The sequence below is a fragment of the Rhodococcus sp. NPDC019647 genome, assembly GCF_044389235.1.
GTDB classification, from domain to species: Bacteria; Actinomycetota; Actinomycetes; order Mycobacteriales; family Mycobacteriaceae; genus Rhodococcus_F; species Rhodococcus_F oxybenzonivorans.
The window spans coordinates 1-57,270 of the sequence record NZ_JBIRXS010000036.1 but is presented as its reverse complement, the minus strand read 5'-3'; the positions used below and the strand labels follow the sequence as shown (position 1 = coordinate 57,270).

The 57,270-nt window shown below is 67.0% G+C and carries 53 protein-coding genes and 2 riboswitches (1 of these 55 only partly in view); of the genes, 28 read left to right on the top strand and 25 right to left on the bottom strand.

The window, feature by feature from the left end:
• Together ACH49N_RS34750 and ACH49N_RS34745 are read left to right on the top strand one after the other, a co-directional pair.
• Positions 1 to 839: the 3' portion of a CdaR family transcriptional regulator gene (locus tag ACH49N_RS34750; protein ID WP_159920144.1), read on the top strand. 325 nt of this gene lie to the left of the window's left edge; the window shows 839 of its 1,164 coding nt (coding positions 326-1,164); the start codon falls outside the window, past its left edge; its stop codon occupies positions 837 to 839.
• Between the two features lie 96 nt (positions 840 to 935).
• On the top strand, positions 936 to 2,192 hold the full coding sequence (locus ACH49N_RS34745; RefSeq protein ID WP_358277150.1) for an FAD-dependent oxidoreductase: 1,257 nt from the start codon (positions 936 to 938) through the stop codon (positions 2,190 to 2,192).
• 14 nt (positions 2,193 to 2,206) lie between these two features.
• On the opposite strand, the gene hutH is transcribed toward ACH49N_RS34745, so the two are convergent.
• Entirely contained in the window at positions 2,207 to 3,754 is a 1,548-nt protein-coding gene (gene hutH / locus ACH49N_RS34740) for a histidine ammonia-lyase (RefSeq protein WP_358277148.1), read from the bottom strand.
• A gap of 508 nt (positions 3,755 to 4,262) precedes the next feature.
• Between hutH and ACH49N_RS34735 the strand changes: the two genes are divergently transcribed.
• Genes ACH49N_RS34735 through ACH49N_RS34710 form a run of 6 tightly spaced genes read left to right on the top strand, consistent with a single transcriptional unit; the run spans position 4,263 to position 10,149 of the window.
• A complete protein-coding gene (locus ACH49N_RS34735; RefSeq protein WP_208962402.1) occupies positions 4,263 to 4,718 on the top strand; it encodes an SRPBCC family protein in 456 nt (151 codons plus the stop codon).
• 43 nt (positions 4,719 to 4,761) lie between these two features.
• Entirely contained in the window at positions 4,762 to 5,280 is a 519-nt protein-coding gene (locus ACH49N_RS34730; protein ID WP_397504994.1) for a hypothetical protein, read from the top strand.
• Positions 5,255 to 6,313, top strand: coding sequence for a MerR family transcriptional regulator (locus ACH49N_RS34725; protein WP_358277144.1), 1,059 nt, complete (start codon positions 5,255 to 5,257; stop codon positions 6,311 to 6,313). The genes ACH49N_RS34730 and ACH49N_RS34725 overlap by 26 nt, the downstream gene beginning before the upstream one ends.
• Before the next feature lie 58 nt (positions 6,314 to 6,371).
• On the top strand, positions 6,372 to 7,085 hold the full coding sequence (locus ACH49N_RS34720) for a phosphatidylserine decarboxylase (RefSeq protein ID WP_358277142.1): 714 nt from the start codon (positions 6,372 to 6,374) through the stop codon (positions 7,083 to 7,085).
• The gene (gene pssA, locus ACH49N_RS34715; RefSeq protein ID WP_109327683.1) at positions 7,082 to 7,942 is read left to right on the top strand and encodes a CDP-diacylglycerol--serine O-phosphatidyltransferase; all 861 of its coding nucleotides are present in this window, start codon (positions 7,082 to 7,084) and stop codon (positions 7,940 to 7,942) included. Before ACH49N_RS34720 ends, pssA begins: the two co-directional genes overlap by 4 nt.
• Before the next feature lie 26 nt (positions 7,943 to 7,968).
• Positions 7,969 to 10,149 carry an AAA family ATPase gene (locus ACH49N_RS34710; protein WP_358277140.1) on the top strand — a complete coding sequence of 727 codons (2,181 nt, stop codon included), beginning with the start codon at positions 7,969 to 7,971 and terminating at the stop codon, positions 10,147 to 10,149.
• A gap of 39 nt (positions 10,150 to 10,188) precedes the next feature.
• On the opposite strand, the gene ACH49N_RS34705 is transcribed toward ACH49N_RS34710, so the two are convergent.
• The gene (locus tag ACH49N_RS34705; protein ID WP_358277138.1) at positions 10,189 to 10,941 is read right to left on the bottom strand and encodes an isocitrate lyase/phosphoenolpyruvate mutase family protein; all 753 of its coding nucleotides are present in this window, start codon (positions 10,939 to 10,941) and stop codon (positions 10,189 to 10,191) included.
• Between the two features lie 111 nt (positions 10,942 to 11,052).
• Between ACH49N_RS34705 and ACH49N_RS34700 the strand changes: the two genes are divergently transcribed.
• Positions 11,053 to 12,429: a hypothetical protein gene (locus ACH49N_RS34700; protein WP_358277136.1), complete on the top strand. Its 1,377-nt coding sequence runs from the start codon at positions 11,053 to 11,055 to the stop codon at positions 12,427 to 12,429.
• Here ACH49N_RS34700 and ACH49N_RS34695 read toward each other — a convergent pair.
• The gene (locus ACH49N_RS34695; protein WP_159920126.1) at positions 12,426 to 12,836 is read right to left on the bottom strand and encodes an NUDIX domain-containing protein; all 411 of its coding nucleotides are present in this window, start codon (positions 12,834 to 12,836) and stop codon (positions 12,426 to 12,428) included. The genes ACH49N_RS34700 and ACH49N_RS34695 overlap by 4 nt on opposite strands.
• Positions 12,837 to 13,050: 214 nt before the next feature.
• On the opposite strand from ACH49N_RS34695, the gene ACH49N_RS34690 reads away from it, so the two are divergent.
• The 6 genes from ACH49N_RS34690 to mnhG are packed head-to-tail and all read left to right on the top strand — an operon-like array spanning position 13,051 to position 19,225.
• Positions 13,051 to 15,885, top strand: a complete 2,835-nt coding sequence (locus ACH49N_RS34690) for a Na+/H+ antiporter subunit A (RefSeq protein ID WP_358277134.1) — start codon at positions 13,051 to 13,053, stop codon at positions 15,883 to 15,885.
• A complete protein-coding gene (locus ACH49N_RS34685) occupies positions 15,882 to 16,448 on the top strand; it encodes a Na(+)/H(+) antiporter subunit C (protein ID WP_358277132.1) in 567 nt (188 codons plus the stop codon). Before ACH49N_RS34690 ends, ACH49N_RS34685 begins: the two co-directional genes overlap by 4 nt.
• Entirely contained in the window at positions 16,445 to 18,067 is a 1,623-nt protein-coding gene (locus ACH49N_RS34680) for a Na+/H+ antiporter subunit D (RefSeq protein ID WP_358277130.1), read from the top strand. Before ACH49N_RS34685 ends, ACH49N_RS34680 begins: the two co-directional genes overlap by 4 nt.
• A complete protein-coding gene (locus ACH49N_RS34675) occupies positions 18,064 to 18,636 on the top strand; it encodes a Na+/H+ antiporter subunit E (RefSeq protein ID WP_358277128.1) in 573 nt (190 codons plus the stop codon). Before ACH49N_RS34680 ends, ACH49N_RS34675 begins: the two co-directional genes overlap by 4 nt.
• Positions 18,633 to 18,890: a monovalent cation/H+ antiporter complex subunit F gene (locus ACH49N_RS34670; RefSeq protein WP_109327667.1), complete on the top strand. Its 258-nt coding sequence runs from the start codon at positions 18,633 to 18,635 to the stop codon at positions 18,888 to 18,890. The genes ACH49N_RS34675 and ACH49N_RS34670 overlap by 4 nt, the downstream gene beginning before the upstream one ends.
• Complete coding sequence (mnhG, locus tag ACH49N_RS34665) at positions 18,887 to 19,225, top strand: monovalent cation/H(+) antiporter subunit G (RefSeq protein WP_109327665.1); 339 nt, start codon at positions 18,887 to 18,889, stop codon at positions 19,223 to 19,225. The genes ACH49N_RS34670 and mnhG overlap by 4 nt, the downstream gene beginning before the upstream one ends.
• Here the strand turns inward: mnhG and ACH49N_RS34660 are convergent.
• The 5 genes from ACH49N_RS34660 to ACH49N_RS34640 form a co-directional block, all read right to left on the bottom strand.
• Positions 19,194 to 20,531, bottom strand: a complete 1,338-nt coding sequence (locus ACH49N_RS34660; RefSeq protein ID WP_358277165.1) for a DUF5933 domain-containing protein — start codon at positions 20,529 to 20,531, stop codon at positions 19,194 to 19,196. The genes mnhG and ACH49N_RS34660 overlap by 32 nt on opposite strands.
• 69 nt (positions 20,532 to 20,600) lie before the next feature.
• Entirely contained in the window at positions 20,601 to 21,725 is a 1,125-nt protein-coding gene (locus ACH49N_RS34655) for a glutamate--cysteine ligase (RefSeq protein WP_358277126.1), read from the bottom strand.
• A 75-nt stretch (positions 21,726 to 21,800) separates the two neighbouring features.
• Positions 21,801 to 22,517 carry a superoxide dismutase[Cu-Zn] gene (gene sodC / locus ACH49N_RS34650; RefSeq protein WP_358277124.1) on the bottom strand — a complete coding sequence of 239 codons (717 nt, stop codon included), beginning with the start codon at positions 22,515 to 22,517 and terminating at the stop codon, positions 21,801 to 21,803.
• 96 nt (positions 22,518 to 22,613) lie between these two features.
• Positions 22,614 to 23,123 (bottom strand): LytR C-terminal domain-containing protein, encoded by a 510-nt coding sequence (locus tag ACH49N_RS34645; RefSeq protein ID WP_284708606.1) that lies wholly within the window; start codon positions 23,121 to 23,123, stop codon positions 22,614 to 22,616.
• 76 nt (positions 23,124 to 23,199) lie between these two features.
• On the bottom strand, positions 23,200 to 23,538 hold the full coding sequence (locus ACH49N_RS34640; protein WP_109327656.1) for a DUF3263 domain-containing protein: 339 nt from the start codon (positions 23,536 to 23,538) through the stop codon (positions 23,200 to 23,202).
• Between the two features lie 179 nt (positions 23,539 to 23,717).
• Between ACH49N_RS34640 and ACH49N_RS34635 the strand changes: the two genes are divergently transcribed.
• From ACH49N_RS34635 to ACH49N_RS34625, 3 genes are read left to right on the top strand one after another with little or no spacing between them, the layout of a single operon-like run.
• Positions 23,718 to 24,308: a peptide deformylase gene (locus ACH49N_RS34635; protein ID WP_358277122.1), complete on the top strand. Its 591-nt coding sequence runs from the start codon at positions 23,718 to 23,720 to the stop codon at positions 24,306 to 24,308.
• A complete protein-coding gene (locus ACH49N_RS34630; protein WP_358277120.1) occupies positions 24,298 to 25,272 on the top strand; it encodes a GNAT family N-acetyltransferase in 975 nt (324 codons plus the stop codon). The genes ACH49N_RS34635 and ACH49N_RS34630 overlap by 11 nt, the downstream gene beginning before the upstream one ends.
• A gap of 27 nt (positions 25,273 to 25,299) precedes the next feature.
• Entirely contained in the window at positions 25,300 to 26,103 is an 804-nt protein-coding gene (locus ACH49N_RS34625) for an exodeoxyribonuclease III (RefSeq protein WP_317768766.1), read from the top strand.
• A 33-nt stretch (positions 26,104 to 26,136) separates the two neighbouring features.
• On the opposite strand, the gene ACH49N_RS34620 is transcribed toward ACH49N_RS34625, so the two are convergent.
• Both ACH49N_RS34620 and ACH49N_RS34615 read right to left on the bottom strand, forming a co-directional pair.
• The gene (locus ACH49N_RS34620) at positions 26,137 to 26,496 is read right to left on the bottom strand and encodes a GNAT family N-acetyltransferase (RefSeq protein ID WP_317768767.1); all 360 of its coding nucleotides are present in this window, start codon (positions 26,494 to 26,496) and stop codon (positions 26,137 to 26,139) included.
• A gap of 89 nt (positions 26,497 to 26,585) precedes the next feature.
• Positions 26,586 to 26,960, bottom strand: coding sequence for a GNAT family N-acetyltransferase (locus tag ACH49N_RS34615; RefSeq protein WP_159920096.1), 375 nt, complete (start codon positions 26,958 to 26,960; stop codon positions 26,586 to 26,588).
• 132 nt (positions 26,961 to 27,092) lie between these two features.
• Positions 27,093 to 27,200: riboswitch (TPP riboswitch) on the top strand.
• Between ACH49N_RS34615 and thiC the strand changes: the two genes are divergently transcribed.
• Both thiC and thiD read left to right on the top strand, forming a co-directional pair.
• Entirely contained in the window at positions 27,192 to 28,838 is a 1,647-nt protein-coding gene (gene thiC, locus ACH49N_RS34610) for a phosphomethylpyrimidine synthase ThiC (RefSeq protein WP_358277117.1), read from the top strand. It overlaps the preceding riboswitch by 9 nt.
• A gap of 10 nt (positions 28,839 to 28,848) precedes the next feature.
• Complete coding sequence (thiD, locus tag ACH49N_RS34605; protein ID WP_358277115.1) at positions 28,849 to 29,694, top strand: bifunctional hydroxymethylpyrimidine kinase/phosphomethylpyrimidine kinase; 846 nt, start codon at positions 28,849 to 28,851, stop codon at positions 29,692 to 29,694.
• Positions 29,695 to 29,726: 32 nt separating this feature from the next.
• On the opposite strand, the gene ACH49N_RS34600 is transcribed toward thiD, so the two are convergent.
• The 7 genes from ACH49N_RS34600 to thiO all read right to left on the bottom strand — a co-directional run bounded on the left by ACH49N_RS34600 (position 29,727) and on the right by thiO (position 36,170).
• Positions 29,727 to 30,581 (bottom strand): adenylate/guanylate cyclase domain-containing protein, encoded by an 855-nt coding sequence (locus ACH49N_RS34600; RefSeq protein WP_250775010.1) that lies wholly within the window; start codon positions 30,579 to 30,581, stop codon positions 29,727 to 29,729.
• A 52-nt stretch (positions 30,582 to 30,633) separates the two neighbouring features.
• Positions 30,634 to 32,088 (bottom strand): M20/M25/M40 family metallo-hydrolase, encoded by a 1,455-nt coding sequence (locus tag ACH49N_RS34595; RefSeq protein ID WP_358277113.1) that lies wholly within the window; start codon positions 32,086 to 32,088, stop codon positions 30,634 to 30,636.
• A 145-nt stretch (positions 32,089 to 32,233) separates the two neighbouring features.
• On the bottom strand, positions 32,234 to 33,028 hold the full coding sequence (locus ACH49N_RS34590) for an ABC transporter permease (RefSeq protein ID WP_159920088.1): 795 nt from the start codon (positions 33,026 to 33,028) through the stop codon (positions 32,234 to 32,236).
• Positions 33,028 to 33,969: an ABC transporter ATP-binding protein gene (locus tag ACH49N_RS34585; RefSeq protein ID WP_159920086.1), complete on the bottom strand. Its 942-nt coding sequence runs from the start codon at positions 33,967 to 33,969 to the stop codon at positions 33,028 to 33,030. Before ACH49N_RS34585 ends, ACH49N_RS34590 begins: the two co-directional genes overlap by 1 nt.
• A 131-nt stretch (positions 33,970 to 34,100) precedes the next feature.
• Positions 34,101 to 34,868: a thiazole synthase gene (locus tag ACH49N_RS34580; protein ID WP_358277110.1), complete on the bottom strand. Its 768-nt coding sequence runs from the start codon at positions 34,866 to 34,868 to the stop codon at positions 34,101 to 34,103.
• Positions 34,861 to 35,085 carry a sulfur carrier protein ThiS gene (gene thiS / locus ACH49N_RS34575; RefSeq protein WP_358277108.1) on the bottom strand — a complete coding sequence of 75 codons (225 nt, stop codon included), beginning with the start codon at positions 35,083 to 35,085 and terminating at the stop codon, positions 34,861 to 34,863. Before thiS ends, ACH49N_RS34580 begins: the two co-directional genes overlap by 8 nt.
• 2 nt (positions 35,086 to 35,087) lie before the next feature.
• Complete coding sequence (gene thiO / locus ACH49N_RS34570) at positions 35,088 to 36,170, bottom strand: glycine oxidase ThiO (protein ID WP_213573203.1); 1,083 nt, start codon at positions 36,168 to 36,170, stop codon at positions 35,088 to 35,090.
• Positions 36,167 to 36,280: riboswitch (TPP riboswitch) on the bottom strand. Its footprint overlaps the gene before it by 4 nt.
• Positions 36,281 to 36,304: 24 nt before the next feature.
• Here thiO and thiE point away from each other — a divergent pair.
• Complete coding sequence (gene thiE, locus ACH49N_RS34565) at positions 36,305 to 37,003, top strand: thiamine phosphate synthase (RefSeq protein WP_159920080.1); 699 nt, start codon at positions 36,305 to 36,307, stop codon at positions 37,001 to 37,003.
• Position 37,004: 1 nt separating this feature from the next.
• On the opposite strand, the gene ACH49N_RS34560 is transcribed toward thiE, so the two are convergent.
• Entirely contained in the window at positions 37,005 to 37,763 is a 759-nt protein-coding gene (locus tag ACH49N_RS34560; protein ID WP_159920078.1) for an NUDIX hydrolase, read from the bottom strand.
• 198 nt (positions 37,764 to 37,961) lie between these two features.
• On the opposite strand from ACH49N_RS34560, the gene ACH49N_RS34555 reads away from it, so the two are divergent.
• The 3 genes from ACH49N_RS34555 to ACH49N_RS34545 are packed head-to-tail and all read left to right on the top strand — an operon-like array spanning position 37,962 to position 42,603.
• Positions 37,962 to 39,323 (top strand): hypothetical protein, encoded by a 1,362-nt coding sequence (locus ACH49N_RS34555; RefSeq protein ID WP_250775002.1) that lies wholly within the window; start codon positions 37,962 to 37,964, stop codon positions 39,321 to 39,323.
• Positions 39,320 to 40,303, top strand: a complete 984-nt coding sequence (locus ACH49N_RS34550; protein ID WP_358277104.1) for a transporter substrate-binding domain-containing protein — start codon at positions 39,320 to 39,322, stop codon at positions 40,301 to 40,303. The genes ACH49N_RS34555 and ACH49N_RS34550 overlap by 4 nt, the downstream gene beginning before the upstream one ends.
• A gap of 5 nt (positions 40,304 to 40,308) precedes the next feature.
• Entirely contained in the window at positions 40,309 to 42,603 is a 2,295-nt protein-coding gene (locus ACH49N_RS34545; RefSeq protein WP_358277102.1) for a tetratricopeptide repeat protein, read from the top strand.
• 15 nt (positions 42,604 to 42,618) lie between these two features.
• On the opposite strand, the gene ACH49N_RS34540 is transcribed toward ACH49N_RS34545, so the two are convergent.
• Positions 42,619 to 43,821: an acetate kinase gene (locus ACH49N_RS34540; RefSeq protein WP_358277100.1), complete on the bottom strand. Its 1,203-nt coding sequence runs from the start codon at positions 43,819 to 43,821 to the stop codon at positions 42,619 to 42,621.
• A complete protein-coding gene (pta, locus tag ACH49N_RS34535) occupies positions 43,818 to 45,977 on the bottom strand; it encodes a phosphate acetyltransferase (protein ID WP_358277163.1) in 2,160 nt (719 codons plus the stop codon). The genes ACH49N_RS34540 and pta overlap by 4 nt, the downstream gene beginning before the upstream one ends.
• A 97-nt stretch (positions 45,978 to 46,074) precedes the next feature.
• On the opposite strand from pta, the gene ACH49N_RS34530 reads away from it, so the two are divergent.
• Positions 46,075 to 46,584 (top strand): nitroreductase/quinone reductase family protein, encoded by a 510-nt coding sequence (locus tag ACH49N_RS34530; protein ID WP_358277098.1) that lies wholly within the window; start codon positions 46,075 to 46,077, stop codon positions 46,582 to 46,584.
• Positions 46,585 to 46,589: 5 nt separating this feature from the next.
• On the opposite strand, the gene ACH49N_RS34525 is transcribed toward ACH49N_RS34530, so the two are convergent.
• Positions 46,590 to 48,092, bottom strand: coding sequence for an MFS transporter (locus ACH49N_RS34525; RefSeq protein ID WP_358277096.1), 1,503 nt, complete (start codon positions 48,090 to 48,092; stop codon positions 46,590 to 46,592).
• Positions 48,093 to 48,185: 93 nt separating this feature from the next.
• Between ACH49N_RS34525 and ACH49N_RS34520 the strand changes: the two genes are divergently transcribed.
• Entirely contained in the window at positions 48,186 to 48,881 is a 696-nt protein-coding gene (locus tag ACH49N_RS34520; protein WP_358277095.1) for a helix-turn-helix domain-containing protein, read from the top strand.
• Positions 48,882 to 48,890: 9 nt separating this feature from the next.
• Here the strand turns inward: ACH49N_RS34520 and ACH49N_RS34515 are convergent, their stop codons facing one another.
• Positions 48,891 to 49,133 (bottom strand): hypothetical protein, encoded by a 243-nt coding sequence (locus ACH49N_RS34515; protein ID WP_358277093.1) that lies wholly within the window; start codon positions 49,131 to 49,133, stop codon positions 48,891 to 48,893.
• Positions 49,134 to 49,494: 361 nt separating this feature from the next.
• On the opposite strand from ACH49N_RS34515, the gene ACH49N_RS34510 reads away from it, so the two are divergent.
• Positions 49,495 to 50,412 (top strand): diiron oxygenase, encoded by a 918-nt coding sequence (locus tag ACH49N_RS34510; protein ID WP_358277091.1) that lies wholly within the window; start codon positions 49,495 to 49,497, stop codon positions 50,410 to 50,412.
• 69 nt (positions 50,413 to 50,481) lie between these two features.
• Here ACH49N_RS34510 and fgd read toward each other — a convergent pair whose 3' ends face one another.
• Entirely contained in the window at positions 50,482 to 51,489 is a 1,008-nt protein-coding gene (fgd, locus tag ACH49N_RS34505) for a glucose-6-phosphate dehydrogenase (coenzyme-F420) (protein ID WP_358277089.1), read from the bottom strand.
• A 55-nt stretch (positions 51,490 to 51,544) separates the two neighbouring features.
• Complete coding sequence (locus ACH49N_RS34500) at positions 51,545 to 51,886, bottom strand: DUF202 domain-containing protein (RefSeq protein WP_358277087.1); 342 nt, start codon at positions 51,884 to 51,886, stop codon at positions 51,545 to 51,547.
• A 91-nt stretch (positions 51,887 to 51,977) separates the two neighbouring features.
• On the opposite strand from ACH49N_RS34500, the gene ACH49N_RS34495 reads away from it, so the two are divergent.
• A complete protein-coding gene (locus ACH49N_RS34495) occupies positions 51,978 to 52,937 on the top strand; it encodes an alpha/beta hydrolase family protein (protein ID WP_358277085.1) in 960 nt (319 codons plus the stop codon).
• A 27-nt stretch (positions 52,938 to 52,964) separates the two neighbouring features.
• Here ACH49N_RS34495 and ACH49N_RS34490 read toward each other — a convergent pair.
• A partial coding sequence (locus ACH49N_RS34490) for an amino acid adenylation domain-containing protein (protein WP_358277083.1) occupies positions 52,965 to 57,270 on the bottom strand: 4,306 nt, incomplete at its 5' end.

Below are 57,270 nucleotides of genomic sequence, written 5' to 3'. Positions count from 1 at the left end.
CCGTCACCGCCTTTCCGACGCCGGAACAGGAAGCGATCCTCCGGTCCGCCGTACCGGTCGTGGCCGAACATATCGCCGCGCAACGCGAACGAGTCGATGTCACACGACGATTGCAGGTCGATCGGGTCCGTGCCCTCCTGACCGGCGGCGAGCCCGCTTTCCGGGCCGCCGACGACCTGCGGTGGAGCGGTCCGATGACGGTTGCCGCGGCGGCCCCGGTCACGCTCGGCTCGTCGCTGCCGTCCGGACTGCTGGCCTCCCTCGGTCTCTACCTGGACACGCTGGCCGTCGAATCCGTCGCAGCCCAACTCGACGACACCATTTATGTGGTGATCGCCGCCGGGGAGAAGGAGGTTCGCCGTCTCGCCGAGAATTTCCTCGGACGTGCGCGCAGTGGACATGCCTTCGTCGTCGCGGTCGGGCGCGGGGTCGACACGGCAGGACAGGCGCATCTGTCGCGCGGTGACGCCGACCGGATACTCGCGGCGCTGCAACACGCCTCCCACGGCGGTGTCGTCGGAACCATGCGCGACACGCTGGCGTCGGTCCTCGCGCTGCGCGTGGCCGACATCTTCGACGGGTTGGGCACGCTCACCCCGCTGGCCGCCCTCCTTGCGCACGACGAGCAGCACGGCACCGACCTCGTGGCCACGGCACGCGCGTTCCTGGACCATGGCGGCGACGTGGCCGACGCCGCCGCAGCCCTGCACGTCCACCCCAACACCCTGCGCAACCGGCTCCGGCGCTGCGTCGAATCGTGCGGGGTGGACCTCTCGGACGCGGACACCCGACTCGTCCTGATGCTGCATCTGAAACTGCGCGGACTGCGCGGGCACTGAGCCGCGGACCCACCCTGGCCGATTGCACAACGTGGACGGTCCGGCACTGGCCGAACGGCTACTCCCCCCGCGTGATCGTCGATCGATGATGGACACATGAGCACAACTGCGCGCCCGGAGCATGTCGCGATCGTCGGAGCCGGTGTCGTCGGCCTGTCCACAGCCTGGTTCCTTCAGGAGCGTGGGGTCCACGTCACCGTCGTCGACCGGGAAGGTGTTGCGGCCGACGCCTCGTGGGGGAATGCGGGGTGGCTCGCTCCTGCCCTCACCCTGCCGCTCCCGGAGCCCGCCGTCCTGAAGTACGGCCTCCGCGCGATGCTGAATCCCTCCTCCCCCGTGTATGTTCCGTTCACCACCGACCTCCGCCTCCTCCGTTTCCTCGTCGGTTTCGCCCGGCACTGCACTCCCGCACGATGGGAGGAGGCGATGAAGGTCTACGCCGAAGTGAACCGGATTTCCCTGGGCGCCTACGACCAACTCGCCGAGGGCGGCGTCGCCGAACACACCCACCTCGCCGACCCCTTCCTCACTGCGTTCACGTCGGACGCGGACCGGGAAGTGCTCGTCGACGAGTTCCGCCACGTGGCGGCAATCGGCGGCGAGGTCGAGTACGACCGGCTCGATACCGACGAGATTCATTCCCTCGAACCGAGTCTCGGGGAGGGCGTGCACTGCGGTCTCCGCCTGCGGAACCAGCGCTTCATCGATCCGCCGCGGTTCGTGCATTCTCTCGCCGACGCCGTCCGCGCGCGGGGTGGCGACATCGTCTCCGGATTCGACGTCACCGCAGTCAAGGACCGTGGCGCGTCCGGCGTTCGGCTCGCCTCTGCCCGCGGAGATTCGGTGTCGGCCGATGCGGTCGTCATCGCGAACGGCGCCCGGCTGGGCACACTGGCACGTCCCTTCGGCGTCCGGGCACTGGTCCAGGCCGGCCGTGGCTACAGTTTCAGCGTCCAGCCACAGCAGATGCCCAAGAATCCCGTGTACTTCCCCACTCAGCGGGTGGCGTGCACCCCGTTGCACGACCGCTTCCGTGTCGCCGGAATGATGGAATTCCGGAGTCCCGACGCACCGCTCGATCCCCGACGGGTCCAGGCCATCATCGATGCCGCGACACCCCTGTTCACCGGTATCGACTGGAATGTCCGCCAGGAGGAATGGGTGGGTTCACGGCCGTGCACCACGGATGGGCTGCCCCTCGTCGGGGCCACCCGCTCGCCTCGCGTGCACGTTGCCGGCGGCCACGGAATGTGGGGAATCGCGCTCGGCCCCCTCACGGGCCGACTGGTGGCCCAGTCGATGACGGGGGGCGAACCGTCCGCGGTGCTGCGGCATTTCGACCCTCTACGCTGAGCCCGTCCTTCGTCTCAGGCCAATGCGCCGACCACCGCCTCGGCGCGGGCCAGGAGGGTGCCCGACGACGCGAGCGCCACCACCGCGTCGATCTCGGGGGCCAGGTACCGGTCGGTTCCGGGTCCGGCGACGTGCTCCCGGATCGCGTCGCGTACGGCACCCGTTGCAGGCGAAGGCTCGAGCGGCGCACGGAGGTCGAGTCCCCGTGCGGCAGTCAGTGCCTCGACCGCGAGGACCCTGGTGAGCCCGTCGAGGGCGCGGCGAAGTTTGCGGGCCGCCGACCACCCCATCGACACGTGATCCTCCTGCATCGCCGACGACGGAATCGAGTCGACACTCGCAGGCGCGGCCAGGCGCTTGAGTTCGGACACGATCGCGGCCTGCGTGTACTGGGCGATCATGTGGCCGCTGTCGACGCCGGGGTCGTCGGCGAGGAACGGGGGCAGCCCGTGGTTGCGGGCGACGTCGAGAAATCGGTCGGTGCGGCGCTCGCTCATGCTCGCCACATCCGCGACCACGATCGCCAGGAAATCGAGGACGTAGCCGAGTGGGGCTCCGTGGAAGTTGCCGTTCGACTCGACGCGGCCGTCCGCGGTCACTACGGGGTTGTCGACGGCGCTCGCGAGTTCGCGCGCCGCTACCTGCTGGGCGTGGGCGAGGGTGTCGCGCGCGGCGCCGGCGACCTGGGGGGCGCAGCGCAACGAGTAGGCGTCCTGGACCACCGTGCACCCGGGCCCCGCGTGGCTGCGCACGATGTCGGAGCCGGCCAGCAGCCGAGTCATGTTCTCGGCCGCCGCGGCCTGCCCGGGATGCGGCCGTAGCGACTGCAGGTCGGCGGCGAAGACCCTGTCCGTGCCGAGCAGACCCTCGACGCTCATCGCTGCCGTGATGTCGGCCAGACGCAGCAGGTGACGCAGGTCTTCGCAGGCCAGCAGCAGCATGCCCAGCATGCCGTCGGTGCCGTTGACGAGGGCAAGGCCCTCCTTCTCCTCCAGCGACACCGGTGCGATTCCGGCGACCCGCAGCGCGTCGGCGGCGGGGGTAGGACAGCCCTCGGCGTTCCGTATGGTGCCCTCACCGATCACGGCGAGGGCTACATGTGCCAGCGGCGCCAGATCGCCCGAACAACCCAGGCTCCCGTACTCGTACACCACCGGAGTCAGACCCGCCGACAGCAGGTTCGCGTACACCTGCGCGACCTCCGGCCGAACGCCGGTGTGGCCTGTGGCGAGAGTCGAGAGCCGCAACAACATCAGCGCACGCACCACCTCGCGTTCCACCTCCGGCCCGTTGCCGGCGGCGTGGGAACGGATCAGGCTGCGCTGCAGCTGCGCGCGCTTCTCGACCGGAATATGACGGATCGCGAGGGCACCGAACCCCGTCGAGACGCCGTACACCGGTTTCGGATCCTCGGCGAGAGCCTCGATCCACCGACGACTTTTCGCCATGGTGGACAGAGCCTCTTCGGAGATCCGCACCGGGGCGCCGAGCCTGGCCACCCGGACCACTTCTTCGGCGGACACCGGGCCGACACCGACGACGACAGGCTCTTCGGTACCCACAGACCCAGTGTCCACCCCGGCGCGGGGTGTAGGTCGGGAATGCGGGGTGCCAACGGCGATTACACGTCGCCGCGCAGAACTTCTTCGATTTCGCGTGGCGTCATGAGACGTTCGAGTTTTTCACTCGGCCACGAGGACGGACGTCCTTGCAATCGGGCAGATTCGAGTAGAGGGAGAGGGCTGCGGTCCCGCCGCAGGATCGAATGAACATTCACGACGATCACTTCCGAACACCGACTCGACGACGTGCCAATGCGCTGGCACCGAACCATTGCACTGATTTTTCTATCGCTCATCGTGCCTCGTGAGTTACACAGTTTCGGTGAGGCGCGCGGAGCGAAGCGACAAACCGGTTCCGGAGCGAAGCGACAACCTGTCCGGAGCGAAGCGGCGAGCCCATCGGGGTACAAAGAAGTGACCTGCCGCACATCCGCGTTCACCGAGCGCCTACGATGACGGCAAAGTAGTTGTAACTACCCGTACCACCTTCCCTGACTGGAGACAGCCGATGGCAAACACCCTCGAAGCAAGCATCGAAATCGACGCCACCCCGCAGGACGTGTGGGCGGTGGTGTCTGATCTGAAGCGGATGGGCGAGTGGAGCCCGCAGTGCCGCACGATGCGCGTCCTGGGCGGTGTGGTCGAAGAAGGCACGAAGACGATCAACATCAACCGCAAGGGCATGCTCGTGTGGCCGACCACCTCGAAGGTCGTCAAGTTCCAGCCGAACAAGTCGATCGCCTTCCGCGTCGTCGAGAACCGCACCATCTGGTCGTACGAACTCCAGCCCACCGCCGGCGGAACCAAGGTCATCGAACGCCGGGAGGCGCCGACCGGAACGACCAAGGTGTCGCAATTCCTGATCAAGACCGTGCTGGGTGGCAACGACGACTTCGAGGTCGAACTGATCGAGGGTATGAACACCACCCTGGCCCGTATCAAGGCAGCCGCCGAAGCGAAGTAGCCCGCTTGACTCTCGACCTGGTCGAGCCTTCACCGTGAACCGCATGGAGAACTCGGATGACGTGATGGCGCAGATCGGTCGAGGCCAGGAACTCGCGACAGCAGGCGACGCCGAGGGCGCCCGACATCTCTTCGCCGAGGTGTGGGGCGCCCTCGAGGCGTCTCCCGAGGGCACTCGCGATCCGCTTCACATCGTGACTCTCGCCCACTACATGGCCGACGTTCAGATCGACCCCGCCGAGGAACTGCGCTGGGATCTGCGTGCGCTCGAGGCCGCGGACACGCTGACGGATGATCGCGCGCAACGGCACGACGCCTCACTGCAGGTGGCGGCGTTCTACCCTTCGCTGCACCTCAACGTCGCAGCGGCCCATCTCGCGCTGGGGCATGTCCCGGAAGCCCGTTTTCACCTCGACCGGGCCGACGAGGAATCCCACCACCTCGCCGAAGACGGCTACGGCCGCACCGTTCGCGGTGCCATCGCGCGGTTGCGTCGCCGCATCGACGAGACCGCACCTGTCATACCCCCCGGCAAAAGTGAACGCCGTGCTGAGCATCGGTGAGCTGTCGCGGGCGTCCGGCCTGTCGGTCAGTGCGCTGCGGTTCTACGACAAGGCAGGCGTGTTGGCACCGCACACTGTCGACCCGCACACCGGCTACCGCCGGTACACCGACCAGCAGGTCGACGCGGCCGTTCTCCTCGCTGCGATGCGGCGTGTCGGGATGCCGGTGAAGGAGATGACGGCGGTGCTGTCCGGTACCGATCCGCACGCTCTGCTCGACCAGCACCTGTGCAGACTCGAGCAGGGCCTTGCTGATGCACGACGCGAGCTGATCCGGATACACCGTCTCGTGGACGGGCGCGTGGAGCGAGGAGGCACCGTCGTAGTCGATGCCGATGACCTCGCCGATGCTGTTGCATCGGTCCGGTTCGCCGTCGACCCGAAGTCCGAGTTTCCGGCGTTGCGCGGAATCCATCTCGAGACCGACGGTGACGTGCTGCGGCTCGTCGCCACCGACCGCTACCGGCTGGCGGTCGCCGAGATCGCCGCAGTGCACTCGCCGCAGAAATCCATCGCGGTGACAGTTCCTTCGACGTTCCTGACGGACGCTGCACCCCGACTGCGCCGACATGGGCAGGTTGCCGTCACCGTGGACGCACGCACCGTCACGCTGCGCTGTGGGGAGGGAGAGTTCGTCAGCGAGGCACTGGATGGAGTGTTCCCCGATCATCGCAGTCTGTCGAGTGCGGTTCCCGGAACCGAAGCGACGATCTCGGCGACCGAACTGCGGGCAGTCCTTGCCGGGACGGGCGAGCGGGTGGACCTCGGCGTCCTCGACTCCGGTTCCATCGTGGTCGGCGCGCAGCAACGTGGTTTTACCGATCCCTGCCGAGACCGGCCGGTGCTCTTCCACGTACAGGTGAACGCGGGTTTTCTCCTCGACGCGGTCGCCGCCCTCCCCGGCGATCAGCTGACGTTCCGCTTCGGCGGCCCCATCGCACCGCTCGCCATCCGTCCGCGGTCCGTTTCCTCCTCCGCCTCGGTGAGTGCGTACTCTCTCCTGATGCCGTTACAGCCGGCCGCGCTCACGTAACCTGTGAGGGCGCCGCAACGGCAGGTAGCCGTCCCGCCCGACACAGTTAGAGGAGCCCGTGGCCCGTAAGCCCAGACCACCCGGAACCGCGCAGACCTCAGGGATCGGCCACTTCGTCGATCTCGCCCGGGGAGCCGTCCCACCGCTTCATCCGGCCGGACTGCCCTTCGTTCTCGCACCGCTCGGTGTGGCCCTACTCGGCCGCAACCGCAAGTGGGTCCGGCGTGGTGCGCTGACCTCTGCCGCGGCGTGCGCCGCGTTCTTCCGGCATCCGCACCGTGTTCCGCCCAACCGGGTGGGCGTAGCGGTCGCGCCTGCCGACGGTGAAGTCGCACTCGTCGACACCGCCGTGCCGCCGGCCGAACTCGACATGGGTTCCGAGCCCCTGCCCCGGGTCAGCATCTTCCTGTCCGTGCTCGACGTCCACGTCCAGCGCAGTCCCGTCGGCGGAGTGGTGCAGAAAGTCGTGCACCGGTCGGGTCAATTCCTGTCCGCCGACCTTGCCGATGCCAGCGAGGTGAACGAACGCAACAGCATGCTGCTGCACACCTCGGACGGCCACGACGTCGCAGTGGTGCAGATCGCCGGCCTGCTGGCCCGGCGAATCGTGTGTGACGCCGCGGTCGGCGACACCCTCCCCATCGGTGACACCTACGGTCTGATCCGGTTCGGCTCCCGCGTCGACACCTACTTCCCTACGGGCACCACCTTGCTGGTGGAGCGTGGCCAGCGGACGATCGGTGCCGAAACCGTCATCGCTCAACTGCCGTGATCGCCAGTACGAAGCAGCGGAGAGGGAGACCACGGCAAGCGGTGCGCTTGCTGCCGAGTGTCGTCACGATTCTCGCGTTGTGTGGTGGGCTGTCCGCGGTGAAGTTCGCGCTCGACGGCGATCTCGGGACCGCGCTGGCAATGATCGGTGCCGCCGCGGTGCTCGACTCCCTCGACGGGCGGATCGCCCGGCTCCTCGACGCCACCAGCAAAATGGGTGCCGAGCTCGATTCGCTGGCAGACTCCATCTCGTTCGGTGTCGCCCCGGCCCTCGTGCTCTACGTCACCCTGCTGGACGGGCAGAGTTTCGGCTGGATCATCGCGCTCATCTATGCAGTGAGCATCGTGCTGCGGCTCGCCCGCTTCAACACTCTGCTCGACGACGACGATATGCCCGGTTACGCCAGCGAGTACTTCGTCGGCGTCCCGGCACCCGCGGGAGCCTTGGTAGCGCTCACGCCCTTGGCGGCGGCAGCGCAGTGGGGCGATGGCTGGTGGTCGTCGTATCCGGTCGTCGTGGCGTGGACGGTGTTCTCCGCGGCCCTGATCGTCAGCCGCATTCCGACTCTGGCGCTCAAGACCGTGTCCGTGCCGCCTCGCATGGCAGCAGGTCTGCTGGTGCTGGTGGCGCTCGCAGCGGCAGCGTTGGTCACGTATCCGTTCATTCTGTTGATGGCCCTCGTCGCCGTGTACCTGGCGCACATTCCGTTCGCCGTCCGCTCGCAGCGATGGGTGGCGGCGCGGCCGGAGACCTGGGAGATCAAACCGGCCGAACGGCGAGCCATCCGGCGACAGCCCGACACCCGCGGACGGCGCTCCGCGGCGCGGCTCGGGTTGCGCCGTCCACGAGCCCGATAGTGCACTCGCGCACGTAGGCTCGACGCGTGACCTCACCGGAACTCGCGCTCACAGTCCGACTGAACACCTCGGCCGCGGACACGCGACGCGGCGTCATACGGCTGCATCCGGAAGCGCTCGCCGCGCTCGGTCTCCGCGAGTGGGACGCGATCGCGTTGGTCGGGGCGCGCCGGACGGCAGCGGTGGCGGGTATCGCGCCGACCGGAACGCCCACGGGCACCGCGCTGCTCGACGACGTGACGATGTCGAATGCCGGCCTCACCGAGAACGCGACCGTCGTCGTGACGCCGGTGACCGTGTACGGCGGAAGAGCGGTCACGGTCAGCGGCTCCAACCTGGCGGTCACCTCGATCTCGGATGTCACCCTGCGGCAAGCCCTCCTCGGGAAGGTCCTCAGCGTGGGTGACGCGGTGTCCCTGCTCCCCCGCGACCTCGGCCCCGGGACCAGCACAGCGCCCGCAACTCAGGCCCTGTCCCGGACCTTCGGCGTCGCATGGACGTCGGAACTGCTCACCGTCACCGGGGTGGACCCGGCAGGCGGCCCGGTGAGTGTGCAACCCAACACCGCGGTCGGGTGGGGTGCGGGAACGCGCACCGTGGTCTCGTCCGCACCGGCGCGCCTGTCGGCGACGGTGACCGAATCCGAGTCCGTCCCACCCCTGCCCGTCGAGGACCTCGTCGGGGCGCAGACCCAGGCCGCCAAACTGACCGAGTGGCTGGGACTCGCGCTCGACGAACCCGAACTGCTCCGCAAGCTCGGGGCGTCACCTCACCTGGGTATCCTCGTGACCGGGCCGGGTGGCGTCGGTAAGGCCACCTTGGCCCGCTCCGTGCTGGCGTCGCGGCGCGTCGTCGAACTCGACGGCCCCAGCGTCGGCGCCCTCGAAGCCGGTGCACGACTGCAACGGGTCACAGCAGCAGTCGACGCGATCAGCGGCGGCGGGGTGCTACTCATCACCGACATCGACACCCTGCTGCCCGCGACTCCGGAACCCGTCTCCGCCCTGATCCTCGACCAACTCCGCCGTGCCGTCGACACTGCCGGTGTCGCATTCGTCGCGACCACCGCTCATCCGGAATCGACCGACACCCGGCTGCGCGGCCAGGAACTGTGCGACCGCGAACTCGCCCTGACATTGCCCGACGGCGCCACCCGAAGAGCCCTGCTCGAACTGCTGCTGCGCAAGGTGCCCACCGACGGGATCGCCCTCGATACCATCGCGGCCAGGTCGCCGGGATTCGTGGTGGCCGATCTCGCAGCACTGTGCCGGGAAGCAGCGTTGCGGGCTGCCTCTCGCGCCACCAAATCACCGGCCGACCCGGCTCTGACCCAGGAGGATCTGCTCGGCGCCCTCGACGTGATCCGCCCCTTGTCGAGGTCGGGAAGCGAGGAGCTGGCCATCGGCAGCCTCACTCTCGACGACGTCGGCGACATGGTCGAAACCAAGCAGGCCCTCACCGAGGCGGTGCTGTGGCCGTTGCAGCATCCGGATTCGTTTGCACGCCTGGGTGTCGACCCTCCGCGCGGAGTCCTGCTGTACGGACCTCCCGGCTGCGGCAAGACCTATCTTGTTCGGGCCCTTGCCAGTACGGGGCACCTCAGCGTGCATGCCGTCAAGGGCGCCGAGCTGATGGACAAGTGGGTGGGCGCGTCCGAGAAGGCGGTGCGCGAGTTGTTCCAGCGGGCCCGCGACTCTGCGCCGTCCCTCATCTTCCTCGACGAGATCGACGCGCTGGCCCCGCGCCGCGGTCAGAGTTTCGACTCCGGTGTCTCCGACCGCGTGGTGGCCTCGCTGCTGACCGAACTCGACGGCGTCGAGCCTCTGCGCGATGTCGTGGTGCTCGGCGCCACCAACCGACCCGACCTGATCGACCCCGCCTTACTGCGGCCCGGACGCCTCGAACGACTGGTGTTCGTGCCGCCGCCCGACGCGGAGGCGCGCAAGGCGATCCTGCGGACCGCGGGCAGTTCGGTCCCGCTCGCCGACGACGTCGACCTCGACGACCTGGCCGACAACCTCGACGGTTACTCGGCCGCCGACTGCTCGGCGCTCCTCCGCGAAGCCGCGCTCGCCGCGATGCGGCGGAGCATCGATGCCGCCGACGTCACCGCCGGTGACGTGGCCGCAGCACGCGAGAAGGTGCGCCCCTCGCTCGACCCCGAGCAAGTGGCGCACCTCAAGGCCTATGCGCTGTCGCGCCCGTGAGTACTTGTTAACCGCCCGCGGTTAACAAGTACTCACGGGTCATGACCAGCGGCCGAGCAACGTCGCGGCGTGCGCGGCGAGGCCAGCTTGGAAGAACGGACCGAAGCTCACGCGTGCGACGCCGAGCGGCCCGAAGGATGCCGGGTCGTCCTGGTCGGGCAGGCCGATCGCGTTGACGGGCAGCGGAAGCTCCGAAGTGAGACGTTTCTGGGTGGCGTCGTCGTGGCGGCCTACCGGGTACAGGACGTCGGCGCCGGCGTCGGCTGCGAGCTTCAGCCGGGAGATGGCACGGTCGACGCGATCGGCATCGTCACCGACCTTCTTGACGAACAGGTCGGTCCGCGCATTGACCACGACGTGCACGCCTGCGGCGTCGGCGGCCTGGCGTAGCTTCCCCACGAAGTCGGCGTGCTCCTGCGGCTCACGCAGCCGGCCGCCTTCACTGTGGACAGTGTCCTCGATGTTCAGCCCCACGGCGCCGGCGCCGATCAAGCCGTCGATGAGGCGAGCAGGTTCCTCCCCGTAGCCGGATTCGATGTCCACCGAGATGGGCAGGTCGACGGCGGAGGTGATCTGGGCGATCCGATGCAGCAGCTCGTCGAAGGTGATTCCCTCGTTGTCGGGCTTGCCGATCGAGTCCGACACCGGATGGCTACCGACCGTGAGTGCTCGGAACCCCGCGGAGACAGCCAGATTCGCGGACCACGCATCCCATACCGTCGGCAGGATGACCGGGTTACCGGGCTGATGCAGCTGCAGCAGCGTTGTGGCCTTCTCGTGGATCGACGTCATGGGTGGGCTCCTCGCCTCGGAAAGTGTTGGACGGAGTCGTGCTCGGTACGCCTTCGTTGGCAACGCGAGGTGGGTGCCGTCCATTCCTCGCTGCTCGAGTACCGTGAGTGAATGGACTTCCGCGAACCCCTGTCGGCGGCGGCGGCCCTCGCCTCCGGCGCACTGGCCGGGTTCGTTCTCACCAATCCCCGCAATCGCGCGTGGGCCATCTATGCGTCGGATCGTGAGATCGACCGGTGGCTCAGCAGCCAGCCGACCGGTGTCGTGGTTGCCCTCGTCCTCGCCGTGATCGCCGTGGCCGGACTGCAGCGGTCGGGCTCACGCCGCGCCTCGTGGATCGTCGCCGCGGCGTGTGCACTCGTCCTGATCGCAACCCGCTCGGCGGTGGCCGGGGCAAGTGGTGTCGACACGCTGATCGCGTTGCACTTCGCGAAGACCGCGACCGCGGGGATTCTTCTCGGAGCCGCGGTCGCCGCAGTGTGGGGACGGTGGGGTCCGCAGCTGACGCTGACGCTCGGCGCGGCGGGAGCGTTCGTTCTCGCGAGCGTCGCGCGACTACCACGCGGTGACACCGAGTATCTCGAGCCGGCAAGCCGGAGTACGTCCGCGATCGGGGAACCACCGATGTGGTTGCTGATCGGGACGCTGGTACTGGCCCTCGTGTCGACCGCCCTGGCCCAGAAGCAGTTCCGGGTGCAGCGTCCCGAACGTCGAACCCTCCAGACGGCATTGGCCGCGGCACTGGCTCTCGCTCTCCTCAACCGGCTACTCGGCGCGTGGATCGACGACCACGAGTTCGGTGAACCGCTGACGGTGTGGCTGATCATTGTCTTCTGCCTCGTGGTGGTGCTGGTGTGCACGGAGGTGTCCGCACGCTTGCTTCCCCGTGCCGACGGGCATTTCCTGCTGGCCGCCACGGCAGTCACCGCCGCGGCCATGCCCGTCCTCGACGACCTCCGGACCCCGCGCGTGACAACCCCCGCCTCCGCCCTCCTGATCGTCGGTATCGCAGCGTTGGCACTGGGCATCGCGGTCGCGGTCCGGGTTCCTCCGACGTTGCGACGACCGTACTGGGGGCTCGGGCTCGCCGCCCTCGTTCCCCTTACCACCGCCATACAGCCCGACTTCGGCAATGACGGCGTCCTCCTTCTCGCCCGGCTCTTCGTCCTGTGCACCGGGATGGGTTTTGCGCTGGCCGCCGCGCTCCCCGCGTCGGCGCCGGTCGCGGTTCTGGGTCTGGCGTTGCCGTTCGCCTCGCTCGTCTTCGTGGCGGCAACCACCATCCCGGGCAGCCGGGTCGTGTACGCCCGCGCCCAGGAACCGCTCGGCGCTGTGGCGGCGTTCACCGGCGAGGCCGACGGCCCCTCGCCCGTCTCGGCGGCATCGGACAATCTCGCCGGGATCGCGATGCTGGCCGTCGTGGCGTACTGCGCCTACTCGATACGGTCGCGTCACCCACCGCTGGAAACGACCGCACCGCTCACCTAGTCGAGCAGACCCAGCGACTGCAGCCGGCGAAACACCAGCATCGAACCGGGCGCGACGTCGGGCATCGCCGCGTACTCGTCGACCGTGAAGTACCGCAGTTCCGCGATCTCGCTCGTGGGCCGCGGCTCAGCGCTCAGTTCCGCAAGAAAGCACGTCATGTGCAGGGCGGTGCCTTCGGGATGCCCGTACGCCGGCGCTTCGAAGACTCCCAGTTGCTCGAGGGTGCCGTCCACGATCGCGGCGTCGAGTTCTTCCCGAATTTCCCGGTGCAGCGCCTCTTCGGCGTTCTCGCCGGGATCAATCTTACCGCCGGCCATGTAGAACGCCGACTTTCCGACCGATCTCGTCTGCAGAAGCCGCCTCCGGCGGATGTGAGCGAGGGCTGCGGTTCGGATCTCGGCGGGCACGCCTCACAAGATAGAACAGCCCGCCGCGGCCCTGAAATGACGCACGGTGACAGGTCTGCCCGTTTCGTCCGGTTTGCCGGCACTCGAGGCCGAAACCTGGAACCAGTAAGATGTACGTCGTAGACCAACTCGCTAGCTTCGCGAACGGTCTACACCGACTCGGTTCGCTGCGTTCCGACACCCCGCCGCCCGCTGACCAACGACGGAGTGCCTTTTGCTCGCTGTTCTGCTCGCCCATGCTGTCGCCGCCGTTCTGGCTCCGCTTGTGGTGCGCATGTTCGGCCGCAACGCGTTCTATCCGCTCGCGCTCGTCCCGCTGGTATCACTCGGTTGGGTGATCGCGCACTGGGGGACGGTGCAGACCGTCTCACTCGAGTGGATCCCCGGCCTGTCGATGAACATCGACTTCTGGTTCGATCCCCTGGCCGCCATCATGTCGGTGCTCGTCCTCGGGATCGGCGCCCTGATCTTGATGTACTGCGCGCGGTATTTCACCGACGACGAGCCGCGGCTGGGTATTTTCGCCGCGCAGATGGTGGCGTTCGCCGGCGCAATGTTCGGACTCGTCGCCAGCGACAACATGTTGTTGCTGTACACCTTCTGGGAGCTGACGACGGTCCTGTCGTTCCTGCTGGTCGGCCATTATGCCGAGCGCGCCTCGAGTCGCCGGGCCGCGACGCAGGCGCTGCTCGTCACCACCGCGGGTGGGCTGGCGATGCTCGTCGGCATCATCATCCTCGGCCAGGTCGGTGGCACGTACAACCTGTCGGAACTGATCGAGGTCGCACCTCGCGGCTGGCTCGCCGGTGTCGGCGTTGTGTTGGTCCTCATCGGTGCGCTGTCGAAATCCGCGATCGTCCCGTTGCATTTCTGGCTGCCCGGAGCGATGGCAGCCCCCACTCCGGTCAGCGGTTATCTGCACGCCGCCGCCATGGTGAAGGCCGGCATCTATCTCGTGGCCCGGCTGTCGCCCGGCTTCGCCGACGCCGCCCCGTGGCGATTCACCATCGTCACGCTCGGGCTGCTGACGATGGTGCTGGCGGGGTGGCGTGCGCTGCGGGCCTTCGACCTCAAACTCGTCCTCGCGTTCGGCACCGTCAGTCAGCTCGGATTTCTCATGGTGCTCGTGGGTCTGGGTACGCGGGACGCCATGCTGGCGGGGCTGACCATGGTGGTCGCCCACGCGATGTTCAAGGCGGCGCTGTTCATGGTGGTCGGGATCATCGACCACTCCACCGGCACCCGGGACATCCGGAAATTGGGCCACCTGGGCGCCCGCGCACCGGCGCTGACGGTGTTCGCGGCCCTTGCCGCGGCCAGCATGGCCGGACTGCCGCCGTTCCTGGGTTTCGTCGGCAAGGAAGCAGCCTTCGACTCGTTGCTGAGCACCACGGCGCTCGCGGACCCCGCTCGCCTCGTGGCTGTGGCCGTGGTGGTGGTCGGATCGATCCTGACCTTCGCCTACAGCGTGCGGTTCATGTGGGGGGCATTCGGGCGCAAGCGGCTCGCGAATCCCACCGTCGCCGTACAGAAGATGCACGCCCCCGGCCCGATGTTCCTGGCCGCGCCCGCGGTGCTCTCGGTGCTCGGTCTGGCCGCGGGTGTGGCGTCACCCCAACTCGAGAAGCTGCTGGTTCCGTACTCGCAGACTCTGCCTGCCGAGGGCGCTTCCGACTACCACCTCGCGCTGTGGCACGGCGTCAACACCGCCCTGCTGTTGACGGTGGCCGTATTCGCCGTCGGCACCGCCCTGTTCGTGGCGCAGCGGTGGGTCATCCGGTTGCGGTTCGAACATCCACCGCTCGGCAACGCCGACCGCATCTACGACGCGACACTCCGCTTCATGGACGCCCTGTCGATGCGGCTGACCGGCGCCACCCAGCGCGGTTCGCTCCCCCGGACCCAGGCGATCATTCTCGCCACGCTCGTCGTGCTGCCGCTCGTTCTGCTGTTCACCGGCAGCCGCACCGACGCCGACCTCCGACTGTGGGACTCGCCGGTGCAGTTCGCGATCGGGCTGATGATGGTGGCCGCCGCGCTCGCGGCGACGGTGATGCGCAACCGGCTGGCCAGCGTCATCCTCGTCGGCCTCAGTGGATACGGCTGCGGTGTCCTGTTCGCGCTGCACGGCGCCCCCGACCTGGCGCTCACCCAGTTCCTCGTCGAAACGCTGACTCTGGTGATCTTCGTGCTGGTGTTCCGCAAGCTTCCCGCAGAGGTCGACGAGAGCAGGGCGATCGGTTTCAAGCTGCCCCGGGCACTGCTCGCGGTCGCGGTCGGCGCCACCATCACCACGATCGGTGCCTACGCGATCAACGCCCGCAACACGGTGCCCATTCATGGGTTGCTTCCCGACGCCGCGTACTACATCGGAAACGGCAAGAATGTCGTGAACGTCCTACTCGTCGACATCCGAGCCTGGGACACGCTCGGTGAAATCTCGGTTCTGCTCGTCGCCGCGACGGGTGTCGCGAGTCTGGTGTTCCGCAATCGCCGCTTCGGTAGTGCGCCCCGCGTGTCGGACGCCCCTGCGGTCACCGTCGAACAGGCGTCCGCGCAGTCGGAGACGACCTGGCTGCTCGGTGGAGATCTCATCGATCCCCGACACCGTTCGCTGGTTCTCGAGGTGACCACCCGGCTGATCTTCCCGACGATCATGGTGCTGTCGGTGTACTTCTTCTTCTCCGGGCACAACGCACCCGGTGGCGGATTCGCCGGCGGTCTCACCGCGGGGCTCGCCCTTGTGTTGCGCTATCTCGCGGGCGGTCGGTACGAGCTGGGAGAAACGGTCCCCATCGACGCCGGAAAAATTCTCGGGCTGGGCCTCACACTCGCCGCCGGAACGGCCCTGGTGTCGTTGTTCCTCGGCGCACCCGTGCTGTCGTCCGCAGTGTTCGAGGTGACGGTCCCGCTGCTGGGACACATCAAGCTGGTCACCGCACTGTTCTTCGACCTGGGTGTGTACCTCATCGTGGTCGGTCTCGTCCTCGACGTGCTCCGCAGTCTCGGCGCACGTCTCGATGCACAGATCGAGGTGAACCAGAAATGAGCGCAAACATCGGATTCCTCGTCATCATCGGCGTCCTGGTCTCGGCAGGCGTCTACCTGCTCATCGAGCGCAGCATCACGCGCATGCTCCTGGGACTGCTGCTGTTCGGCAACGGGATCAATCTTCTGATCCTCACGTCGGGTGGCTCGGACGGCAATCCCCCGATCGTGGGCCGCGACTCCATCCACGAGTCGATGGCCGATCCCCTCGCGCAGGCCATGGTGCTCACCGCGATCGTCATCACCATGGGCATTGCGGCCTTCGTCCTGGCTCTCGCGTACCGGTCGTTCAAGATCACCACCGCCGACCTCGTCGAGAACGATCCCGAGGACACCCGGGTCCTGCTGCGGCGTTCGCCCTCGGAAGCTCCCGACCGCGACCGCTCCGACGACCCCGTCACCGGCGAGCCCAGTTTTACGGGTGACGCCTTCGACCGGGACGGTAATCCCATCCCCTTGGAAGCACTACGGAACCTCGAAGACCTCGAGGGTTACGAGGAGCTGCACACCGGCGATTTCGACGACGACGAAGACGACAAGGCCACGATCGGAAAGAAGCCGTGACCCTGTCCCCGCACCTCGTCACCACACTCGCGCCGCTGCCCGTTCTCGTGCCCATGCTCGCCGCCGCCGCGACCCTGGTACTCGGCCGGCGTCCCCGGGCCCAGCGGGTGATCACCCTCACCGCACTGATCGCCGTGCTGGTCGTGTCCGCGCTGCTCCTGTACCTCGCGGACCGCGACGGTACGACGGCGATTCAAGTGGGCGGCTGGGACTCCCCCATCGGCATCACCCTCGTCGTCGACCGTTTGTCCGCGATGATGCTCGTCGTCTCGTCGATCGTGCTGCTGGCCGTCATGGCATACGCGGTCGGTCAGGGCATCCGCGACGGAAGTGAAGACCAGCCCGTCTCGATCTTCCTGCCCACGTACCTGGCCCTCACGGCAGGAATATCCAACGCCTTCCTCGCCGGTGACCTGTTCAACCTGTATGTCGGTTTCGAGGTGTTGCTCGCGGCCAGCTTCGTCCTGCTGACTTTGGGAGCGAGCGCCGAGCGGGTCCGCGCGGGCGTGTCCTACGTGATGGTGTCGATGGTGTCGTCGCTGATCTTCCTGGCCGGCATTTCCTTCGCCTACGCGGCCACCGGCACCCTCAACCTCGCCGACATGGCCACCCGGCTCGACGGCATCCCGTCGGGCACCCGCACCGCCATCTTCTGTGTCCTGCTCGTGGCGTTCGGGATCAAGGCCGCGGTCTTCCCCCTGTCGACGTGGCTCCCCGACTCCTACCCGACCGCGCCGGCACCGGTCACGGCCGTCTTCGCGGGTCTGCTCACCAAGGTGGGTGTGTACGCGATCATCCGCGCGCACACGCTGCTGTTCCCGGAGGGCGAACTCGACAACGTTCTGATGGTGTGCGGCCTGCTGACGATGCTCGTCGGCATCTTCGGTGCGATCGCGCAGAGCGACATCAAACGCCTGCTGTCCTTCACCCTGGTCAGTCACATCGGCTACATGGTGTTCGGTATCGCGCTGTCCACGCAGTCGGGACTCTCGGGTGCCATCTATTACGTGGCGCACCACATTCTCGTGCAGACCACGCTGTTCCTCGTCGTCGGTCTCATCGAACGACAGGCCGGGTCGTCGTCGCTGCGCCGGCTCGGCGGGCTCGCCGCCGCCAGCCCCGTCCTCGCCATCGTCTTCCTCGTCCCTGCGCTGAACCTCGGGGGCATCCCGCCGTTCTCCGGGTTCATCGGCAAAGTGGCCCTCCTGCAAGCAGGTTCCGCAGATGCCGGGGTACTGGCCTGGATCCTCGTCGGCGGCGGCACCCTCACCAGCCTGCTCACCCTGTACGTGGTGGCCCGCGTCTGGACCAAGGCGTTCTGGCGGGCCCGCGCCGACGCCCCGGAAGGTGACCTCGCCGATGTCAGCCCGTCGGCACTGATCGACGAGTCCGAGGCCGACATCCCGTTCGACGATCGCGCCGACGTGGGGCGCATACCCGCGATGATGTTGCTACCCACGGTCGCGCTCGTCGGGGTCGGCCTGGCCATGACGGTCTTCGCCGGGCAGATCATCTCGATCAGCGACCGTGCTGCCACCGACCTGCAGGACCGCTCGATCTACATCACCGCCGTCCTGGGCGATCGCAGCGCGGCCGAAGCGCAGGAGGCGCCGCGATGAAACGCGAGAGATTTCTCCAACTCAGCGCACTGGTCTGGTTGACGGCCGTATGGATTCTCCTGTGGGGAAACCTCAGCATCGCCAACGTGGTCGGCGGAGCGGCGGTCGGTGTGCTGATCATGGTGCTCATGCCCCTGCCGGGGGTGCCGGTCCAGGGGCGCGTGCACGTCCTGTCGCTCCTCCGGCTGGCCTGGAAATTCGTCTACTACTCGCTCGAATCGAGCCTGCAGATCGCCTGGCTGGCGGTACGCCCCGGTCCACCACCGGTCACCGGCGTTCTGCGGTACCAACTCGGAATCAAATCGGATCTGGTCCTCACCCTGTTCATCGACGTCGTGAATCTCATCCCGGGAACGATGGTGCTCGAGATCGATCAGGTTCGACGGATCGTGTACGTCCATGTACTCGACATGGGTTCGGCGAAGGCGGTCGGCCAGTTCTATCGCACGGTCGCGCAACTGGAACGCTTGTTCATCGCCGCCTTCGAGCGCGACTCCGAATGGAAGCCGAGTGCCTGGCACTTCGGTGACGAGCAGTACGAGGACCCCACTGAGAAGGGCACCACATGACAGTCGTCTCCGTCATCTCCGGGATCGTTCTGGTGATCGCCGGCGTGCTGACCACCTTTCGGCTCCTCGACGGGCCCAACTCGCTGGACCGCCTCGTCGCCCTCGACACCCTGATCGCACTCGCCATGTGTGGTCTCGCGGTGTGGGCCGCCTACACCGGCGACACCACGATCGTCCCTGCCATCGTCGCCCTGTCGCTGGTCGGCTTCATCGGTTCCGTGTCGGTGGCCCGCTTCCGAGTGAGTGACAAATGACCAGTGTCCTGAACTACATCGGCGCCGGTCTCATGCTGGCGGGCTCTCTTCTCGCGCTCACCGCGGCCATCGCCATCGTCCGTTTCCCCGACACTCTGCGGCGCATGCACGCCGCCACCAAACCGCAGGTGGTCGGACTGAACATGGTGCTGGTGGGCGCCGTAATCGAACTGCGGGGCAACGTCGACATCTGGATGTTGATCCTCGTCGGCGTCTTCACTCTCTTCACCGCGCCCGTCATCGCGCACAGCGTCGGCCGCGTCGCGTACCGGGAGCAACGCGATCAGGACGGGCTGATGATGATCAACGAGCTGGAGCCTCCAGAGCGGCCGTGACCACAGGCCGGGAGCCGACGGTGCCCCAGCGGTGCAGCGCGCTGTCCTCGCGGGCGAAGAAGGTCGCGTAGAACCCGAGAATCACAGCGGCGAGGACACCGATCACGATCGGTCCCGAGACCTCGGGGAAGCGGCCCATCGGCACAGCCAGATAGCGGTAGCTGAGCAGCAGTACGACGAGTGCGATCGTCCCGCCCCCGACGAGCCGAATCCGGAACCAGCCCCACCCCCGTTCGGGGTCCCGCAGGGCCGACTCGATGGTCAGGCAGAGCACGGCTCCCGCCACCAGGTCGACTCCGTAGTGATAGCCGAAGCCGAGCGTCGCGGTGAGAGTGCATACCAGCCAGAACGTGCCGCCGAGCCGAAGCCACCAGGTGCCGCCGCGCGAGTGGATGAACAGCGCGAGCGCCCAGGCGGTGTGCAGACTGGGCATGCAGTTGCGGGGTGTCACCGCATCGAACGCCATCGGCGCGGGGGTGAAGTCGGGAGTCGGAACGAAATTCGGCCAGAAGTTGCCGGCCTGGAAGCCCTGCCCGTCGGTGCCGAATGCGAAGATCGGCCCGACCACGGGGAAGAGAAGGTAGAAGATGGGCCCGACGAGGCCGATCAGCAGGAACGTGCGGACGAGATAGTGCGTGGGCCATCCGTTTCGCAGCTGATAGATCGCCACCGCGATCGCGGCGACCGGGAGTTCGATGTAGACCCAGTGCAGAACCCCGTAGCCGACCGAACCGAGAGCATCGACCAGCTGTCCCATGTGCCACGACGGGTTTCCCAGCGCATGGTCGGCGAGCTGCGCGTATTCGTCGAGAACCATCGGGCCGGCCATGATCGTGATCTGCAACCACGCATCGCCGAACTTGGTCGCGAGAATGAGCAGGGCACCGAGCGCCACCCCCTTCAGCGCGCTGTGCCGCTGCTCGCCGGTCCACCGGACCGCCGCGTAGACACCCACCGCGGTGAGGACCCACGTCGCACCGTTTCCGACGGTGAGAGGGCCTCCCGCCGCGTACCGCACAGCGGCAACGGACACATCGATGCCGGCCGCGGCCGACATGGCCACGATCCGCTGCCGTGACGTGAGCCCGACCATCGCGAGCGCGAGCCCCGCCCAGGGGACGGACGCCGACTTCGGTGTCAGAACATAGTCACGGACAAGGCTTTCGAGTGGCCCCTGGAATCCCTGCGCCGACGCGAGCAACTGCACCGTCACCAGCGCAGCCACGACCCCCAGCACGCCACCGGCAACGAGCGTGGGCGACTGGTCGACGGACCTCCCCGGCCGTGCAACGGCTACTTCGTCGATCGACACCCGGCAAGTGTAAACAACACATGAACAGAAGGTGGACAAGCGTCCGACCCCGGTACCGCGGTGTCAGGTGCCCAGCTCCTTCACGAGAGCATCGACCACGGCCACCAGATCGCCCCCGGTGGCCTCCGCAACCTGGCGTTGGCGCTGATAGGAGGCCCCGCGGCGCGGGATATCGGCCACAGCCGCCAGTTCGTCCGCACACCCGATGCGCGCAGCGGTGGGTGCGAGCTTCTCGAGCAGATCGTTCAGGTCGTCGGTGACGAGCCTCTCGTTGCTCTCCGAGTCGAGGATGATCTCGGCGTCGAGCCCGTACCGCGCCGCCCGCCACTTGTTTTCCTTGACATGCCACGGCTGCAGGTTCGGCAGGTTCTCGCCGGCCTCGAAACGCCGGTCCAGATCGACAATCAGGCAATGCACGAGCGCCACGAGCGCACCGAGTTCGGCCCGGGTCGAAATGCCGTCGAAAACCCGCACCTCGATGGTGCCCCAGCGCGGAGCCGGGCGGATGTCCCAGTGCATGCCGCCGATCTTGGTGATCACCCCGGTTTTCATCTGATCACTGATGAAGTCCTCGTACTGCGACCAATTCGCGAACTGGTAGGGCAACCCGGCCGTGGGCAGCTGCTGAAACATCAGCGCACGGTTACTGGCGTACCCGGTGTTGACGCCCGCCCACATCGGTGACGACGCCGACAACGCCAGGAGATGCGGATACCGCTGCAGCAGAGCATTGAGAATCGGGAACACCTTCTGCGGTGACGACACACCGACGTGAACGTGCACACCCCAGATCAGCATCTGCCGCCCCCACCACTGCGTGCGTTCGATCAGCTCGTCGTAGTCGGGTGTGCGGGTGACCAACTGGGTGGACCACTGGGCGAACGGGTGGGTGCCCGCGCAGATCAGGTCGACACCCAGCGGGTTGGCGGCCCGCCGCAGCAGATCGAGCGACTCGTCGAGATCGCTCATCGCCTCGCCGACGGTGGAGTGGATGCCGGTCACGAGTTCGACGGTGTTGCGCAGCAACTCCTTGGTGATGCGCGGATCCTCCGGGCCCGCCAGATTCGCCACCGCATCGAACACCTCGGCGGCCGTATTGGAGAGATCACGCGTGACCCTGTCGACCAGCGCGATCTCCCACTCGACACCCAGCGTCGGCCGCGGCGAACCGGGAAAGGGAACTACCACGATTCCGATCCAACCACAGGCCGCACGGTGCGGCAGTACACCGACATCCCGGCGTCAACCGGGATGTCGGTGATCTCAGCTTTCGCCCAGGACACCGCAGGCCACACGTGAGCCTGCGTCCCCGGTGCTCAGGGTTTCCTGATCGGGAGCGGGTGCGTATCGGGTGGGGATGTTCGCGAAGTTGTCGGCGCCGGAGTGGATCATGACCGCGGTCCCGGCATCGCTGTTCTTCAACTCCTCCACCGTGAACGCGTCAGTGGTGGTGACCAATTCGCCGGTACCGTCTTCGAGAATCTGCAGCGAGGTGAGGTCGCCGCTGGCCGGATGGCCGGAGTGTCCCTCGACCTGGAAGTGTCCACCGGCGGAGAGGAAGTTACCGGGTGCACCGCCGGTGGGGGCGACGGAGTTCGTCTCACACTTGCCGACCGAATGCACGTGGAACCCGTGGAATCCGGGAGTCTGATCCTTGACCGACACGGTGACCTCGACGTGCTCGCCGGACTGCGTGAAGGTGGCGGTGCCGACGTCGTTACCTTCGGCATTCTTGAACGTCGCAGTGAGGGTTTCGCTTCCGCTTCCGCTCTCGCTGTGCCCGCCGGCCGAACCGTGGCCTGCGTCGCCGGGAACGTCTGCGGCACTGGGATCGGCGGCTCCGGTCCACACGGGGGGCGTGGTGCCCGAGACGTCGGACGGCTCCTCGTTGTTACTGCAGGCGGTCAGCCCCAACGCAGCGATGGCCACCACGGGGGTGACAATGCGCCAGGACATCCGACGGGTAGTACTCGAGGCCATCAAAACCGCTCCTTTGAGGTGGCGAAGAAGTGCAACTGATCATAACCACGACGCCCCTGGACCGGCCTTCCGGTCCAGCCTGCACCGGCGCTCGCGCTACCCGGCGGCGGTGACGATGACGATGACGCCTGCGGAAGAGTTCGCGATACCGGCGAATCGGGGTTTGGCCGTAGCCCCCAGTTCGGCGGCGATCTGCGTCGCCGCTTCCTTCTCGGCAGGCGAATTGCCGTAGTAGACGGTGGTTTCGGAGATCGTTCCGTCGCTGTAGTTTCCCGTTTCGGCCACCGTCCAGCCGGCCTCGGTGAGCTCGGTGGCCGTCTGTCCGGCGAGTCCGGTGACGTTGCTGTTGTTGAACACCCGCACGGGCACCGACGACGCGTCGGCGGACACGGATGTACCCGAGGGACCGGACGTCGTGCTCGCCGACGCGGACGTCGAGGTGGCACCGGACGCCGGCGCGGTCGCAGTCGTCGTGCGCGCCGCGGCAGAAGCCGGCGGGGCCGCGGAGGCGGTCGTGACGGTGGCCGCAGTGTTCTCCGAGTCCGAATCACCGAGTGAGGCGAACCCGAGACCGGCGAAGAGGATCGCGAGAGAAATCAGCACCATGGCGAGGGCACGTAACGGCGGGCCGGACGATTGCGGATTCTGATTGCTCACGGTGTCGACCTTAGCGACCGGGCTGCTAGGTGACGTCGAACCCGAGGCGACGAGCGGCGCGGGCCTTCTGCCTGCTGGCGCGCAGACGCCGCAGCCGCTTCACGAGCATCGGATCTGCCGCGAGGGCCTCCTGGCGGTCGACCAGGGCGTTGAGCACCTGGTAGTACCGGGTGGCCGACATGTCGAAGAGCTCCTTGATTGCCTCTTCCTTGGCCCCGGCATACTTCCACCACTGACGCTCGAAGGACAGGATGTCGTGTTCCCGACGGCTCAGTCCGTCGGTCCCGACCTCGTCGACACCTGCGGAGTTGTCGTTGTCGGTGCGCTCGGACTGGTTCCGACTACGCGCTGTTGCGCCGTCCATGTCACTCCTCGACTACTAGCTCTCGCTCGAATTCAGCGAAACCACGTTCCCCCGGCTCCTCGATCGCGTGGGCCGACCGAGCAACGAATTACACAGCTGTACTTCAGCGACTATTCAACCATGAGGAAGGCCGCAGGCAGTGCCGGCGACGCGGGCGCGCCGCACTATCCTTGACAACCATGGCCATCCTCCCCATCCGGATCGTGGGCGACCCGGTACTGCACAAGCCGACCGAGCCGGTGTCCCAGTCACCCGCAGAGCTCGCCGAACTCATAGCGGACATGTACGACACGATGGACGCCGCCAGCGGTGTCGGGCTCGCCGCCAACCAGGTCGGCGAGTCGCTGCGCGTGTTCGTCTACGACTGCCCCGACGTCGACGACAGCGGCAAAGCCTTCCGCCGTCGCGGTTGCGTCGTCAATCCGGTGCTCGAAACGTCCGAGGTCCCCGAGACCATGCCCGACCCGGACGACGACGTCGAAGGCTGCCTCTCCGTCCCGGGCGAGCAGTTCCCCACCGGCCGCGCCGACTGGGCCAAAGTCACCGGCACGGACGCCGACGGCAATCCCGTCGACATCGAGGGGCGCGGATTCTTCGCTCGGATGCTGCAGCATGAGGTGGGGCACCTCGACGGCTTCCTCTACGTCGACATGCTGATCGGCCGCAACGCGCGGGCCGCGAAGAAGACGATCAAACGCGCCGGCTGGGGCGTCCCGGGCCTGAGCTGGGTGCCGGGAACGGTCGAAGACCCCTTCGGGCATGACGACTGACATTCCTGTCGGTAGCCGGGTGGTGCTGCGTTACGCGTTGCCTCCCGGCCACAGCCACCCGATGACCGACGTCGTCGGGATTCTGGAGGGCGTCGCGCCGTTCGTCACCGTGCGTGCGTCGGACGGTTCGGTCGTCGAGGTGGAACCGGACCGGGTGATCGCACTCAAGGCCGTCCCCGCGCGGCCGGTCCGCACCAGCGAGATCCGAGCGCTCGAACTGGCTTCCGCCGACGGTTGGCCGGGAGTCGAACACGCCTGGATCGACGGGTGGCTGGCCCGGTACGGTCACGGATTCACCGGGCGCGCGAACTCGGCGGCCCCACTCGGTGACCCGGGCACGGTCGGCGACCTGGCAGACAGCTCCCCCGGCAGCACGCTCGATCGTCTGCGCCACTGGTACGCCGAGCGCGAGCGCCCGTTGCGGCTTCTGCTTCCCGATCGGCTGGGCGCGGTGCCACCAGGATGGAATCTCAGCGACGAGGTGGTCGTGATGGCCGCCGATATCGCGAATCTCATCCTTCCCCAGGGCCCTCGCACTACCACGATCACCGATCGTCCCGACTCCGATTGGCTCGCGCTCTACCGGTACCGCGGGTCCGCGCTCCCCGACTTCGCGGTCGACGTGCTCGACGCCGTCCGCGGCGGCACGCTCGGCTTCGGCCGGATCGGCGCCGCCGACTCCACCCTCCTCGCAGTCGCACGCGGTTCGGTGACCTCGGCCCCGGACGGCCGCCTGTGGGTGGGACTCACCGCGGTCGAGGTGGCGCAGGCCCACCGCAGGCGCGGTATCGGCAGCCTGATCTGCGGCGAGATGATCGCGTGGGGTCGCGAGCAGGGAGCCACCCATGCCTGCCTGCAGGTGGCCGCGGAGAACGAGGGTGCTCAGGCGATGTATCGCGGCCTCGGCTTCGTTGCCCACCATCGGTACCGGTACGCGACGGAACCTGTCGGCGGCGGGCACTAGGTCGGCGGCGGGCACTAGGCTGACGGCGTGCGCATCGCTACCTGGAACGTGAATTCTGTTCGTGCCCGTACCGACCGGATCCTCGACTGGCTTCAGCGGACCGACACCGACGTGTTGGCCATGCAGGAGACCAAGTGCAAGGACGAGCAGTTTCCGTACGAGCGTTTCCGCGAGCTCGGTTACGAGGTGGCGCACGTCGGTATCAGTCAGTGGAACGGGGTGGCCATCGCGTCCCGCGTGGGGCTGACGGATGTTCGGATCGGTTTCGACGATCAGCCCGGGTTCCACAAGGATCCAGAGGTTGCCCCTGTCGAGGAAGCCCGCGCGATCGGTGCCACGTGCAACGGTGTCCGCGTGTGGAGCCTGTACGTTCCGAACGGACGCGAGCTGGCAGATCCGCACTACACCTACAAGCTCGAGTGGCTGTCGAAACTGCGTTCGGATGCGGTCCGGTGGCTGGAGAAGAATCCCGAGGAGCAGATCGCCTTGGTCGGCGACTGGAACATCGCGCCCACCGACGACGACGTGTGGGATCCTGCCCTCTTCGAAGGCAAGACGCACACATCCGCACCCGAGCGGGAGGCCTTCCAGTCCTTCCTCGAATCAGGTTTCACCGATGTGGTGCGGCCGCACACACCGGGTCCGGGCGTGTACACCTACTGGGACTACACGCAGCTGCGATTCCCGAAGAAACAGGGAATGCGGATCGACTTCATCCTCGGCTCGCCCGCTTTCGCCGGCCGGGTCGACAAGGCGGAGATCGACCGCAACGAACGTAAGGGAAAGGGCGCGAGCGATCACGCGCCGGTCATCGTCGACCTCGGAGACTGACGCACCTGCACGAGCGCGGAGGCGTAGAGACGTTCAGTCCTCGACAAGGATGTCGAGGGACTCCGGGTGCCGCGAGAGATAGCGCTGGACGTAGGTGCAGATCGGGCGTACTTTCCAGCCGCGAGTGCGTGCCTCGTCGAAGGCTGCGCGGACGAGTGTTTCCGCCAATCCCCGGCCACCGAATTCCTCTTTCACCACCGTGTGCATGAACGCCACCACCTCGCCCGGTTTCGCCGTGAAACCGGGGATGTCGTCCTCGTCGCGATAGCCGAGAATCCCGACGAGTTCGTCACCGAGCCACAAGTCGAAGCGTTCGTGAGCCGGATCGTCGAGTACACGAACATCGGCGGCCGAGACACTGCCCGACGGGGAAGCCTTCGAAATGTGATCCATGCCACCATGGAACCAGTAAGTCGCAGACTGGGGGAGCACAAACGCCGTAACCGGGATCGATTCGTTGCCGGGTTTTCCGCGTCCAGCAGTCAGCGTTCGATCGGTACCACGAGATCGCGATACTCCGGATGTGCCGACAGGAAGCGCTGGACGTAGGTACACACCGGTCGCACCTTCCAGCCGTATTCCCTGGCCAGGTCGAGGGAGCGCCCCACCATCATCGACGCAAGTCCGCGATGCCCGAAGTCCTCGACGATCACCGTGTGCATGAACGAGACGATCGGAGCCGGGACGCTGGGCGGGCGCCGACCGGCCGTCACCCCCACCCCGGCGCCGGCGCCGGTCGGCGGCCCCGAGAGGTCGTAGTATCCGAGGATTCCGACCAGATCCCCACTCAGCCGCAGCTCGAAGCGGTTCTGATCGGCATTGTCGATCACGTCCACAACCTGCGAGTCCGTCAGCACTGCGACCTCCTGGTGTTTGCTTCGTGATCAAAACGTGATGTACGTCACCATTTATACCGACTCTCCGGGCTGCTGTCCAAGGTTCCCCCGAATGATTTCTCACAGACATGTCGGTTACAGTCTGTGCGACAACTACACATCCACGGGGGCTCGCACCAGCGGGCTGAGAGGACGGCTAGGGCCGTCGACCGTCGAACCTGTCCGGGTAATGCCGGCGTAGGGAGCATCTCGATGAGCAGAACTGTATCTACGGCCACGTCCGTCACGACGGGGCCGATCGCGGGCAGCACCAAGGAATACGTGCAGTGGAGCGACGACATCCGCGTACCGGTCCGGCGCGTCCACCTGACCAACGGTGAGCATCTCGACCTGTACGACACGTCCGGCCCGTACACCGATTCGAACGCCCAGATCGACGTTGCGGCCGGACTGCCCCGCATCCGCGAGCAGTGGTCCGGGGATCGCGGGCAGACACAACTGGACGCCGCCCGGGCGGGCGTCCTCACTCCGGAAATGCGTTACTGCGCTGCGCGCGAGGGTGTCTCACCGGACACCGTGCTCGCCGAGGTCGCTGCGGGACGGGCCGTGATCCCGGCCAACCGCAAGCATGCAGAACTCGAGCCGATGATCATCGGCAAGGCGTTCGCGGTGAAGATCAATGCGAACATCGGCAACAGTGCGGTCACGTCCTCGATCGCCGAAGAAGTGGAGAAGATGGTGTGGGCCACCCGTTGGGGCGCCGACACCATCATGGACCTCTCGACCGGCAAGAACATTCACGAGACACGCGAGTGGATCCTGCGTAATTCCCCGGTCCCGGTGGGCACCGTGCCGATCTATCAGGCACTCGAGAAGGTGAACGGCGATCCGACCGCCCTCACCTGGGAGATCTACCGAGACACCGTGCTCGAACAATGCGAGCAGGGCGTCGACTACATGACGGTCCATGCCGGGGTGCTGCTCCGGTACATTCCGCTGACCGCGCGTCGCGTCACCGGCATCGTCTCGCGCGGCGGCTCCATCATGGCGGCCTGGTGCCTGGCACATCACCGGGAGTCGTTCCTGTACACGCACTTCGAGGAGTTGTGCGAGATCCTGCACCGCTACGACGTCACATTCTCGCTCGGCGACGGACTCCGGCCGGGGTCGATCGCGGATGCCAACGACGAGGCGCAGTTCGCGGAGCTTCGCACCCTGGGTGAGCTCACGAAGATCGCGAAATCCCATGGCGTGCAGGTCATGATCGAAGGCCCCGGACACGTGCCGATGCACAAGATCGTCGAGAACGTACGCCTGGAGGAGGAACTGTGCGAAGAGGCACCGTTCTATACTCTGGGCCCATTGGCCACCGATATCGCCCCGGCCTACGACCACATCACTTCGGCCATCGGGGCGGCGATGATCGCGCAGGCGGGCACAGCCATGCTCTGCTACGTGACGCCGAAGGAGCACCTCGGGCTGCCGAACCGCGACGACGTCAAAACCGGCGTGATCACGTACAAGATCGCCGCGCACGCCGCCGACCTCGCCAAGCAGCACCCTCGGGCGCAGGAACGAGACGATGCTTTGTCGAAGGCGCGCTTCGAGTTCCGCTGGCACGACCAGTTCGCGCTATCCCTCGACCCGGACACCGCCCGCGAATTCCACGACGAGACCCTGCCTGCGGAACCCGCGAAAACAGCCCACTTCTGCTCGATGTGTGGCCCGAAGTTCTGCTCGATGCGGATCTCCGCCGATGTCCGGGAGTACGCCGAGAAGAACGGCCTCGATTCGGTGGAGGCCATCGAGGCGGGCATGGCCGAGAAGCCGGACGAGTTCGTCGGCGCAGGTGGCCGTGTATATCTGCCCGTCGAATCCGTCACCTCAGAGAATCGGTAAGGTCCCCTCCGTGAAGCTGCTGCCCCTGGCCCCCGACGGCCAGACCCCCGTCCGAGTCCTCACCATCGCCGGCACCGATTCCGGCGGAGGCGCCGGAATTCAGGCCGACTCACGGACGATGGCTCTGTGCGGTGTCCACGCATGCGTCGCGGTGGCCGCCGTGACCGTGCAGAACTCCGTCGGTGTGAGCGGGTTCCACGAAATTCCGCCCGAGACGGTGGCGGCGCAGGTCCGCTCCGTCGTCGGTGACATCGGCGTGGGAGCGGCGAAAACGGGCATGCTGGCGTCCACCGCCATCATCGAGGCCGTCGCGGGTGTCTGCACAGAAGTGGGGATCGGGCGCGGCCATCCGGTCCCGCTCGTCGTCGACCCGGTCTGCGCGTCGATGCACGGGGATCCGCTGCTCCACGCCGAAGCGCTCGATGCCGTACGGAACACATTGATACCGATCGCGACAGTGGTGACGCCGAACCTCGACGAGGTCCGGCTCATCACGGGGATCGAGGTGGTGGACGACGCCACCGCGCGCCGCGCAGCCGAGGCTCTGCACGCGCTCGGGGCCCAGTGGTCGATCGTCAAGGGTGGGCACCTGCGTACGTCGGAGGTCAGTACCGACCTGCTCTTCGACGGGGACACTTTCCGGGAGTTCAGCAGCCCCCGGATCGACACCGGCAACGACCACGGAGGCGGCGACACCCTCGCGGCGGCCATCGCAAGCGCACTCGCCCACGGGTGGTCTGTGCCCGACGCCGTCGCGTTCGGCAAGGAATGGGTCACCAAGTGCCTCGAGGCGTCGTACGACCTGGGAGCCGGTCATGGCCCCGTCTCCCCCCTCTGGCGACTTCGTCACCCGTGAGTACTTATTAACCTGCGGCGGTTGATAAGTACTCACGGGCGGCGGAGCCGCAGCCGCCAGATACCGAGGTCGGACGGCACCCCGCTGGGGGCGGGGGCGAAGAAGGCGCGGCGCCACGGTTTGACGCTGATACCGAGTTCCTCCAGCGTCCCCGGCTGAAGCGCCGAGAGGGTGGCGGACGACGCCATGACGTTGCCGTCCCCGCCGAGCTCCATCATGCGGGCCGCGATGGTGACGTCGACGCCGAGCCAATCGCTGCCGATCTGCCGGGGAACTCCCGTGTGGATTCCGACCCGCATCCGCGGACGGTAGCCGTCGACCTCGACATTCCGGAGCGCGTCCTGCGCGGCGAAGACAGCGTCGACGGCGCGATCAGGGCTGGGGAAGACGGCCATCACGCCGTCGCCCATCCGCTTCACCACGTGTCCGCCGCGGTCGACCATGGGTGTCTCGATTGCTTTGGCGACGTCTCGTAGCAGCGCGAGGGTGGCGGTATCGCCGGCGGGGAGGGACCAGCTCGAGAAGCCGACGAGGTCGGTGAACACGATGGTCACTTCCCGGGTTCCCCGGCCGCGACCGGTGCGCTCGAGCAGCGCTTGCCACACCTGCAGGGCGCCGAGGCTCATCTCCCGGGACGCTCCCGGCTGATGGTCGAGGAAGCGGTCCGCCACGCGGGCCACGGCGCGTGCGGTGCCGGGGCCTGCAGTGGACAGCGGGTCGCCGAATGCCGGATCTCCCGGCAAGGCACGGCGGACCCTGCGCAGTCCCTCGATCAGCTGGGGCCGACGGTTCAGTGCTCCCACCCAGCCCAGAACCTTGTCCTGTCTACTCTCCTCCGACGCAGCGTCGAGTTCGGCAGCGCTGTCGTCGGCCGGGTCTTCGCTCACGAGCGCAAGAGTAACCCAGCGTCACAGGCAGAAGCCCGTGACGAATCGGACATCACTGCGCTGCCCGAGCCTTCTCCCGATCGGCGCCGGTGGGGACACCGTTGGGACCGGCCAGTGACTCCGCGTAGACCCCGACTGCGTAGGCCACCGCGGACGCATTCTTCGCAAGAGCTGCCCGGTCGATGTTCGCGAGGGTGTCGGTCGGGCTGTGGTAATGCTTGTCGAACACGGCGTCGGGTGTGCCACCCCATTTCTGGGCCTCCTCGGCGGTCTTCTTGTCGTCGGCACCACTGAACACCCCGCCCGACGGAATCTTCTGCTCGATGAACGGACCGTAGTCGGAGCGGCCGTCGAAATCGGTGCCGTTCGCGGCAATACCGTTCTTACCGAGGTAATCGACGAAAGTGCGCTCGATTCCCGCCGAACCTTCGGGGCCGGGCCCTTCGCCGACGTTGTCGGAGTTGTCGCCGTCGTAGGTCAGGTAGCCGGCGTTCTCCGAGCCGAGCATGTCGAAGTTCAGGTAGAGCGCAATGTCGTTACGCTCCTCCTCGCTCAGGCCGGTGACGTAGGCCTCGGAGCCGAGCAGGCCCAATTCTTCGGCGCCCCAGAAGGCGAACCGCACCGCGTTGTCGGCGTCCGGGGAACCGCCGAGCTGGACCGCCGTTTCGAGGATCGCGGCCACGCCTGTGCCGTTGTCGTTGATGCCGGGACCCTCGGGAACGCTGTCGAGATGAGCGCCGACCATGACGACATCGTCGGTGGAGCCCGTCGTGGTCTGGGCGATGACGTTACGGGACGTGCTGGTCTCGGTGCTGGTGTCGAGCGTCAGCGTGACGTCTCCGCCGCCCTGCCGGAGCGCGTCGCCGTCGGCCCTGCTCACCCCGCCGGTGGGAATTTTGCCCGCCGACGGATCGCCGAGAGTGCCGCCGCTCATCGGCCCGTCTTCGTTGTTGACCACGATCACGGCCGAAGCGCCGCGCTCGGCCGCTATCTGCTGTTTGGCCGAGAACGGGCAGATACCCCGGTCGACCAGCACGATCGCTCCGTTGACGTCGAGACCGTCGTAATCCGTTGCCTCACACCCCGGGGTCTCGTCCTGGCGAGCCGGCACCAATCGCGCCGTCAGTCCCTCGGGTCCGGTGGACGGGCTGTAGGACAGTGCTCGTACCTCGACGTCACGATCGCGCGACCTCAGTTTCTCGGCGGCGACATCGAAATTGTGGAACTCGAATTCCGGGGTCTGGACGTCGAAGCCGTTGTCCGTCAGAACTTGTGCCACGTAGTCGACGCTGGCTTCGTATCCGGGGGTGCCTGCGGCGCGGTTGCCGTCGTTGTCGTCGGCGATGGTTTGCAGTTCCCCGAGATGCGCCACCAGCGCGTCCTCGGTGACCGATCCGGCGAGTGCGCTCGCGTCGACCGGCGGCGACTCCGGTTCGCTCGTGGACGAGCACCCGGCCAGCACCAGCGCACCGGTCACTCCGACGGTGAAAAGTCCCCGTAGTCGCATGTCGGGAGCCTAACGCAGAACCACCTGTGGGCCGGTGCGAATGGATGTCGCACCGGCCCACAGGCTCCCCGCCCTGCCTACGATCCCAGCCAGGTCTCCCGACGTTCACCTGGCGGAGGGGCAGGGCGAAAGTACTCTATCGGTCTCACGCGTCGCGCTTGTTCACCACCACCAGGCTGGCCCCGAAGATCACCAGGACGAACACCGCGAAGTACACGAGACTGCCCCACGGTCCCCAGTGGAAGTCCACGCCTTGCGGTGCCCCGAGGAAGTGGTTGGCATTGAGGAACGGCAGGAACGGCATGATCTTCTCACCGAATGATCCGAACAGGTTGAACAGGCTTTCGATCAGTAGCGGCCAGAGCAGCAGTAGCGCGATCGCTCCTGCCGACTGGCGCAGCAACGCACCGATCCCGACGGCGAGCACGACACACAGGAACGCGTAGATCGGCACCCCGTAGATCGACCGCCACGCATCCCCACCGGAGAGTGTGAGGGCAGCACCTGCCTCGTTGCCCGCGGTCGCCTTCGCGATGGCGTACGCCCCGAAGGTGAGGACGAACGTCAGCACGGCACCGAACGCGCCGATCAGGCCGGCCTTGGCGACGAGGACGGAAGCGCGGTTCGGAATTGCCTGGAACGTGGTGCGAATGACCCCGAAGCGGTATTCACTGGTCACGGCCAGGGTCGCGAGGATCATCAGGACCAGGACTCCGAATCCGGAGACGCCGCCGACGGCATCGGCCATCTGCGGCAGGAAGGGTTCGAAATCGGGTTCCTTCCCGTCCGCCATCTGGTCGTTGAAGGAGTTGATGCTGGCCTTCGCGCTCAGTCCGATGACCGCGGCCAGGCCGAGACCCAGCACGACGATGATGACGGTGCACCACCACGGCGACCGGGTGGAGGTGATCTTGATGCGTTCCGCATTGAGAACAGCCATTACAGTGCACCCCTCATCACGTCGTCGACGCTTTCTGCGTGGTACTGCACGTCGTCTCCTGTCAGTTTCATGAAGGCGTCCTCGAGCGAACCGCGCTGAGACGCCAACTCGTGGAGGGTGATTCCCTGCGATCCGGCGATCGCGCCGATCACGTCGGTGGACGAATCGACCACGACGAGCGCCTGCTGCCCGTCGGATCCGTCCTCGCGCACCGTGAGCCCATTCGACGTCAGCGCGCTCCGCAGCGCATCCAGTTGGGGACTGCGCACCCGCACCGTCGATTCCGAGGACTTGCTCACGAATTCCGACACCGTCGTGTCTGCGATCAGGCGCCCACGGCCGATGACCACCAGATGCTCTGCGGTGAGCGCCATCTCGGAGAGCAGGTGGCTCGACACCAGCACGGTGCGTCCCTCGGCCGCGAGGCGCTGCATGAATTTGCGGATCCACACGATGCCCTCGGGGTCGAGACCGTTGACCGGCTCGTCGAACAGCAGCACCTTCGGGTCACCGAGAAGGGTGGCGGCCAGGCCGAGTCGCTGGGACATGCCGAGCGAGAACCCACCGGCCTTCTTGCCTGCCACCTCCGTGAGGCCTACGAGGTGCAGCACCTCGTCCACCCGGCTCTTCGGCAGCGAGTTCGAGGCCGCCATCCACTGCAGGTGGGCGCGGGCGGAGCGGTTGGGATGCACCCACTTGGCGTCCAGGAGTGCGCCCACGGTCCGGAGCGGCTGCACCAGCTCACGGTACGGTTTGCCGTCGATCAGCGCCGTGCCCGCGGTGGGACGGTCCAGCCCGAGGATCATCCGCATCGTCGTCGATTTGCCTGCACCGTTCGGCCCGAGGAAGCCGGTGACCATACCCGGCTGGACGGTGAACGTCAGGTTGTCCACCGCCTTCGTCGCACCGAAGGTCTTTGTCAGTCCCCTCACTTCAATCATGGTGACGAGGATGCCCGAACCATGGGGTGAGGCGCATCCGCCGTGGGTCTACTGTCGACTCGTCCCGTGGTACCACCCGTCCCCGGACCCACCCCGACAGAACCCTGAGAACGCCACCCGCACGGAAGTGGTCAGGACGACGCCTGTGCCCAGAATCGCTTGGGTATCCGGCCCGCGTGACGTGCCTCGTACCCCGCCACGACAGCGCCACGCATCGCCGACGCCATCAGCGCCGGGTCCTTGGCCCGGGTGACGGCGGTGGCCAGGAGGACGGCGTCACAGCCCAACTCCATCGCCAGGGTGGCGTCGCTCGCGGTTCCGATTCCGGCGTCGAGGATCACCGGCACCCCGGCCCCGTCGACGATCATTTCTATGTTGTGCGGGTTGGCGATGCCCAATCCGGTTCCGATCGGTGACCCCAGGGGCATCACGGCAACACACCCGATGTCCTCGAGCCGGCGGGCCAGCACCGGGTCGTCCGTGGTGTAAGGCAGGACGACGAAGCCGTCGTCGACCAATTGCTCTGCCGCACTGACGAGCTCGATCGCGTCGGGCATCAGGGTGCGTTCGTCGGCGATCACCTCGAGCTTCACCCAGTCGGTTTCCAGCGCCTCACGGGCGAGCTGCGCGGTGAGCACCGCCTCGGCCGCGCCCCGGCAACCCGCGGTGTTCGGCAGCGGCGCGATGTCGAGCCGCCGCAGCAGGTCGAGCACGCCGGTGCCGCCGGCCGCGTCGACCCGGCGCATCGCGACGGTCGTCAACTCGGTGCCGGATGCCACCAGCGCCTCTTCCAGCACGGTGAGGTTGGCGGCCCCGCCGGTGCCCATGATCAGCCGCGAGTCGAAGGTGCGGCCGGCGATGGTCAGGCCCTTCTGCGCCACCGGTATCACGTCAGCCACCCTGCACCGCCGTGAGGATCTCGATGTCCCAGCCGCGGTCCACGACTTCGTCCCAGCGGGCCTTCGGGAACACGGCACCGTTGACAGCTACCGCGATGCCCTTCGTGGGCAGGTTCAGCGTCTCCAGCAGCTGGGCGACGGTGGGCGCTACCGCGAAATCGTGGTACTCGCCGTTGACGGTGATGCCGACGGGCACCACGACTTGCTGCTCACTCATCTCTACCTCGCTACTTTCTCGAAACGTCCGGGGTCGGCAGCCTTCGCCTCGGCGAGAGCCGATCCCTCCAACAGTGCCACCGTCGCATCGGCGGTGACGGGGGTGAGCAGGACGCCGTTGCGTCCGTGTCCCGTCGCCACCACGACCCGATCCGACACTCGCCCGATCAGGGGCAGATTGTCGGGAGTCATCGGCCGCAGACCGGCCGAGGCCTCGCGCAGTTCGTACTCACCGATCGCAGGCATCAGTGCTTCGGCGTCGGCGATGAGATCGCGCACCCCGGCGACGGTGACCTGGGTGTCGTGGCCGGATTCGTGCTGGGTGGCGCCCACGACGATTCCGTCGGCCCGCGGCACGAGGTACGCGGGACGGCCGTGCACACTGCCGCGGATGGTGCGACCCGGCGCCGGCGTCACCCCGGGACGGGCACGCAGTCGCAGGATCTCCCCCTTCACCGGGCGAACCGGAAGCCCCGGCCACAGCGACGGCGACGCGACGCCTGCGGTGAGGACGATCTGGTCGGTGTCGAGCAGGCCGAGGTCGGACACACTCTCCTCGATCAACTCCACTCCGGCGTCGACTGCGCACGTCCGCAGTGCCGCCAGCAGCAACCGGTTGTCGACGGCAAGTTCCGCGACCGCGAGCAGTCCGAGCCGAACCCCACGCCCGAGCATCGGCTCGAGTTCGCGCACCTCGCTTCGGCTCAGGATCTGCAGATCCCGTCCCTGCGCACCGACCCATTCGGCAATGGTCCGCAGATCTTCGGCATCGGCGGCGTCGAGCGCGACGGTGAGTGAACTGGCCGAAGTGAACAGCTCGACACCGGCGGCGGCCTCGAGCTCCTTGCCGAAGTCGGGCCACCGGTCCAGTGACGCACTGCCCAGCTCGAGGACACTCTCCTCGCCGGGCCAGCCCTCGGACAGCGGTGCCAGCATTCCCCCTGCCACCCACGACGCACCCGAGCCGATCGCCGGGTCGTACAGGCGGACCGACCACCCGGCGTGGGCGGCGCGCCACGCAATCGACAGCCCGATCACCCCGCCGCCGACGACGGACACCGACCGTGGTCTCAGAACCGTTGACATCGAACACCACCTCACTTCCTGCGCCGGCATGATCCGGGTCAGGTATGACGGTCGGGCTCGGCGTGAGCCCCTCTCAGCCCCACGATCCCGGGACTCCCGTGTTGCACTTTCACCGTAGAGGCTACCGTCATGCCGTGACCACCTCGCATCACACCAGCCATGCAGAACGTCGGCGTCGCCTCGGAGCTGCGCGTTTGTACCTGTGTACCGACGCTCGACGCGAAAAAGGTGACCTGGCACAGTTCGCGGAAGCCGCGCTGTCCGGTGGTGTCGACATCATCCAGCTCCGCGACAAGGGCTCGGCCGGCGAGCGCGAGCTGGGTCCGATGGACGCACGCGACGAACTTGCGGCTCTGTCCGTGCTCGCCGCCGTCGCACGGAGGCACGGCGCCCTGCTCGCCGTCAACGACCGCGCGGACATGGCGCTCGCAGCCGGTGCCGACGTCCTTCACCTCGGCCAGGGCGACCTTCCGGTGCCGTACGCCCGGAACGTCGTAGGGCCAGATGTCCTGATCGGCCGATCCACCCACAGCCGGGCGCAGGCCAGTCTCGCGGCGATCGAGGACGATGTCGACTACTTCTGCACCGGGCCCGTATGGGCCACCCCCACCAAGCCGGGACGCACGGCGGCGGGCATCGAGCTGGTGCGGTCCACCGCCGATTCGCAGCCCACCCGACCCTGGTTCGCGATCGGTGGCATCGACGAGTCACGCGTACCGGAGATTCTGGCTGCGGGAGCCACCCGCATCGTCGTGGTGCGGGCGATCACGGAGGCCCGGGACCCTCAGGCGGCGGCGCGCTCACTCGCCGGAATGCTCCGCGGCAACAGCTGAGTTACGGCTGATCCAGCCAGCCCAGGACGGTCGACGGCTCCAGGGTGAGGACGGTGCCCGCGAGTTGGTCGACGAGTTCGGGGTCCGCGGTCACCACGGCGGTCACCGTTCCGACGGTGGTGCCATGGCCTGCCGGCTCCGCGGTGCCACCGATCACCTCGAGCGAGTCGAGCACCTCGACGCGCGGGAGCCAGCCGTAGGTTCCGTCGGGCAGGTGGATCGTGCGGGGCAACGCCTTCGACAAGTGTGTCAGCGAGGCGTGCTCCCCCAGAACGTCGTGCCCGGCGAGGACCAGCCGTACCTCCGTGGTGCGCAGCATCTGCCAGCCCGCTTGGAACCCCGGATGGAGCGGCAGCCCTGCGACGTCGGATTCACGAACCCAGCGCAGCTCCGTGCTCTCACCGTTGGCAACGGTGGGGAGCGGGCGCTCGGCGTCGGCGATCACCGTGGTGTAGCTCCAGCCGCTGGCGGCTTCCATCGTCACGACCTCGGTGCGCACCCGGATGGCCGCGCTCTCGATGCCGGTCTCCTCGTGGGCTTCCCGGACCGCAGCATGGGTCGTCGTCTCGTGGCTGTCCCGGGCGCCGCCGGGCAACGCCCACGTCCCGCCTTGATGGCTCCAGACCGCACGATGCTGGAGCAGCACCGCCGGCGTCTCGTCCGCGAGCGGAGCACGCAACAACAATCCGGCCGCACCGTGCTTGCCCCAATGACGACTGCCGTCCGGACCGGTTGCCCAGCCGTCCCCGTCACCACGCATCGACTACCCCTGTCCGACCTGATGGGTCACCTGCAGTTCCCTCACACTAACGGTTTCTCCCTGCCTCGCCAGCTCACGGCCCCGTTCGGGCTTCGTTCGGCGGGGGCACGATCCCGCACTCCGTCCGGTTGACCGCCTCCCGGCGCGGCAGCTTATATGCTCCCCACACAGTGCGGCCGGTTTCAGAAGGGGTGCGACGTGGTTCTGCGTGAGGCACCGTCGATCGAACCCCACGGTAGCCGAGCTTTGTCGGCCCTCGGGGACGACGAGGTCGATCCGGCGGTGGCTCGCCGCAGGGAGTTGCGCGCCTTCCTCCACTCGACCCCGGCCAGACTGACCGGTCTCGGCATTCTGCTCATGCTCCTGTGCGTGGCCGCCGGTCTGGTGGCCACCTCCACGGTGAACGGCAGGGCGGCCACGCTCGACGCCGTCCTCGTGGATGCCGAACCGCTGTCGTACTCGGCGCAGAATCTGTATATCGCGTTGTCGGTGGCCGACGCCGCAGCCACGACGGCGTTCATCTCGGGGGGTCTCGAGCCAGGCGACCTTCGGGACAGGTATGCGCAGGCGATCGGCACGGCGTCGGCGGATCTCGTCCATGCCTCCGGCGGGCTGGCAGCGAGCGAGGCGGACAGCCGCCGACTCCTCGCCTCCATCTCCACCGACCTCACGGTGTACACCGGGCTCGTCGAGACCGCGCGGGCGAACAACCGGGTGGGCAACCCCGTCGGGGCGGCCTACCTCGGGGAGGCCTCGACGCTGATGCAGACGAGCCTGCTTCCGATGGCACAGCAGTTGCACGCCGGGCACGAGGCCCGTGTGGCGTCGACGCAGAGTAACTATTCACGGCCTCCGTGGTTCGCGCTCGCGCTCCTGTTGACGGCCGCGGTGGGATTGGTCCTCACCCAGGTAGTGCTGGCCCGGCTCACGCGGCGCACGTTCAATCTCGGTTTGATCCTGGCATCGTCGGCTACCGCCATTCTGCTGGCATGGATGCTGGTAGCAGGGCTGATCTCGGCTCTCGACACCCATCGCGCACTCACCGAGGGTGCCCGGCCGCTGCACGAATTGACCACCGGCCGCATCCTCGCCCAGCAGGCGCGCACCGAGGAGACACTCAGGTTGGTGCGACGCGATTCGAACGGCGACTACGACGCGGTGTTCGACGACAAGTCCGCCCAGCTCGGTGCGGTGCTGTCGAATTATCCGCGCGAGGACGACAACCCGGTCGGTGACGCCGAGGTGACCCGGGCCGAGGAAGCATGGAACCGATGGTCGACGGCGCACGAACGGATGAACACCGTTCTCGCCGAGGGCGATTTCCTCGCCGGCGCGGCCATCGCCATCGGTCCCGGAGACCAGAACTCGGCCGCCCAGTTCACCGCTCTCGACGATGCGCTCACCGAAGGCATCGACTCTGCCCGTGATCATCTGCGCTCCCATGTGGCGTCCGCATCCGGGGTGCTGACGGCGTTGGGCCCGGGGGCCTTCGCCCTGACGCTGATCGCCGTGATCGGAATTATCATCGGACTGTGGCCGCGGTTGAGGGAGTATCAGTGAGGCGGCACCGGATAGCACCCGTGGTGCTGGCGCTGGCGATGCTCCTCTGCGGTTGCGCCCAGTCGACGTCGGGACACGTCGGTTCGCCGAGCATCTCGTACACCCAACCGCCGTTGCCCGCCGGCGTCGCCCCGGCACCGACGGACCGTTCGACACCGGCTCCCGCGCCGGGCGGCGACTGCGGCGATCCCACAGCCAGTCTGCGCCCCGTTTCCGACGCAGGCCCACCACCACCGAGCCCGACAGTCGACGCCATCCGCGCGCGGGGCAGGCTGATCGTCGGGTTGGATACCGGCAGTAACCTCATGAGTTTCCGCGACCCGGCCACCGGCACGATCGAGGGGTTCGATGTCGACATCGCCCGTGAGATTGCACGGGATCTGTTCGGTGACCCGGAGCGTCTGGAGTACCGAATTCTCACGTCCGCCGATCGTGAACGGGCGCTGCAGGAGTCGCTGGTCGATGTCGTCGCCAAGACGATGACGATCACCTGCGACCGGCGAGAGCGGGTGGCGTTCTCGAGCCAGTACTTCGAGGCGCGACAACGGGTCCTCGTCGTCAAGGGCTCGCCCATCCGCGGTCCGGCGGATCTGGCCGGACAACGGGTATGTGTGGTGCGCGGCACCACGTCGTTGGCGCGGCTGCAGCAGGTGGCGCCGACGGCCGAGATCCTCACCGTGCCGATGTGGTCCGACTGCCTGGTGGTGTTGCAGCAACGGCAGGTCGACGCGGTGACGTCCGACGACACGATTCTGGCCGGACTGGCATCTCAGGACCCGTACCTCGAGATCGTCGGGGACAGCATGGGCGCCGAACCGTACGGAATCGGCATCACCAAATCGAACGAGGACCTCGTGCGGTTCGTCAACGGCACCCTCGAGCGGATCCGCCGCGACGGAACCTGGACCGACTCCTACAACCGCTGGTTGTCGATGCTGGGACCGTCGCCCGTCCCTCCGGCCGCCGTGTACCAGGACTGAGGCCGATGTCCCAGGAGAATACGGGGTCGCCGGATCCGGAGGTCGCCACCCAGGCTGCGCCCCGCGAACCGGAACAGGCCACTCAGGCTGCACCCCGCGAACCGGAACAGGCCACGCAGGCTTCGCGTCCATCGGGAGCCTCGACGACAGGTCGCTCGACGAGGTCACCGCGCAGTCGCTCCGGTGGCCGCCTGCGTCTGGGTGGTGGGCTCGTCGAAGTGCCGGTGGTGAAGACGGTCGACCCGGCTTCGGCCGTGATGTCGGACCCGACGGTTCCCGAGAACAAGCGGTTCTGCTGGAAGTGCGGCAATCCGGTCGGCCGGAAGTGCGCCACTGCGGAAGAGTGCGAGTTCGGCACATGCCCTTCGTGCGCCGCCACTTTCGACTTCCGGCCGCTTCTGCGGCCTGGCGAGCTGGTGAGCGGCCAGTACGAGGTGCAGGGATGCATCGCACACGGCGGTCTCGGGTGGATCTATCTCGCAATCGACCGCAACGTGAGCGATCGATGGGTGGTTCTCAAGGGTCTGTTGCATTTCGGTGATGCCGAGGCGCAGGCGGTCGCCGTTGCAGAACGCCAGTTCCTCGCCGAGGTGGCGCACCCGAGCATCGTGAAGATCTACAACTTCGTCGAACACCCCCGATCCGACGGGACTCCGATGGGGTACATCGTCATGGAGTACGTGGGCGGGCACTCGCTGAGGGACGTTCTCTCGACGCACCATCGCCCCGAACGGATGCCCATCGAGCAAGCCATCGCCTATGTGCTGGAAATATTTCCGGCACTCGACTATCTGCACTCGACGGGCCTGGTCTACAACGACCTCAAGCCCGACAACGTGATGGTGACCGAGGATTCGCTCAAGCTGATCGACCTCGGCGCGGTCGCGGGCATCGAGGACTACGGCTATCTGTACGGCACACCAGGTTTCCAGGCACCGGAGATCGTGAAGACGGGCCCGACTGTCGCCTCCGACATCTACACGGTGGGCCGCACGCTGGCGGTGCTGACGCTCGACATGCCCTCCGACAAGGGCCGGTACCTCGACGGGATACCGACGCCCGACAACGCGCCGCTGCTGGCCGAATACGAGTTCTTCCATCGCCTCCTGCTGCGTGCCACCGATCCCGACCCCGCGAAGCGTTTCCGCTCGGCGCAGGAGATGGCCGGTCAGCTCACCGGCGTGCTCCGTGAGGTACTCGCGCAGCAGACCGGCGAGGAACACCCCGGACTCTCCACGGTGTTCAGCAGGCAGCGAACAACTTTCGGCACCGACGAGGCCATCGAACAGACCGACGTCTACGTCGACGGCGTGCACCGAGACCAGAAACTCGATGCGCGCTCGGTGGCGCAGGCCCTGGCGGTGCCGCTGATCGATCCCACCGACCCCAACGCTCCCCTGCTGGCCGCCGCCGTTCACAGCGAACCGCAGCAGAGGCTCGACTCCCTGCGACATGCCCGGGACAACGGCGTCGAACGCCTCGTCGGAACTCCCGATGTGTCGTTTTCCCGCGAACTCACCCTCGCCGAGATCAAGGCTCACCTCGACCTCGGCGACGCGGCCGCGGCACTCACCCTGCTCGGGGACGTGGAGGGAGACGTCGGCGACAACTGGCGGATCGACTGGTATGCAGGAATCGCCGCACTGCTCTCCGGCGACTACGAGGCAGCCTTCTCCCACTTCGAAGGCGTGCTGCAAGCGATGCCCGGTGAGACGGCACCCAAGCTCGCCCTGGCCGCGACCGCCGAGTTGATCCTGCAGCACTGGGATACCTCGGACCCGGCCCCGTGGCGGTCGTTCGCGGAGAAATACTACCGGTCGGTGTGGCGCACCGACCACAACGCGGTGAGCGCGGCATTCGGGCTGGCACGGCAACTCACCGAGCGCGGAGATCTTTCCGGTGCCCTCGCGGCGCTCGACGAGGTTCCCCCCACCTCCCGGCACTTCACCGTGGCCCGGATGACCGGTGTGCTTGTACTGCTGTCCGGGCGGCCGATCGACAAGATCGAGGAGTCCCAGCTGCGTGAGGCGGCGCTTCGGGTGGCCGCGCTGCCGCACGAAGAGAGCCGGGCACTCCAGATGCGCACCCTCGTGCTGGGTACCGCACTCGACTGGATACGCAGCGGCCACACGTCCACCACCGAACACAGACCTTTCCTCGGTGTGCCGTTCACCGAACACGGGTTACGCACCGGCGCCGAGGCGGCGCTGCGCGCACTGGCCCGCAAAGCACCCGAACGCACCCACCGCTATGCACTGGTCGACCGGGCCAACACCATTCGCCCGAAAAGCCTGTTCTAGCAGTCGGTCACCGGCTCAGCCACCCACCAAGTCGACTGCCGCCCGCGCAATCGCCAACTCCTCGTTGGTGGGGACGACGAGGATTTCCACCTCGGAGTCGTCCGAGGAGATGCGCCGGGCCGACCGGGATTCCGAGCTGTTGCGGGTGTCGTCGACGATGATGCCGAGACGTTCGAGCCCCGCCAGGCTGTCGCGCCGGACATCGACGTTGTTCTCGCCCACTCCCCCGGTGAACGTGATGACGTCGGCACCGCCCAGCTCCACGAGGTAGGCGCCGATGTACTTGCGGAGCCGGTGCACATACACGTCATAGGCGAGCGCGGCGTCCGCGTTTCCCTCACCGACGAGGGTCCGGAGCGAGCGGAAGTCGTTGACGCCGGACAGCCCTCGCAGACCCGACTGCCGGTTGAGCAGGTCGTCGATCCGGTCGACCGTCAGTCCTTGCCGATACAGATGGAGGAGGACTCCCGGGTCGATGTCACCACTGCGCGTACCCATGACGAGGCCCTCGAGTGGCGTGAATCCCATGCTGGTGTCGACGGCGCGGCCGCTGTGTATGGCAGACGCCGAGGCGCCGTTGCCCAGATGCAGAACTATCTGGTCGAGCTCGGAGGTATCCCTGCCGAGGAACTGGGCGGCACAGGACGACACGTACTGGTGCGACGTCCCGTGGAAGCCGTAACGCCGAATGTCGTACTCCTGCGTGATGCTCCGATCGATGGCATAGGTGGACGCCGCCGCGGGCAGGGTGTGGAAGAACGCGGTGTCGAACACTCCGACGTGCGGGACGTCGGGAAGCACTTCCCGGGCCACCTCGATGCCGATCACGTTCGCCGGATTGTGCAGCGGCGCCAGGCTCGACAGATCGGAGATGGCCCGCACTACGTCGTCGTCGATGATCGTGGGCTCGTAGAACACCTTGCCGCCGTGAACAAGGCGGTGTCCCACGGCGACGATCCCAGCCTCACCGAGCGGCCGGCCTACCTCGGCGACCACCTCGAGGACCGTCTTCAAACCCGCGCGATGGTCAGCGATGACACCGTGTCGTTCCTCCACGCCCGTGCGGTGCCGATACACGATGTGACCGTCCGGTTCGCCGATCCGCTCGATGAGCCCGGAGGCGATCGACTCGCCGGTGTCCGGCTGGATCAACTGGAACTTGATCGACGAAGAACCGGAGTTGAGTACCAGTACCGATCCTGCGGTGTCGTCGCTCACGTGTCTGCCCCCCGAGGTTCGAGCGCCGCGGCCTGAATGGCCGTGATGGCCACCGTATTGACGATATCCTCGACCAGCGCGCCCCGGGAGAGGTCGTTGACCGGCTTGTTCAGACCCTGCAACACCGGGCCGACGGCGATGGCACCGGCACTGCGCTGCACCGCCTTATAGGTGTTGTTGCCGGTGTTGAGATCGGGGAAGATGAACACCGTCGCCTTACCCGCTACCTGCGAGTCGGGCATCTTCTTGTCGGCCACACTCTGCTCGATGGCGGCGTCGTACTGAATCGGTCCTTCCACCAACAGATCCGGTCGTCGCTGGCGGACGACGGCGGTGGCGGAGCGCACCTTGTCGACATCTGCGCCGGTCCCTGAATCGCCGGTGGAGTACGACAGCATCGCGATGCGCGGGTCGATGCCGAACTGCGCGGCCGTCTCAGCGGACGAGATCGCGATGTCGGCCAGTTGCTCGGCGGTGGGGTCGGGCACCACGGCGCAGTCGCCGTAGGCGAGGACGCGGTCGGACAGACACATCAGGAACACGCTCGACACCGTGTTCACACCCGGCCGAGTCTTGATGATCTCGAACGACGGCCGAATCGTGTGCGCGGTGGTGTGCGCGGCGCCGGACACCATTCCGTCCGCTATTCCCCTGTGCACCATCATGGTTCCGAAGTACGAGATGTCGCCCATCACCTCCCGTGCACGCTCGAGGGTCATGCCCTTGTGCGCGCGCAGCCGGGCGTACTCCTCGGCGAACGAGGTGGTGTACTCCGAGGTTCGCGGATCGAGAACCTGCGCCTCGGACAGGTCCACACCGAGTTCGGCGGCACGCCTGCGCACCTGTCCCTCGTCTCCGAGGAGTGTCAGCTCCGCCACCTGGCGTTGGAGCAATCGGCCCGCGGCCCGGAGGATACGGTCGTCGTCGCCCTCCGGAAGGACGATGTGCCTGCGACCGCGCCGGGCCCGGTCGATCAGCTGGTACTCGAACATCTGCGGTGTGACCACCGAGGGGATCGGAAGTTTCAGCCGTTCGACGAGAACAGCGGGATCGACGTGCTGCTCCATGACGCTCAATGCGGTGTCGACCTTGCGTTGCGAGCCGACGGCCACCCGGCCCCGCGTCTGCGCGGCAACACTTGCCGTGTCGAACGTACCCAGCGACGTGGTGAGGATCGGGAGACGCGGTTTCAAACCTGCCATCAGGTCGGCGATCGCGGGATGCGGGAGCAGACCACCATTCATGATGATCCCGGCGAGCGACGGAAACCCTTCCGCGTCGTGGGCGTTGACCATCGCCAGCAGTACGTCGGAACGGTCGGCGGGCGCGATCACCACCACCCCGTCACTCAGACGCTCGAGGATGTGCTCGGCCGTCATGCCGCCGACCATCACCCGCAGCGCTTCACGGTGCAGAAGCTCGGGATCACCACTGAACAAGGTGCCGTCGACGGCGTCGAGCAGTTCTGCCATGGTCGGCGCCGTCAACAGCGGAATCTCCGGCAAGCTCCACGCAGGCACGCCGGTGGAGGACAGCGCGGACGTGACGGCGCCGAGTTCGTCCGGGTTGCACCGATTGGCAATCACCGCGATCAGATGAGCGTGATGTGCCTTCAGTTCGCCTATGCACAGCGCAGCGAGTTGGGCCACCTCGTCAGGACTGCGGCGCGCTCCCCGTAATGCGAGGAGCACCGGCGCACCCAGGTTGACGGCGATCCTCGCGTTGTACCCGAGTTCGCTCGGGCTGGCTACGTCGGTGTAGTCGCTACCGATGACCACGACGGCATCGCACTGCTCGGCCATCGTGTGATACCGCGCGACGATCTCACTGAGCGCGCCGTCGGGGTCGGCGTGGACGTGCTCATAGGTGACACCCAGGGACTGCTCGTAACCGACGTCGGCGGTGGTGTGCTCGAGCAGCAACTCCAGGATGTAGTCGGTCTCCTCCGTCGATCGCGCGATCGGCCGGAAAACACCCACCCGTGCCGCCGAGGCACACAGCATCTGCAAGACGCCCAGCGCGATGGTGGACTTACCGGTGTCTCCTTCCGGCGATGCGATGTAGATGCTCGACGGCGCCGACGGGTAGATGCTCGACGGCGCCGACGGGCCCGGCGGACTCACTGGTGCGGAGGTTCCAGGTGCAGCCATGGCCATAGCGTATCCGGCGGTCCGCGCCGGCGCCGTCGCCGTCGCCGTCGGCACCTCCGGCCACCACGATTGACAGGGGTCCTGCGAAGCGGTCAGATGACATATGGCCGAATCACCCTTCCCCGACGTGCGGTGGGGCAGCGAAAACAGCTTCCTCCGTGAGCCCGCCGCGGCCTTCGCCGCTACCCGGCCGGGGTCGTGGGTAATTCGGAAGCTCGCCGGAGTAGACCGGCGCCTACTCGAGAAGAGCGGTGGACGTTTCACCGTTCTCGGCCCGATCGCCGCACCGGTGGTGCTTCTCACCACGACGGGCCGCAAGTCCCGGAAGCCGAGGACCAGCCCGCTGCTGTACTACCGCGAGGGCGACCGAATTTACGTGGTAGGCAGTAACTTCGGGCAAGAGAAACACCCCGCCTGGTCCGCGAATCTCCTCGCGGAGCCGCACGCGACGGTGACCATCGGGGGAAAGGCGATCCCGGTGACCGCCACTCTCCTCACCGAACCGGAGCGAACCCGCATATATCGCGAATTCGATGCCATGGTCAGGGTCTACGGCGTCTACGAGACCCGCACCGATCGCAACATGCGGGTGTTCGCACTGACTGCCAACTGACCGGATCAGTGGACCAGAATTGGCCCCGCATCGGCGTCCTGCTGCGGAATCTCGTTGCGATACAGTGTTATCGACACCAACGCGCCGACAGCGAAGAATGCTGCGGCCACCCAGAACGCGGAGTGATAGCTGACCAGCGCCGCACCCTCGGCGAGTTGCTGCGCCACGACGGCCGGATCCCCGGACACGGCGTGCTCGGCGCTGTAGCTGTCTGCTGCTGAAGCTGCGACACTGCTGAGGAGGGCAATCCCGATCGAACCGCCGACTTGCTGCGCGGTGTTCACCGTGGCCGAGGCGACGCCGGCGTCGTCGGCCCGCACTCCCGCCGTGGAGGAGGCCATCGCGCTCGAGAAGACGAATCCGAGACCGAGCCCCACCGCGACAAGACCCGGCAGGATGCCGGTGAGGTAGGCGCTGTCGACATCGAGCGTGGTCAGGAATGCCATACCGAGTGCAGAGACGAGCAGACCGGACGTGACAAGTATCCGCGGGCTGTATCGAGTGGCCAGCACCGCTCCCGAGAACGAAGCGCTCAGGGCGATCGACGCGACCATCGGCAGAAAGGCGATACCGGTCGCGATCGGGCTGTATTCGAGCAGCTGCTGGAGGTAATAGGTGAGGAACAGAAAGATCCCGAACATGCCTACCGCAGAAATCAACATCACCAGATACGAGGCACCGCGCAGCCGATCGGTCAGCACCCGCATCGGCAACAGCGGATGGCGAACCTTGGTCTCGATCCACGCGAATAGTGCCAGCAGAACTATCCCCACCCCGAGGAACGTCAGCGTCGACGCGTCGGACCAGCCGTGGCTTTCCGAGTTGGCGAATCCGTACACGAGGAAGAACAGGCCGGCCGTCACCGATACCGTCCCCCACCAATCCAGGCTTTTCGATGTCGAGCCCTTCTGGTGCGCAGGCAGAAATACGAGTGCACCGACCAGCGCCACGACGGCGAAGGCGACGTTGACGTACAGGCACCAATGCCATGACAGGTAATCGGTGAGAACGCCGCCCATCAGCAGGCCGATCGCGCCGCCCGCACCCGAGATCGCCCCGAACACACCGAAGGCCCGGGTCCGATCCGCCGACCCCGCAAACGTTACGGTCAACAGCGACAAGGCAGCCGGGGCCAACAGCGCTCCGAATACGCCCTGCAATGCACGCGCGGTCACGAGAACGTCGAAGTTGGGACTCCACCCACCCAGAGCGGACGCGGCCGCGAAACCGATCAGACCGATGATGAACGAGTTCTTGCGGCCGAAGAGGTCGTTGATCCGGCCACCCAGAAGGAGCAGGCTCCCGAACGCCAGCGAATACGCCGTGACGACCCATTGACGCTGACCGTCGGTGAATCCCAGCGCATGCTGCGCCTCGGGCAGCGCGATGTTCACGATCGTCGCGTCGAGGACCACCATCAACTGGGCAATGGCCAATACGCCGAGGATCAACCATCGCCGATCGATGCCCTGCCCAGTCACCGCCGGTCGCTCGCGTACCACTGTCATACCTGTCACCCTCTCAGTTAAGCGGAATGCCTAATTCCGGATAGACGGTAGCATAAGCGGAACGGGCAATTCCGGATGAGCTAGACTGAGGAAATGGGCCCTCAGACAGACCGTGCTCTCCGCAGCGACGCCCGGGCAAACCTCGAACGCATCCTGCAGTCGGCGCGCGAGGTGTTCACATCCCGGGGTCTCGAGGCCACACTCGCCGAGGTCGCGGAGCATGCCGGTGTCGGCGTCGGGACCGTCTACCGCCGATTTGCGAGCAAGGATCAACTGATCGAGCACCTGTTCGCTTCGCGTCTCCAGGACGTCGTCGAGGTCTCGACCACAGCAGAAGCGATGCCGGATCCATGGGAAGGTCTCGTCTACTTCTTCTCCGAGAGCACCCGAATGCTGGCGCAGGACCGCGGCCTCCGCGACCTGGTTGTGGCGGGCAGGGCGCTGCCGCAGGGCCTCGCCGATCCGGAGACCCACGGGAAGCTCGCCGGGGCGGTGGAGGCGGCCCAAGGGGAAATTCACCGGCGGACAGCTGCCCTGGTCGAACGCGCCAAGGCCGCCGGGGCGTTGCGTGACGACTTCGAGAGCACGGATCTACCGTTGCTGACGCAGTCCGTTCAGGCTGCAGCCGACTTTGCCAGCGCAGAATCACCCGAGTTGTGGAAGCGCGTCCTCGGCTTCGCGCTCGATGGTCTCCGCGCAAACCGGGACGGCCACAGCACCTTGGGCGTACCCGCGCTCAGCGAAGACCAACTGCACCGAGCGATGAACCGCCTCCACGGCGTCGACTGACGTCGGTCACTATCCGCTCGACGCGGTGTCGACGTCGAGTTCGCCGTCGTGGGCGAACACGAGACGTCCGTCGTCGAGAGCGACCGCCCACCGGTGCACCGGAGCCCAGTCGCGGCCGAGTGACTGCCCCGACGTGGTCAGTTCCGCGAAATCCTCGATCACCACACCCTGCGCCGTCGTTTCCGTCTCGCGCCGAACCCGGACACGGGCTCCGACGACGATGTCGGGTTTCACAGGGTTCTGCTCGGGCATTGCTCATCCAACTTTCTTCCAAGAAGGGCCGCGGGCGGCCTGGTTGTTCCCACACCCGCCGGGGTGAGCGGGTGTGGGAACAGCCGACGACCCCGAGTCGGGGGAGGGACCGCCGGCCGATCCCGAACCCTGCGCGTTGCGGTTCGGGAGCTTGTTGCCGACTGCAGGCACACCCACTACAGACCATCAGCAAACATTCAGCAAGCCAACTCCGGACGCGTGTGGGAATCATCACCCACCAGAACGAAGGGCGGCGTATCCGTCAGAGAGTCCAGCATTTGTACACGAGGCGCCTTGACGTAAACCATTCTGAGGTCCATATTACATGTTACGTCTCGTCACACTGATATGGAGGACGCTCATGACCCGTTCTACGCTCGAGCTTCGCAACCCGAGGATCACCGATCGCCAGGACACGGGTACACGGCTCCTCGAATCCTCCGCGAGGATGTCGTACGACCCCATGGTCGAGGTCGACTGGGATGCACCGGTCCCCGACGACCTGTACGGCCTGACACCGGAATGGTCCACACTGTTCGGCACCCCGCTGTGGAACGAAATGACGTTCGAGCAGCAGATCACCCTGACCAAGCACGAAGTGTCCTCGATCATGGGCACCGGCATCTGGTTCGAGATGATCCTGCAGCAGATGGTCATCCGGGACATGTATGCCAAGGATGCCTCGCAGGCGCACTTCCAGTTCGCGCTCACCGAAGTCGCCGACGAATGTCGGCACTCCGTGATGTTCGCTCGTACCGCCGAGAAGTTCGGCTGCCCGTCGTACGTGCCGCGCCGTGCCGTGGTCAACCTGGGTCGCGGATTCAAAGCTCTCGCGTCGGGAGAGGTCGCCTACGCCGGCATCCTGGTCGCCGAAGAAATCCTCGACGTCATGCAGCGCGACTGGATGAAGGACACCCGTGTTCAGCCGATCGTTCGGGTGACCAGCAAGATCCACGTGGTCGAGGAGGCCCGGCACATGCGTTTCGCTCGTGAGGAGACACTGCGCCGTGCGGCCGGCACCAGCAAGGCCCGCCGCGCGGCCAGCCGCGGCGCCATCGCGATCGCGGCGAACCTCATCGTGTCGAGCATGATCAACCCCGCTGTCTACGCCGCCGCCGGGCTCGACACCGAGCGAGCGCTACGCGAGGCGAAGAACAACTCGTTCCGCGCCGCGAAGGTACGCGAAAGCTCGCAGCCACTGATGCGCTTCCTCGCCGACGCGGACCTGCTGGGCGGGCCGTCCAAGCGCCTGTACAAGCGGGTGCACATGCTGCTCTGAGGCGCTCCGCGCCCGTGCGCCTTTCTGGTTGCTCCAGCTACCAAAAAGGCGCACGGGCGGCGAAGCCGCCTAGCCGCGGAGCCGGGGTGCGAGGTCGCGTTCGAAGAGCTCCAGGAACCGCTTCTGGTCGTGTCCGGGCGCATGGAACACCAGATGATTCAATCCCGCGTCGAGATACGGGCGGATCTGCGCCACCGCCTCATCCGGATCCGACGCCACGATCCACCGCTTCGCGACCTGCTCGATCGGCAACGCATCCGCCGCCTTCTCCATCTCGATCGGATCATCGATCGAATGCTTCTGCTCCGCCGTCAACGACAACGGCGCCCAGAACCGAGTGTTCTCCAGCGCCAACTCCGGATCCGTGTCATACGAAATCTTGATCTCGATCATCTTGTCGATCTCCGTGACATCGCGCTCCGCCTTCGCCGCCCCCTCCGCCACCGCCGGCAACAACTTCTCCGTATACAACTCCATCCCCTTACCCGACGTACAAATGAACCCGTCCCCACTGCGCCCCGCATACCGGGCCACCACCGGACCACCCGCCGCGATATACACCGGAATCCCGTCCTCGGGCACGTCATAAATCGACGCCCCCTTCGTGGAAAAGAACTCGCCCTCGAAATCGACCCGATCCCCGAGCCACAACTCCCGCATCAACCGCACCGACTCCCGCAACCGCGCGAACCGCTCCTTGAACTCCGGCCACTGCCCCGCAAAACCCGTCGCGATCTCGTTGAGCGCCTCACCGGTACCCACCCCGAGCATCACCCGACCCGGATACAGACACCCCATCGTCGCGAACGCCTGCGCCACCACGGCCGGGTTGTACCGGAACGTCGGCGTCATCACCGACGTCCCCAACTGCAACCGCTCCGTCCGCTCCCCCACCGCCGTCATCCACGCAATCGAGAACGGCGCATGCCCACCCTCGTGCCGCCACGGCTGGAAATGATCCGACACCGTCGCCGAATCCATCCCGTGCGCCTCCGCCAGCACACCCAGCTCCACCAACTCCCGCGGACCGAACTGCTCCGCCGACGCCTTGTATCCCAGCTTGAGCTCGTGGGCCACCGTGTACTCCTTCATCGTCACGTCCGGTTCGCGTTATGCAAACCTCTTCTGCAGGTTAGAGAACGGCGACGACGCTGGCGAGCCCCGCTCCCAGCGCCACCACTGTCAGAGCCACGGCGAACAGCCTCAACTCGTGGGGCGGGGGCATCGGCGCGCCGTCGCGTAGGGCCTTCTCGACCTGAGACCACCGTCGCAGTCCGACGAGGGCCGCTGCCGCGGCGAGAACGATCAGAATCAGGCCGAGGGTCGTCCGCACCCATCCGGTGCTGAATTCGGGGACCAAGTGGATCATCGCGAGACCACCCGCGAGCAAGGCCAGCGAACTCCGCATCCATGCCAGAAACGTCCGCTCACTGGCGAGTGTGAATCGCTCGTCGGGCCGGTCGTTGTCCGTCATCGATCCATCTATACACCGGTTCCGTGGAACCGCGACAAGCAGGTAGCCCGGCGTCTTAGATTGGACGAGCAGGCCACAGGCAGGGGGCATCATGCGACCGTTCGACGTTCTGCGACGCTCGGCCCCTCTGCGTGGACTGGTGGTGACGATCCTGCTGTTGTCGGCGTGGCTGGCGCTCGGACCGCCGCCTGCCTCGGCGGAGCCGCGGATCGCCCGGGTGGACGTCTACTCGGAGGCGATGGGCCGCTGGGTTTCGAACGACGTCATCTCGCCCGCTTCCGGGGCACCCGCGCCCACCTTCTACCTGCTCACCGGGATCGGCGGCGGATCGGACGGCATCTCGTGGTTCAACAACACGCGGGTCCGGGACTTCTTCGCCGACAAGCATGTGACCGTCGTGATGCCGATCGGCGGCCAGTACAGCATGTACACCGACTGGGCCGCGGACGATCCGGTGCTCGGGCGTAACAAGTGGCAGACGTACCTCACCCACGAGCTTCCCGCCGCAATCGACAGCCGGTTTTCGACCACGGGCTCGAAAGCCATCGGCGGAGTCTCGATGGCGGGCAGCGCGGTGCTCGACCTGGCGGCGCAGGTACCGGGGTTCTATCGTGCGGTGGGTTCGTACAGCGGGTGCGCACAGACCAGTGGCGTGCTCGGGCAGGCGATGGTGCGGTCGATGGTCGAACTGCGGGGCGGCGGTAACGCCGCCAACATGTGGGGCGGCCCCGGGGATCCCGCGTGGGCGCGGCACGATCCGATGCTGAGCGCCGAGCGCCTGCGCGGCACAACGCTGTTCGTGTCGACCGGCAACGGGATGCCGGGGCCCGTCGACAACCACGACCCACTACTGGCCGTGCCGCAGACGATCGGCGGCAGTGTCGTCGAGATGGTCACCCATGTGTGCGCCGGCGCGTTCGAATCAAGGCTTCGGCAGCTCGGAATCCCGGCCACGTTCGCCTACCTACCGCAGGGCACCCACTCCTGGGGCCTGTTCGAAACCGAGCTACGCGACTCCTGGCCGGTCATCGGCAGTGCACTCGGGGCATAGCGGCGATCGGGGGGATAGCGGCGACCATCAGAGCGTGCGCCCCAGTGCGCGTTCCAGGATCGGCCCGATCACCGCGAAAGCCTCCGGTGTGGTCATCCGCACGTGCTCGCACTCCACCTCGTTCACGGTGATCACGCCGGTCACCACGGGCTGCCACACGCTCGGCGAGGGTCGTTCACCTTCGTCGTCGGTGCTCTGCGCGGCGGCGAAGAACAGCACGTCGCCGTCGAACACGCGGGGCCGATGTTCGGCCGAGATCCGCTTCGAGTTCTCGAGGCCCGCGCTGATGCGGCCCAGGAGGGTCGACGCGAACGCCGGGTCGCGGCCGAACGATCGGCCGAGCATCTCGACCAACTGCTCTCGGTACGACCTGTCGTCGTCGCCGCTGCCCTCGAAGTCGACGCCCAGTCCGTGCAGCCATTGCTCGGCGTCGACCTCGAGGTCACCGAAGTCGCCCTCCTCTGCCAGGTAGCTGTCCATCATCGCGAGCGTGCCGACGTCCGCACCGGACTCCCGCAATTCGACGGCGATCGCGTGCGCGATCACGCCACCGAGTGACCATCCCAGTAGGTGGTACGGGCCTCGGGGCTGCACCGCCCGCATCTCGACGACGTACCGGTGTGCCAGTTCTTCCATCGAGTCGAACGTCGCGCCTCCGCTCAGGATGGGCAGCTGCAGCCCGTACACCGGCCTGTCCGGCGCGAGGTGCTGGATCAGTCCGGCGTATCCGAGGGCGAGTCCGCCCGCGGGGTGCACGCAGAACACAGGGGGACGTGTTCCACCGGACCGGAGCGGGACCACGACACTCAACACGTCGTCGGTCGCCGCGGCGCCGGGCATGGACGGGTCGACGATGCGGCGCGCCAGCCCTTCGGGAGTGGGGTTGCGGAAGATCCACTGCAGTGCGACGTCCGTGCCGAGCCGGTCCCGCAGTGCGGACGCCAACCTGGTCGCGACCAGGGAGTTCCCACCCAGTGCGAAGAAGTCGTCGTCGGCTCCGACGCGTTCTACCCCGAGTACGTCGGCGAACACCTCCGCGACTGCGTGCTCGAGCGGAGTGGCTGGTGTCTTGAACGGCCTGGGCGAGACCAACGGCGCGGGAAGTGCCCGCCGGTCCAGTTTGCCTGTGCGCCCGACCGGCAGCTCGTCGAGCACCACCAGCTGGGAGGGCACCATGTAGGGTGCGAGATGAGAGGCGGAGTAGCGCAGCACTTCCGCGGGATCGATGCTCGCATTCCCCTCAGGGACAACGTAACCTACCAGTCGATCGATCGCGCCGGCGTGTGTGGTCACCGCCGCCCGGCCCACCCCGTCGCAGCGGGCCAGTACCGACTCGATCTCGCCGAGCTCCACCCGCTGTCCTCGAATCTTCACCTGGAAGTCGTTGCGGCCTACGTATTCCAGCCGGCCTATCTCGGTCCAGCGCACGAGGTCACCGGTGCGGTACATGCGGGAGCCCGGACCTCCGAAGGGGTGCGCCACGAAGGACGCTGCTGTCATACCCGGGCGCCGATGGTATCCACGGGCCAGTCCCGGTCCCGCCGCATACAATTCGCCCATCACACCCACCGGGACCGGCTGCAACCACGGATCGAGGACTACAACGTCGACGCCGCGGCCGGGACCCCCGACGGTGACCGGCTCGTCCGGCGACAGCGCCTCGCTGGCCGTGGTCTGTATGGTCGCCTCGGTGGGGCCGTATCCGTTGAAGACAAACCGGCCCGGTGTCCAGCGGTTCGCAAGCTCGGGCGCGAACCGTTCACCTGCCACCGCCAGAACACGCACGGACGGGAGCTCTTCGGGGCTCACCGTTTCCAGGATGGTGGGGGTGAAGAACGCGTGTGTGACGTGTTCGGCCTCGAGGAGTTCGGCGAGTTCACGACCACCGAGCACGGTGGGGGGCACGATCACCAGCGTCGCCCCGACGGTGAACGCCATCAGCAGCTCGAAGACGGACGCGTCGAAACTCGGGGACGCCAGGTGTGACACCCGTGCCCCGTGCGTCGCTGCGAAGCGTTCCCGCTCCTCGACTACCAGGTTTGCCAGACCGCTGTGCGAGACGACGACACCCTTCGGTGTGCCGGTCGAGCCGGAGGTGTAGAGCAGGAAGGCGGCGTGCTCGGTATGCAACGGTCGCACGCGGTCGTCGTCGGTGACCCGGTCCCCGGGGTACGCGCTGTCGACCTCCGGGTCGTCGAGCAGCAGCCACTGCACCGCGCCGGGCAGATGCTCGCGGTGCGCCGATACGGTCAGTCCGAGGATTGCACCGGAATCCTCGAGCATCGCCGTGATGCGGGCGGCCGGGAGTGCGGGATCGATCGGCATGTACGCCGCACCCGACTTCGCGACCGCCCACACCGACAGCACCGATTCGATCGACCGCGGCACCCCGACGGCGACGAAGGAGTCGGGACCGGCGCCCCGGTCGACGAGCGCTCTGGCCAACCGGTTGGACCGTTCGTCGAGCGTCCGGTACGAAACGTCGATGCCGTTGCTCGACAGTGCGATTGCCTCCGGGTCCACGGCGGCGCCGGCGACGAGCACGTCCGACAGCGTCCGTTCCGGAACCGCGGGTGCACCCCGGACCGGCGCGAGTTCGTCCCCTTCGAGGGCGTCCAGTATGTCGAGGTTTCCCAGCCGCACCGAGGGGTCGTTCACCACGGCGTCGAGCATGCGAACGAAACGGTCGGCCAGCTCGGCGACGGTGTCGGCATCGAAAAGGTCGGTGGCGTAACTGAATGCGGCCCTGATACCCGACGGTGACCCCTCGTCGTCGTACTCTTCGGACACGGTGAGCTGCAAGTCGAATCGTGCGATCGTCGCACCGAGGTCGATGCCGGTCACCTCGACGCCCGGCAGCGACAGGTCGGATTGCTCCACATTCTGGAATTCGAGTAGTACCTGGAACAGCGGTGAATGCGCCGTCGAGCGAGGTGGGTCGAGCGCTTCGACGACCTTCTCGAACGGCACCTCGGCGTGGGCGTATGCCCCGAGGTCGACGACGCGTACCTGCTCGAGCAGTTCGGCGAATGTGCTCGCGGACCGGATGACGGTGCGTAGCACCACGGTGTTGACGAACATTCCGACCATGTCGTCGAGTGCGGCCTCACCCCGTCCGGCGACGGGGGTTCCGATGGCGATGTCCTCGGAACCGGACATCCGGGCCAGGAAAGCGGCCAGGGCGGCATGCGCGACCATGAACAGCGTCGACTGGTGCGCCGACGCCAGCGCCGTCAGCCGACGATGCAGGTCGGCGTCGATTTCGAATCCCACTCGGCTTCCACCCGGTGACCGTTGCATCGGACGCGAACGATCCGCCGGTAGATCCAGTGCGGCAGGAAGACCGGCCAGCGCGTTCCGCCAGTAGTCCAGCTGCGCCGACACCAGCGACTGCGGATCCTCGTCGGAACCGAGGAGTTGCCGCTGCCAGAGTGCGAAGTCGGCGTACTGCACCGCCAGGGGTTCCCATTCCGGGGCACCCCCGTGGGTGCGGGCCGTGTAGGCCACCAGCACGTCCCGGGCGAGCGGGACCATCGATGCTCCGTCCGCGACGATGTGATGCACCACCACCAGGAGCACTCGCTCGGCATCGGAGGTCTCGAACAACGCGGCTCGCACCGGCACCTGCTTGGTGACGTCGAAGCCTTCCGACACCGACGCCGAGAGCCGCTCGCGCAACTCGGTTTCGCTGGTCACTGTCACCTCGGGCAGGTCCGGTGCCGCGTCGGGGAGGATCACCTGCACCGGCTCACCGTCGCACATCGGAAAGCTGGTCCGGAGCGATTCGTGCCGCGCCACCACATCGGCCACCGCAGCGCGCAACGCGTCGACATCGAGTGTGCCGGTGAGCCGGAACGCCATGGCGATGTTGTAGGCGGGCGAGGAGGTGTCGAACTGGTTGAGGAACCACATGCGAGTCTGCGCCAGCGACAACGGGATTCGTTCCGGACGCGGTCCTGCCTGCAGCACCGGTCGGTCGGTACGCACGGTGGCTTTCGCGGCACGGGCCGCAAACGCTGTGACGGTCGGCGCCTCGAAGAGGGCGTGCAGTCCGACATCGACGTCGAGTGCCGCGTCGACCCGGGCAACCACGCGGGTGGCGGACAGTGAGTCGCCGCCCAAGCGGAAGAAGTCGTCGTCGGCGCCGACCTGTTCGATTCCGAGGACGTCGCCGAACACACCGGCCACGACGGCTTCGAGGGGGGTGGCGGGAGCCCGGAAGCGACGCGTCCCGGCGCCGGGTTCGGGTAGTGCTGTGCGGTCCAGCTTCCCGCTCACCGTCACCGGCAACTCCCCCACAACCACCACCACCGACGGCACCACCCACCCCGGC

What these genes read in the sequence shown, in the direction of transcription:
- ACH49N_RS34745 (WP_358277150.1), top strand. Translation starts at nt 936, where the DNA reads ATGAGCACAACTGCGCGCCCGGAGCATGTCGCGATCGTCGGAGCCGGT.
- ACH49N_RS34735 (WP_208962402.1), top strand. Translation starts at nt 4,263, where the DNA reads ATGGCAAACACCCTCGAAGCAAGCATCGAAATCGACGCCACCCCGCAG.
- ACH49N_RS34730 (WP_397504994.1), top strand. Translation starts at nt 4,762, where the DNA reads ATGGAGAACTCGGATGACGTGATGGCGCAGATCGGTCGAGGCCAGGAA.
- ACH49N_RS34705 (WP_358277138.1), bottom strand. Translation starts at nt 10,941, where the DNA reads ATGACGTCGATCCACGAGAAGGCCACAACGCTGCTGCAGCTGCATCAG.
- ACH49N_RS34700 (WP_358277136.1), top strand. Translation starts at nt 11,053, where the DNA reads ATGGACTTCCGCGAACCCCTGTCGGCGGCGGCGGCCCTCGCCTCCGGC.
- ACH49N_RS34685 (WP_358277132.1), top strand. Translation starts at nt 15,882, where the DNA reads ATGAGCGCAAACATCGGATTCCTCGTCATCATCGGCGTCCTGGTCTCG.
- ACH49N_RS34675 (WP_358277128.1), top strand. Translation starts at nt 18,064, where the DNA reads ATGAAACGCGAGAGATTTCTCCAACTCAGCGCACTGGTCTGGTTGACG.
- ACH49N_RS34670 (WP_109327667.1), top strand. Translation starts at nt 18,633, where the DNA reads ATGACAGTCGTCTCCGTCATCTCCGGGATCGTTCTGGTGATCGCCGGC.
- mnhG (WP_109327665.1), top strand. Translation starts at nt 18,887, where the DNA reads ATGACCAGTGTCCTGAACTACATCGGCGCCGGTCTCATGCTGGCGGGC.
- sodC (WP_358277124.1), bottom strand. Translation starts at nt 22,517, where the DNA reads ATGGCCTCGAGTACTACCCGTCGGATGTCCTGGCGCATTGTCACCCCC.
- ACH49N_RS34645 (WP_284708606.1), bottom strand. Translation starts at nt 23,123, where the DNA reads ATGGTGCTGATTTCTCTCGCGATCCTCTTCGCCGGTCTCGGGTTCGCC.
- ACH49N_RS34640 (WP_109327656.1), bottom strand. Translation starts at nt 23,538, where the DNA reads ATGGACGGCGCAACAGCGCGTAGTCGGAACCAGTCCGAGCGCACCGAC.
- ACH49N_RS34635 (WP_358277122.1), top strand. Translation starts at nt 23,718, where the DNA reads ATGGCCATCCTCCCCATCCGGATCGTGGGCGACCCGGTACTGCACAAG.
- ACH49N_RS34630 (WP_358277120.1), top strand. Translation starts at nt 24,298, where the DNA reads ATGACGACTGACATTCCTGTCGGTAGCCGGGTGGTGCTGCGTTACGCG.
- ACH49N_RS34620 (WP_317768767.1), bottom strand. Translation starts at nt 26,496, where the DNA reads ATGGATCACATTTCGAAGGCTTCCCCGTCGGGCAGTGTCTCGGCCGCC.
- thiC (WP_358277117.1), top strand. Translation starts at nt 27,192, where the DNA reads ATGAGCAGAACTGTATCTACGGCCACGTCCGTCACGACGGGGCCGATC.
- ACH49N_RS34595 (WP_358277113.1), bottom strand. Translation starts at nt 32,088, where the DNA reads ATGCGACTACGGGGACTTTTCACCGTCGGAGTGACCGGTGCGCTGGTG.
- ACH49N_RS34590 (WP_159920088.1), bottom strand. Translation starts at nt 33,028, where the DNA reads ATGGCTGTTCTCAATGCGGAACGCATCAAGATCACCTCCACCCGGTCG.
- ACH49N_RS34585 (WP_159920086.1), bottom strand. Translation starts at nt 33,969, where the DNA reads ATGATTGAAGTGAGGGGACTGACAAAGACCTTCGGTGCGACGAAGGCG.
- thiS (WP_358277108.1), bottom strand. Translation starts at nt 35,085, where the DNA reads ATGAGTGAGCAGCAAGTCGTGGTGCCCGTCGGCATCACCGTCAACGGC.
- thiO (WP_213573203.1), bottom strand. Translation starts at nt 36,170, where the DNA reads ATGTCAACGGTTCTGAGACCACGGTCGGTGTCCGTCGTCGGCGGCGGG.
- ACH49N_RS34560 (WP_159920078.1), bottom strand. Translation starts at nt 37,763, where the DNA reads ATGCGTGGTGACGGGGACGGCTGGGCAACCGGTCCGGACGGCAGTCGT.
- ACH49N_RS34545 (WP_358277102.1), top strand. Translation starts at nt 40,309, where the DNA reads ATGTCCCAGGAGAATACGGGGTCGCCGGATCCGGAGGTCGCCACCCAG.
- pta (WP_358277163.1), bottom strand. Translation starts at nt 45,977, where the DNA reads ATGGCCATGGCTGCACCTGGAACCTCCGCACCAGTGAGTCCGCCGGGC.
- ACH49N_RS34530 (WP_358277098.1), top strand. Translation starts at nt 46,075, where the DNA reads ATGGCCGAATCACCCTTCCCCGACGTGCGGTGGGGCAGCGAAAACAGC.
- ACH49N_RS34525 (WP_358277096.1), bottom strand. Translation starts at nt 48,092, where the DNA reads ATGACAGTGGTACGCGAGCGACCGGCGGTGACTGGGCAGGGCATCGAT.
- ACH49N_RS34520 (WP_358277095.1), top strand. Translation starts at nt 48,186, where the DNA reads ATGGGCCCTCAGACAGACCGTGCTCTCCGCAGCGACGCCCGGGCAAAC.
- ACH49N_RS34515 (WP_358277093.1), bottom strand. Translation starts at nt 49,133, where the DNA reads ATGCCCGAGCAGAACCCTGTGAAACCCGACATCGTCGTCGGAGCCCGT.
- ACH49N_RS34510 (WP_358277091.1), top strand. Translation starts at nt 49,495, where the DNA reads ATGACCCGTTCTACGCTCGAGCTTCGCAACCCGAGGATCACCGATCGC.
- ACH49N_RS34500 (WP_358277087.1), bottom strand. Translation starts at nt 51,886, where the DNA reads ATGACGGACAACGACCGGCCCGACGAGCGATTCACACTCGCCAGTGAG.
- ACH49N_RS34495 (WP_358277085.1), top strand. Translation starts at nt 51,978, where the DNA reads ATGCGACCGTTCGACGTTCTGCGACGCTCGGCCCCTCTGCGTGGACTG.